The organism is Virgisporangium aliadipatigenens, from assembly GCF_016863615.1.
GTDB lineage: Bacteria > Actinomycetota > Actinomycetes > Mycobacteriales > Micromonosporaceae > Virgisporangium > Virgisporangium aliadipatigenens.
The window spans coordinates 56059-112045 of the sequence record NZ_BOPF01000004.1 but is presented as its reverse complement, the minus strand read 5'-3'; the positions used below and the strand labels follow the sequence as shown (position 1 = coordinate 112045).

Here is a 55987-nt window from a genome sequence, read left to right as displayed (position 1 = left end):
CGGCCGGCAGCGATCACTATCAGCCCGTCACGTGGACCGACGCGTACGGCGTCGTCGCGGAGGCGCTGCGGGGCCTGGGTTCCCCGGACGAGGCGGCGTTCTACACGTCGGGGCGGGCGTCCAACGAGGCGGCGTTCGCCTACCAGCTCTTCGTGCGGGCGTTCGGGACCAACAACCTGCCCGACTGCTCGAACATGTGCCACGAGTCCTCCGGCAGCGCGCTGTCGCAGACCATCGGCGTCGGCAAGGGGAGCGTCTCGCTCGACGACCTCAACAAGGCCGACCTGATCCTGGTCGTCGGCCAGAACCCGGGCACCAACCACCCACGCATGCTCTCCGCGCTCGAAGAGGCGAAGGCCGCCGGCGCGTCGATCGTGGCCGTGAACCCGCTGCCGGAGGCCGGCCTGATCCGGTTCAAGAACCCGCAGAAGCCCCGGGGTGTGGTCGGCCGCGGCACCAAGCTCGCCGACGACTTCCTGCAGATCCGCGTCAACGGCGATCTCGCGCTTTTCCAGGCGATCAACCGGATGCTGCTCGACGCCGACGCGATCGACCGGGCGTTCATCGACGAGCACAGCAGCGGCTTCGAGGAGTACGCGGCCCACCTGCGCAAACTCGACTGGGACGACGTGCTCGCGGCCACCGGCCTCACCCGCGCCGACATCGAACGCCTCTACGCCCGCGTGGTCCGGTCCGAGCGGATCATCGTCTGCTGGGCGATGGGCCTCACGCAGCACAGGAACTCCGTGCCGACCATCCGCGAGGTCGTCAACTTCCTCATGCTGCGCGGCAACCTGGGCCGCCCCGGCGCCGGCGTCTGCCCGGTGCGCGGGCACAGCAACGTCCAGGGCGACCGGACGATGGGCATCTGGGAGAAGCCGCCCGCGCACTTCCTGGAGGCGCTGGAGAAGGAGTTCGGTTTCCGGCCGCCGCAGCACCACGGGTACGACACGGTCGAGACCATCCGCGCCATGCGCGACGGCACGGTGAAGGTGTTCTTCGCGCTCGGCGGCAACTTCGTGGCGGCCACCCCGGACACCGACGCGACGATGGCGGCCGTCCGGCGCACCGCGCTGACCGTGCAGGTCTCCACCAAGCTGAACCGTTCGCACGCGGTCACCGGCGAGGCCGCGCTGATCCTGCCGACGCTCGGGCGCACCGAGGTCGACGTGCAGCCGTCCGGGGCGCAGTTCGTGACCGTCGAGGACTCGATGAGCGCGGTGCACGCCTCCTCCGGCACCCTCGAACCGGCGTCGGAGCACCTGCGCAGCGAGGTCCGCATCGTGTGCGAACTCGCGCAGGCCACGCTGGGCGACCGGACCACGATCCCGTGGGCCGCGTTCGCCGACGACTACGGCCTCATCCGGGAACGCATCGAGCGCGTGGTGCCCGGCTGCGACAACTACCGGGAGAAGGTGGCCCGGCCGGGCGGCTTCGTGCTGCCGCACGCCGTGCGGGACCGGCGCAAGTTCAACACCGCCACCGGCAAGGCGAACTTCACCGTGAACGACCTCGTGGTGCTGCGGGTGCCGGAAGGGCATCTTCTGCTGCAGACCCTCCGTTCCCACGATCAGTACAACACCACGATCTACGGCCTGGAGGACCGCTACCGGGGCGTGCACGGCGGGCGCCGGGTGGTCTTCGTCAACCCGGACGACCTGACCGAGCTGGGGATCGCCGACGGGCAGTACGTGGATCTCGTCGGCGTGTGGCGGGACGGCGTGACGCGGCGGGCCGCACACTTCCGGGTCGTCTCCTACCCCACCGCGCGCGGCTGCGCGGCCGCCTACTACCCGGAGACGAACGTGCTGGTGCCGCTGGACAGCACCGCCGAGGTCAGCAACACGCCGACCTCCAAGTCCGTGATCATTCGATTGGAAAACGCCTCATGAGCGGACGCTTGCGGGAGCGAATCATGGGGCACTGTGCGCTCGCGTCTCATGGCGCCGGTGAGCGAAGCGAGGCGGCGTCATGAGCGAGTGGACGTTGCGGGTGTACCGGGACGGCGAGCCGGAGCAGGAGACGTTCGCGAGCGAGGACGAGGCGCGGGCGGCGGCGCGCCGGATGGAGCACCAGGGCTGGACCGAGGGAATCCCGGACACGATCTACTCCCCCGGCGGCGAGGTGGTCTGGCACCGCCCGCACGACGCGGCAGGTTGATCGAACTCGGGTGATCCACCGGCGACGGTAGGCGAGCAACGTTCACCATGAAGACGGCCGAATAGTCACATTAAGGACGTCGTTGTGAACCGCGAAGCCTCGAAACCGAAGTGGGCCATACCGCCCGTGCTCGGTGGCACCATCGCCGCACTCATCCTCGCCGCCGTGGTCGCCGTCGTCGTGCGCCCGCCGGCGGGCGCCAGCCCGATCGAAGAAGCCTGCTTCTGGCCTTCGGCGTCCCCCAGCGCCTCGGCGGGTGCGACCCCGACCGCCACGGCGAGCGCCGCCCCGACTCCCACGGCGACCACCGCCCCGACGGCCACCCCGGTGGTGCCGACGCCGACCGGTGTCGCGCCGACCGGTGTGGTGCCCACGGGCGTCGCGCCCACCGGCGTGGAGCCGACCGGCGTCGTGCCCACCGGCGTCGCGCCGACCGGCGTGGAACCGACCGGCACGATGCCAACCGGTGCCCCGATCGTGCCGCCCGCGCCTCCCGTGCCGCCGGTTCCGCCGATCCCGGCGCGCCTCCAGAAGGCCGACCCGTCGGCCTCCGTCTCGGTATCGGTCGACCCGTCGGCGGCCCCGTCGGCGTCCGCTTCCGTCGACCCGTCGGCCGTCCCCTCGGTGGCCCCGTCGGCATCGCCGTCGGCATCGCCGTCGGCATCGGCCTCGCCGACGCCGTGCACCTGGCCGTCGGCCAGCGCCTCCGCGGGCGAGGTCTACGCCTACGAACTCGCCGGCGACGGACCCGTCTCCATCACCTACATCGACATGTACTCCGAAGAGGTCAGCGTGGTTAACGTCGCGCTGCCCTGGCGGATGGGCTTCCCGACCGAGGGCACGGTCAAGAGGTTCTACGCCAAGCGCCTCGAACCGTCCGAGGGCTCGCTCACCTGCCGGATCATCCAGAACGGCGTCGTGACCCGGGTCGAGCACGCCGAGGGGCCGAACACGCTGATCACCTGCTACATCTGACCGCTCGCGCGCCGGGGGTGTGCCGCTGCGGCGCACCCCCGGCGTGTTCGAAGTTGTCGTTCTTGGGGAAGTACACCCCCATGAGGGGGTCATCACTGCTCCTGGTCGTTCTTCTGCTGCTGACGGCCTGCGCGCCGACGCCCACGGATCATGCCGCGGCCGACACGGCGAGCCGCCTCTCGAACGCCGTTCGGGACGGGGACGGCGCAGCCGCCTGCGCGGCGCTCGCACCCGACACCCGCGAGTCGGTCGAACGTTCCGCCGGCGAGCCCTGTGCCGCAGCCGTCACCGACGCCGGTCTCCCACCGCCCGCACCCGTGCGCGAGGTGCGCGTCCACGGCCAGTGGGCCCAGGTGGTGACCGGCAACGACACCGTCTTCCTGGGCGCGTTCGGGTCCGGGTGGCGGGTCGTCGCCGCGGGCTGCCGTTCCCGGGGCGAACGCCCCTACGACTGCGTCGTCGCGGGGGACTGAGCGATGCGCCGCGGACTCGTTCGCGAACACTCGCTCGGGCCGGTGTTCGTCGCCCTGTTCCTGATCTGCCTCGTGGGGCAGGCGATCGCCGGACACGCCGACTACAACTCCGAACAGGTCACCGACGGGCTGCCTCCGGTGTCGCTCGGCACCTATCTGATGTCCGCGTCGTTCGCGGTCGACGTCGCCGAGAACTGGCAGTCGGAGTACCTGCAGTTCTTCCTGTTCATCGTCCTGACGGTGTGGCTGCTGCAGAAGGGTTCCCCGGAGTCCAAACCACTGGACCGCCCGGGGCGGGAGAGCGACGCCGAACAGCACGTCGGCGCCCACGCCCGGCAGGACTCCCCGGCCTGGGCCAAGCGCTACGGCTGGCGGCAGGCCGTCTACTCGAACTCGCTCGGCATCACGATGGGCACGATCTTCCTGCTCTCCTGGCTGGCGCAGTCGGTGGCCGGCACGGCGGCGTTCAACGAACAGCAACTGCGCCAACGGCAGGATCCGGTCACCTGGTCGCAGTACCTGACCGAGCCCGACTTCTGGAACCGCACGCTGCAGAACTGGCAGTCCGAGATGCTGGCCGTCGCGTCGATGGTGCTGCTCTCGATCTTCCTGCGCCAGCGCGGCTCCCCCGAGTCCAAGCCGGTCGGCACCCCGCACCAGACAACGGGCGTGGAAGGCTAAGCGCTTCCCCGGTACCGCCGATGCGGTGAGGGATGAGCACGCCGCCCGCCGCGATCGATGCCGGGAGCGCCGACCCGACCCGCCCGACGGTGCCCGGCCTGGAACTGCTGGGTGAACTCGGCCGGGGCGCCCGCACGGTCGTGTACCGGGCCCGCTACCGCGACGGCGTGTACGCGGTCAAGTTCCTCGCCCGGGTCGGCGACGAGGCGGACGCGGTGGCGTTCCGGCGCGAGGCGGCGCTGCTGGCCTGCCTGGATCACCCCGGGGTGGCCCGGGTGCACGAGGTCGGTACCTCCTCGGGACGGCCGTACCTGGTGATGGACCTGGTCGAGGGGACGCCGCTGACGGCGGTGCTGGCCGCCGGCCCCACGACGGTCGAGAACGTCCTGCGCCTCGGCATCGAACTCGCCGACGCCCTGGCGGCGGCGCACCGGCGGGAGCTGGTGCACCGGGACGTCAAACCGGACAACATCATGATCACGCCGGACGGGGCGAGCCGCCTCCTCGACTTCGGCCTGGCCGCCCGCGCCGAGGGCAGCGGCGCGCCGGCGAACGAGACGGACGTCGCCGTGGGCACGTTCACGTACAGCGCGCCGGAGCAGACCGGCATGCGGGGCCGTCGCGTCGACGGGCGCGCCGACCTGTACGCCCTCGGCGTCGTGCTGTTCGAGTGCCTGACCGGCGAGCCGCCGTTCCGCTGCGAAGACGTGGGCGAACTGATCCGCATGCACCTCTCCGCACCGGTGCCCGACGTGCGCGCACTGCGCCCGGACACCCCCGAGGCGCTCGCCGACATCGTGGCCCGGCTGCTCGCCAAGGACCCCGACGACCGCTACCGCGGCGCGGCCGGGCTCGCCGCCGACCTGCGTCGGGTGGCGGACGGGGCGCTGGAGACGTTCCCCCTGGACAGAACCGGTGCGAACACCGCGGGGGACCTCGTCGGCCGGGACCGCGACGTGGACCGGATCGTGACCCGATGGCACCGCGCGGCCGGCGGCAACGGCGGGGCGGTCCTGGTCCGGGGCGCGGCCGGCGCGGGGACGACCAGCGTGGTGCGCGCGGCCGCCGACGCGGTCCGGGCCGCCGGCGGGATCACCCTGCGCGGTTCCTGCCCGGCCGAGACCGGGGTGCTGTTCGCGCCGCTGCGCGCGGCCGTCGACACCCATCTCGCCGATGTCGAACGGCTTCCCGACGACGCCCGCGCCGCCGCGACCGCGCACCTGCGCGACCTGGTGCTGGCCACCGGGGGGATGGCCGCCGCGGTCTCCCCCGCACTGGCCGCGATCACCGAGGCGGGTCCCCTCGCGGCCGGTGCGCAGCAGGGCCAGGTCGCCGAGGCCGTCGCCGAACTCTTCGTCGGCCTCGCCCAGAACACCGACGGCGCGCTGCTGCACATCGACGGCGCACACCGGATGGACGAGGCGACCCGCGCCGTGCTGCGCCACCTCGGGCCGCTGCTGCCCGACTCGTCGCTGCTGGTGGCGCTGTCGACGCGCGACGCCGACGCGGACGAACGCCCGTTCACCGTGGAACTCGGTGCCGCCGTCGACCTCGACATCGTGCTGCACCCGCTCGACACCGACGCGGTGGCGGCGATGATCCGCGAACGGCTCGGTGCGGCCACCGTTCCGGACCGGCTGGTGGAGAAGCTGGCGGCGCGCAGCGGCGGCAATCCGATGGCCGTCGCCGAGTACCTGCGGGCGGTCGTGGACGGCGGGCTGCTGCGCCCCTCGTGGGGCCGCTGGCTGCTGGACGACGCGGGCATGGACTCGCTGGCGCTGCCCGGCGACGTGCTCGACCTGCTGCTGCACCGGGTGCGCCACCTCGACGCCGACGAGCGCCGGCTGTTGCGCGTCGCCGCGGTCGTCGGGGCGCGGTTCTCCGTGGCGGAGCTGGCCGCCGTCGCCGGGGTCGCTCCGGCCGAGGTCCACGCGGTGCTCACCACCCTGGCCGGCAGCGTCGTCGAGCACGCCGGTGACGGGTACGCGTTCCTGCACGACGACCTGCGCGGTCCCCTGCTGGCGGAGCTGCCCGAAGCCGAGCTGCGGGCGCTGCACCAGGCGCTCGCCGAGTACATCGAGGGGACCGGCTCGGGCGATCCGCGGGACCGGTTCCGGCTCGCCCGGCACTTTCTCGCCGGGCTTCCCGACCGGGATCCGGATCGGACGTTCGCGGCGGTCGCGGCCGCGGGTTCCCTCGCCCTCGCGCACCAGGCTCCCGAGCAGGCGGTCGAACTCCTGGAAGCGGCGCTCGCCGTCGCCGAGCGGACCGGCCGCCAGCCCGGCCCGGCGGTGCTCACCGATCTCGGTGTGGCGGCGCTGCGCTCCGGAAGCCTCGAGCCGGCGGACGCCTACCTGAGCCGCGCCCTGGACAGCGAACGGGACCCGGTGCGCCGGGCCGCCCTGTACGCCCGCAAGGCGGAGGTGTGCTTCGGCCGGTACGACGGCGACGCCGGCATCGAACGGGTCTTCCTCGGCTTCCACGAACTGGGTGCGCCGATCCCGCGCGGCGCCTTCCGCATGGTCGCCTCGACGGTGCTGCGCTTCGTGGCCGGCGTGCTGGTCGGCCTGCTCCCGGTCCGGCTGCGCGCCGCCACCGGCCCGCGCCGCGAGCGGTACCGCGTCATGTGCGAACTGTTGCGGATCGGCGTCGGCTGCGGGGCGGCCACGCTTCGGGTGTCGCTGGTGCTCGCCTTCGAACTGCGCGCCTACCTGCCGGCGGCGCGCCTCGGCCCCGGGCCGGACTGGGCGCTCGTGCGTGCGGACGTGGCGTTCATCCAGGCGATGGTGGGAATGCGGCGGCACGCGAGGCGGATCATGCGCGGCTCGATGAACCTCGCCCTCGGGATCGGCGATCCGGCCCTCGCCGCCAAGCTGCACTTCATCAACGGCATGATGCGCTCGCTGATGCCGAATCCCGGCGGCGGCGAGGATGCCTGGCTGGCGCACGCCGTCGACGCGCACGGCCGCTGGATGGACCCCACCGATCGCACGAACGCCTACACCGTCCTGGCGCACCTTGCGCTCGTGCGCGGCGACACGTCCCGCATGGCCGAGTGGCTGCGCCGCGGCAACGGACCCTCCACCGGCCAGCAGGGCGACGAGGAACCGCTGCCCGGCAGCCCGCTGCGCACGATGGAGACGCAGTATGCCGCGATCACCGGCCAGGCGGCGGCCGCCGCCGAGGGGCTGGCCCGGGTGCGCGAACACGCCCTCGCCCACCCGGCCAACCGCGTCGCCCGGATCAGCCTCGCCCTCGCCGAGGTGCAGGCCGTCGTCGAGGCGGGTGAACTGGACCGGCTCGACGACGTGGCGGACGAGTCGCTGCGGGTGTTCCGCAGGATGAAGCAGACTCCCCGAACGGCCCTGCCCTACCTGCGCGTCTTCTGGGTGCACCTGGCGTTCGGCCGGCTCGCGCAGGCGGTCCAGGCGACCGGCCCGGAACGCGAGACGCGGCTGGCGGATGCCGCCCGCGCCGTCAAGGAACTGGGACACGCCGCCGACACGCCGACCCTGCGCGCCTACCACACCGTCTGCCGGGCGGCCCTGCTCCAGCTGCGCGGCGAACATCGGCGGGCGCTGGCGACCGTCTCCGCGCTGCGCGACGAGACCGCCGAGCTGGACCTGTCCCTGGTGTCGTTCGAGGGGTGCGTGGTGCGCGCCCGCGCCTGGCGCGAACTGAACAGTCCGGGGCCGGCCCAGCGGGAGGCCGTTGCGGCGGCCACCATCGCGGCGGCGAACGGCTGGCTGCCCCGGCTGCGGCGGATGCGCACGGAGTTCGGCGTCGACCTCGCCAAGTCGGGCACCACCGGGGCCGGGCACACCAGCATCGGCGGGAACGGCGTGCACCAGCGGCGGCTGGAGGCTCTGCACCAGTTCGGGCTGGCGGCGGCGACCGTGCTGGAGCCGCGGGAGTTGGCGGGCATCGCGCTCGCCGAGATGGTGCGCATCTTCGCGGCGCAGCGGGCGTTCCTCTTCCTGGTGGAACCGGAGACGGATCGGCTGGCGCCGTACCTGGGTCGCGACGCCGACGGCTCCGAACTGGTCGAGCTGTCCGGCTACGGTTCGACGCTGGTGGACCGGGTGCGCGAGACCGGCGAGACGCTCGTGGTGACCGGCTCGGACGAGGGTGAGGCGCTGGGCTCGCAGAGCGCCGTGGTGCACGGCCTGCGCAGCATCATGGTGGCGCCGCTGCAGAGCCAGGGGCGCATCCAGGGCGTGGTGTACCTGGACAGCCGTGCCGCGCAGGGCATCTTCACCACCGACGACGTGGACATCCTGGCGGCGATCACCCATCAGGTGGCGCTGTCGCTGGAGACCGCCCGGGCGGCGCAGTTGGAGGTGATGGTGCGCACCGCGCAACGCGAACGGGACCTCGCCGAGACGCTGCGGCGCTCGTTCGCGGCGCTGAGCCGCAGCCTCGAACCGGCGGAGGTGACCCGCCAGCTCACCGGCACGCTGTGCGAGGTGCTCCGGCTGGACCGGGCGGTGTTCCTGGAGGAGGCCGCCGTGCGGATCCCCGACGGGCAGCCGCCGCCGGAACTGGGGCCGAGCACCCGTTCGTGGTTGTCGCTCGCCGTCGAGGTGCGCGGCCAGTCCCGCGGAACGGTTCTGGCCGGCTGCGACGCTACGCGCACGTTCACCGACGCGGAGCTGGACATCGCGGCCGCGGTCGTCGACCAGGGCGCGGTGGCCCTGGAGAACGCCCTGCTCTTCCGCCAGGTGGCGGACCTCGCCGTGCGGGACACGCTGACCGGGCTGCCCAACCGCCGGCACTTCTTCGAACTGGCGGGCCAGCAGGTGTCGGCGGCCCAGCGGTACGACCGCCCGGCCTCGGCCGTGATGATCGACATCGACCACTTCAAGTCGATCAACGACACGCACGGGCACGCCGTCGGCGACGAGGTGATCCGCGAGGTGGCGCACCGGCTGGCGGGTGCGCTCCGGGCGAGCGACCTCATCTGCCGGTACGGCGGCGAGGAGTTCGCCGTCCTGCTGCCGGAGACGGCCGGCGACGCGGCCCTCGCCTCGGCGCACCGGCTGCACGGTGCCGTCACGGCGACGCCGGTGCTGACGGCGGTCGGGCCGCTGCCGGTCACGGTGTCGGTCGGCCTCGCCGGTCCGGAACGCCCGTTCGGCGGGCTGGCGGTGCTGTTGAAGCTCGCCGACGAGGCCCTGTACGACGCGAAGCGGGCCGGTCGCAACCGCGTCCGCATGACGGCTTAGTCCTCGCCGAGGTGCACGCGTTCGCCGTCGTGATCGAGGATCGTCATCACCTCCGCCGGCCCGTCCTTGGCCCCGAACGCGTGCGGCACCATCGTCGAGAACGCGGCCGCCTGCCCCGTCTCCACCAGGATGTAGCGCTCCCCCAGGCGCAGCTCGACGGCGCCGGACAGCACGGTGAACCAGTCCCAGCCCGGGTGCACCTTGAGCGCGTCGGCCCGCCGCGAGACCGGTCGGGTAAGGCGCACCCGCGCCACCGTGAAGCCCTGCGGCCCCGGCAGGTGGCTGAACAGCCACGTCGTGCGGCCGCGCGCCGGGTCGTGGTGCGGCTTGATCACCACGTCGCCGTCGGTGTCGGCGGGCTCGACGAGCTGGTCGAGGCTGCTGCCCAACGCGTGGGCGATCGCGGTCAGCTGGTCGAGGCCGATCCGGCGGTGCCCGGTCTCGATGCGGCTCAGCGTGGAGGGGCTCATGTAGCAGCGCTCGGCCAGCTCGTCCAGGGACCAGCCCTTGGCCGCCCGCAGCCCCCGGATGCGCGCCCGCACCAGCGCGTCCAGGTCGGACCTCTCCGCCTCTTGCTTCATACGCAAGATGCTATGCGCGTGGGGCAAAGCGCGTCTACGTTCGTCGTATGACTCACGATCACCTGTCGGAGCTGCTGGATCTCGACGCCGAGGTGCTGCACGCGCACATCACCGAGCTGACCGGCTGGATCCGTTCCCGCGCGGGCACCGTCGAGGACGTGCTGGACCTCGGCGCCGGGACGGGGACGGGGACGTTCGCGCTGCTCAGGGAGTTCCCCCGCAGCAAGGTCACCGCCGTGGACGCCGATCCCGAGATGCTGGAACGACTGGCGGCGAAGGCCCGGAGCCTCGATCTTGCCGAACGGGTCCGCACTGTCCCCGCGGACCTGGACACCGGCTGGCCCGACCTCTCCCCGGTCGACGTGGCCTGGGCGTCGGCCTCGATGCACCACATGGCCGACCCGGACGCCACCCTCGCCCGGGTCCACGCGACGCTGCGCCCCGGCGGCATCTTCGCGGTCGTGGAGCTGAACTCGTTCCCGCGCTTCCTGCCGACGAGCGTCGGCGACGGCCTCGAGGATCGGGTCAACGCCGTCGTCGACGCCGAACGCGCCCGCCGCCACGTGCACATCGACACGGACTGGCCGGCGCACTTCGTGAAGGCGGGCTTCGCGGTCGAGGAAGAGCGAACGTTCGCTCTGTCGATCGAGCCGCCGGTGCCGGCGGTGGCGCGCCGGTACGCGGAGGTCACGCTGCAGCGCATCCGGCACGGGATCGGCGAACTGCTCGACCCGCGGGACGCGGCGGCGCTGGACGCACTTCTCGATCCCGGGCGGCCGGAGAGCGTGCAGCGCCGGGACGACCTGTCGGTCCGCACCACCCGCCACGCCTGGCTCCTGCGCCGCGCTTAGCAGGTGGAGATCTCCTCGGTGGTCGTGGACTGCTCCGCCTGCGTCATCCGGGTCAGCCAGGCCGCGACGACGGCGATCTCCTCGGCGCTGAAGCCTTCGGAGAGCTTCGCCTCCACCGCGCGCACGGTCGGCAGCGCCTCGTCGAGCCGCACCCGCCCGGCGTCGGTCAGGTAGATCCGCTGCGAACGCCGATCGTTGGGGTTGGGCCGCCGCTCCACCAGCCCGGCCCGCTCCAACCCGGCGAGCATCTCGTTGGCGGACTGCCGCGCCGTGGACACCTTGCGCGCGACGTCGGCCACGGACATGCCGGGCGTGTCGTTCAACATCAACAGCGACGCGAACTGCGCCACGGACAGCTCGTGCGCCACCAGCGCCTCCGCGACGACGCCGCGCAGGGACAGCCACGCATGCCGCACCAGGAACGTCGAGCACCCGTCGGGACTGTTCATCACACCATTGTGCGTGAAAGGCGATTGACAGGGACCTGTCAATTCTGCCAACCTGCTTCCATGACCGACAGGGACCTGTCAATCAGCCTACCGCAGCAGCGCCGCGTGCTGTCCGTTCTCGTCTTCGCCGCCATCCTCATCTGGATCGACACCACCATCCTCGGCATCGCCCTGGAACGCCTCGCCGACCCGCGCACCGGCCTCGGCGCCACCCCCGGCGAACTCCAGTGGGCCGTCGGCTCCTACGCGCTGCTCTTCGCCACGGCGCTCTTCGCCGCCGGCGCACTCGGCGACCGGTACGGCCACCGCACGATCCTCGTGCTCGGCCTGCTCCTGTTCGGCGCCGCCTCCGTCTGGGCCGCCTGGGCCGGCGACGCGACCGCGCTCATCCTCGCCCGCGGGCTCATGGGCCTCGGCGGCGCGATGATGATGCCGACCTCGATGGCGATCATCGGCGCCACGTTCCCCCCGGAACGCCGCAACGGCGCGATCGCCGCCTGGTCCGCCTCCAGCGGCGTCGGCGTCGCCCTCGGCCCCCTCCTCGGCGGCGTCCTCGTCGACCACTTCTGGTGGGGCTCGGTCTTCCTGGTCAACCTGCCCGTCGTCGCCCTGGCCCTGATCGGCATCGCGTGGACCGTCCCCAACCCGCGCCTCGCCTCCCGCCGCCGCGCCGACCCGATCGGACTCGCCCTCTCCACCACCGGCCTGGCCCTGCTCGCCTACGGCCTCATCGAGGCCGGCCAGGACACCGCGGCCTGGGACCGCCCACAGGTCTGGGCCACAGTCCTCGGCGGCCTCGCGCTCCTCGCGCTGTTCGTCGTGGTCGAATGGCGCTCGGACGCGCCGTCCTTCGACCCCAGGCTCTTCCGCAACAAGCGTTTCAGCGCCGGCAACTTCGCCCTTGCCGCACTCTTCTTCGGCATCACCGGTCAGATGTTCTTCGGGAACTTCTACCTGCAGGGCGCCCGCGACATGAGCGCGCTCGCCACCGGCCTGACGTTCCTGCCCGGCGCCCTCGGCGTCGCCGTCGGCTCACCCCTCGGCGCCCGCCTCGCGGCCCGCTACGGCGTGGGCCCCGTCAGCGGCACCGGCATGCTGATCGTCGCCGCCTCCTTCGCGCTGAACCTGACGTTCGACGTCGACACGTCGCTCTTCTACTTCTGCGCCATCGGCCTCGTGAGCGGAACCGCCATGGGCGTGGCGATCGCGCCCACCATCGCCGCGATCATCGCCGTCCTGCCGCTCGACCGGATGGGCGCCGGCTCGGCCGTCAACAACACCGTTCGGCAGGTCGGCAGCGTGCTCGGCATCGCCGTCCTCGGAACGGTGCTCGCCGGCACCTACCGCGACCGCATCGCACCGGCACTGGCCGCACTGCCCACCGCCGCGCGGGACGCCGCCGCGCCTTCTGCCGAGCACACGCGCGCCGTGGCCGCCGCCGCCTCGCGGCCCGACCTCGCCTCCGCTGCCGATGACGCGTTCATCGCGGCAATGCATGTGACGGCGGTTTCGGCGGCTGTCGTGATGTTCGTGGGGGCGGTCGTTTTGATCGTGGCGTTCCGGGGGCGGGGAGCGGCGGGGGTTGATCGGGTGGAGTCAGCAGAAAGGGTGGCTGCCGCGCGGGTTTGAGTCGGGGGTCGAGGGCCGGCCGGGTGGGGACTTCGTCGCCTACCGGCCGGCGTCAAACTTCGGAGATCGCCGCGATTCACGGGTCATCGGCGGCATCGGCGATCGCGTACGCGGTACCGATGACGATGCCGTCGAGGAAGCGGACCAGGTCGTCCAGCGGCCGTCCCTGGGCAATACCGGTAGCGGCAGGTCACCCGCAGCCAGGTAACCTAGTGCCTCGCGCCCTCGTAGCTCAGGGGATAGAGCAACGGTTTCCTAAGGCGGTAAGCCCGGTCCGGGCACTCGCCCATCTCGATACGGTCGATCAGCCAAAACGTCAAGGACCTGGACTTTTGACCTGCCATGCCGTTGCAGTCAAAGTCCAGTTGTTCATGGTCAACAAGAGTGGTCGATGGGCATCCACGGGACAACTGCGGGACAACTTGCCACCGGCCTCCTCGTGGGTCAGCGATCTTGCGACCATCGCTCAATCTCGCCGGGACTCAATGTCGATCTTCACGTAGTGTTCCCCGTGTAGGCTCTAGAGGCGGGTGTTCGGCGAACACTCTCAAGCCCTGGTCAACACGGGAACGGCAATGAGGAACAGGATTGTTAGCGCCAGAGTCGCAGTGGCAACAGCCACGAGCAGAGGCTCAGCCCATTCGCGACGCTTCTTGACCAGCACAAGGACTGCGACAAAAGCGATGACCAGTGCAAGCCAACGGATGTCGACCAACATCATATTGGGACCCTCATCTCGGGAGGCCGGGTTGACCGGAGGGGGCGGGCGCGGCCTCAAGCGGCCGTTCACCGTGTTCGGAGAACAGACCGTACATGACCGAACGCAAGGTCACAATCACTCTGGGGGTGCTGGCCAGTGAGCGACGTTCCGGCATCCGCACTGCGAGCCCGCCGGGCGCTAGCAGAAAAAATCAGAGATCTTAGCATTCAAAAGGGGCTTTCGCTTCGAGCTTTATCAAAGCGTGCCAATATAAGCGTTTCTCATCTAAGCAATATCGTAAGCGCAAAAACTATGCCTAGCGAGCAAGTTCTCGTAGCTATCGTTACGGCACTAGGGGCGGATTATAAAGAATTCCAGGGGCTTCATATAGCCGCCATGGATCAGATGAATAGCGCGATCGAGTCCAGGAAAATGACCGAAGTTGTTGCCCACAATCCTGGCTTGGCAAGGAAAGCACTAGTTGCCGATGCGTTTGAAAGTTTGCTGTCAACTGCACCGCAGGGCGCGGTACAACGTTATTTTGAATCCCATATAGCCCTACAGATTGGGGCCTACACCGCATGCCTCGCGCTAGTGCGATGGATAATCGAGGCGGTATGCCTCGATCAGGGTTTGAAAATTGACCCCCTCCGCAACGCGATTAGGGAGCTATCGCGCAAAGGAATCGCTAACGAACGACTGGCAAATTGGATAGCCAAGGTCGTAGAGGTTGCGAACGAATCTGCACACTCTGGCGAAGTCCTTCGCGAAGACGCCGAGGATGCACTATCTGCTGTTGGGGCTATTCTAATCGAGGTTTATGTTGCAAAACCTCGAAGTGAGGCATTTTCGAAACGCCGACGGGGTTAACGCCCTTTGTTCCGTGTAACCGTCGTTGCCCGTCTGGAGAGACTGCCCACGCAACTCCTCCGTCAAGGCTGCCTTGACGCCGAATTGGCGAATGAGTCGGTGGTGGGGTGGTGGCGTGCGCTCGTTGCGAGGCAGGCCCTTGGGCCTGACCGGTGCTTCCTGCCCGAGAGGGCCGCAGAGGCTCCAAAGCTCAAGGGCTGGCCGCTTGCGGCCGGTCGCGTGCGACGCGAAGCGCCCTTGACGTTGGAGGGGCGGCCCGGACACACTGCGCGCGACGCCACCCCACCGCCGACGGCCGTAACGCGCGTGACGGCCCGGCGCGAGCGACGCACGCCGCGCCGGCGCCCCGGCCGGCCGCCGGCTACTCGAACGGAACATCAGCCCGACGCTGTCGATCCATTGGCGGCCCGGGGCTTCCGCGTTTCCGCGCCAGCCGGCGGGCTCGGTAGAAGCGCCGCCGCCGAGCGGCCAAGCGAGGTGGCGGCGTGTGCCCGGCCGGCGGCGCGTGCGGCCCGCTTGTCGGGCCGCCTTGAAGACGTACAGAAAGTTCTCACAGATCTTGATGCTGGCGGCTGGCCGGCACGGTTGAGATCTGGGTTGATCAGCGCAGATGCGCGCTCTCGATGGGGATAGCCGAATCCCACTCCTCGGCTAGTACGGAGTAGAGCAGCGAATCTCGCCATGAGCCGTTGGTGAACACGTGGTGCCGGATGCGTCCTTCGTACTGCATCCCGAGCTGGCGAACGACTGCGATGGATGCCTCGTTCTCTGGCCCGATAGCGGCAGAGATCCGATGCAGGTTCAACTGCCGGAATCCGAACTCCGTTATGGTTCGGGCGGCATCCGTGGCGTAGCCATGGCCCCACTTGTCTGCCCGGATGGCGTAGCCCAGCTTCGCTGCTTGGACACCGTCTAGGCCTAGCCTGACGAATCCGATCAGCCTGTCGTCCGGGAGCGTTACCGCCATGTAGTACTCGGTACGGGGATCGAGCTGCGCCCGGTGAATCGCGCCTTCGATGAGACTCTGCGCCTCGGCCGGACTTCGACTGTCGAACGACAACCAACGGGTCACTTCGTCGTCACCGAGGACCGACAACGAATCGGCCGCGTCGCCTGCCCGGAACTCCCGGAGCCTAACGACGCGGCCGCTCATGGTGATCGGGTACATGCCCCGATTTTGTCCTACCGAGGCAGGGCTCTCAGCGGAGTGTGCGTGAAGTCTTCGATCTGTTCAACAAGATCGTTCGCGGCTCCTGCAAGTCCTGAGCGTACGACCGTCTGGTGAACGCGCTGCACGGAGTGCACAACGCCGCTGATTCGCTGCTGTGGAACCAGATCCAGGACTGGAGCAACTGCAACCTCGGCGCCGTCCAGATCTCCCCCGCTTATCCGGGCGATCGCCAGGTTGGTGTGCGAACCTGCCTGGTCCCCGAATGCCCACGCCGGATCGCTCCGGTCGGCATAGGCCTCGACCGCCTGGGCTGAATATTGCTCGGCACGCCGTGCCTCACCGGGAAGCCACGCTAGAGCATCGGCGGCGTAGTACAGAGTCCTGGGCTTGTTGAAGGTGCAGATCCCTCCAAGTTCGTCCATCTCGTCTGGCTCAAGGTGCTCCCAGGCATCTTCTGCGGCTCGGATGGCAGCTAGGCTCTTGTCCCGATTGCCGAGCGCTGCATATGCCCTTGCTGCGCTGACTGGGAGCCAGACCGAGGTACCGCCGGTCGTTGCGAAGGCAGTGCCCATCTCCGCGTATCGAACCGCTTCGGCATAGCGGCCAGCCCAGTAGGCAACGAGGGACTGCAGACCACGCAGCCATGCGCGAAGTCCGGGGTGATCGGCCTGGTCGGCGCAGAGCACGGCTGTCCGCGCTTGAAGCATTGCGGAGTGGGGGTCGCCCATGTCCTGTGACGCCTTGGCGAGCAGGCCGCTCGTAACGCTCGCAAGAAAGACAAGCTGTCGGCCCTGTTGGGGCGTCTGGCGACGTTCCAGCAACGTAAACAGGGTGTCCTGTGTCTCGGACAAGTCTCCGAGCAGATCTGGTAGTGGCTGCTGCGGATACGCGAGCGCCAGCCGCTGGACCTCATCGCGAAGGTGCTCAACGGCTTCGGGGGTTGTGCTCTCAGCAGACAAGAGGGCGAATCTTCGTGCTCGTTCTGCGGCCATGCTGATGATGCTCCTTCCGTTGTCGAACGACGGCATCTGTAGGGGGCCGTCGTTGCTGGCTGGTAGAGCCAGCGCAAGATCAGGAGCCCATGTACGGAGAAGGTCCTCCGGTGACATACCGAACATGGCGTGCAATGCACGCCTCGTTGCCGGGGTCATGCCAGCGGCGTCACGTTCGCCGCGAGCGAGTCTGCCCAGATGGCGTGCACTGATGGTGGCCCGTTCGTCTAGCCGCGAGAACTCCGCAGCCAGCTCGTCATAGGTGCGATCTCGTTGTTGGATCAAGTGTTCCAACACAGTTCGAGGATCTTGACGGGGTCTTGCCACCTTGGGTGCCTCCTGCCCTTCGGGCTCCTACCTCGACAGTCGCCTACGTGTCCTCTGTCCTCAACGGATGTCCGCGAGAGGTCCGTCGATGTCCTCCAGAGGTCCTCCACTGGGCCTCGTTTGGTCCTCGGGTCTTCCCGCACGATTCAGCGTAACAAGCCGCGAGCAATTGGTGACTCGCAATGGCTCGGGAATTGGCTGAATTGGCTATCCCGAAGACAGGAGGACACGTCGTGAAGCTGTACATCGACACGAGCGGCAAGCAGGTTCAGGTGTCGCGGGACCCTGAGGAGAAGAAGGATCAGAACGGCAACCAGCGCAACGAGAAGAACACCGGCCGGCTGATGTGGTCGACCCAGGTCTTCGTGTTGGACGAGACGGGTGGCGAGGTCATCGCCATCACCACGGCGGGTGAGAAGCCGTCGGTGAAGGTGGGGCAGCTCGTCACCGTTCAGCAGTTGGAGGCAATTCCGTGGGCGACCAATGGGCGTAACGGTGTGGCGTTCCGCGCGATCGAGCTGAAGCCGGCGGGTCCGGCCTCCTCGAAGTAAGTTCCGTCGTACGCCTGCTGCAACGCCGGTTCAGTGTCCACGGCTGGCAGCTCCAGCGGATTGTTCGTCCGCATCTGAAACACCTGACGAGTCCAGAACTAGGGCAACCGATGTTTCTGGCGGTGACCACACAAGTGGTGGTCGCACCTGAATGTGGCGCAGGGCCGGTTCCGTTCTCACACAGCCGGCCTTGCCGCCCAATCTATTTGTTCTCCGATTTGGAGGAAACCCGTCGTGACCATCTCCGTCGACGTCGGCATCAACGCCGAATACCGATTCAACGTCCCCGATGATCTCTGCGATGTCGCACCCTTGGCGAGTCTGGACGCCAATCTCCACCTGCGGGCGGAGCACCCGATCACCCTGCGCGTCCATGGCGACGACAACCGCGTGGTGCTGAAGTTCGGAACCCCGTCCGGATCGGGCCTGTGCCTGTTCCTGCCTGCCGATCAGGTAGATCGACTCGGTCAGATCCTCGCCATCGCGTCGCAGGATCTGGCGGCCAGTACGGCCTTCACGGCCGACGTCTAGGCCTTCAACGAGCGAAGGGTCGGCAAACGGCTGCAAACCTGTCCGACCCCGCGCCCCGAAATCCCTACCCATTTCTGGGAGGACTTGTGCTGTCCAACTCTACCCGCAAACGCCTGTTCGGGCGAAAGAGCGGCACGGTGACGCTCATCGAGACCAAGGTCCACCGGTCGTCTACCCGGAACGCCAAGGCGGCGTTCGTCCTGACCGCGCTCATCGTCGGTCTACTCACCGCGGTCATCGCCGCTGACCGTGTGCACCCCATCGTGGCGCTGTTCCTCGGCGCCGCCGCCGGCTTTGCCGCCGGTGTGGTCGTGGGCCTTCCGGTCCTGGTGTGGCCATGGCTGCGCATCGTCTGGTGGTGGCTTCCAGAGATCACCGGATCCTCCGCTCTGATCTACGGCTGGATGCAACTGGTGTGGGCCACCACGTGGCCTGTCCGGCTTGTTGTGGTCGCCGTCCTCGTCGGCGTTCCCGCCGCTTTTGCCCCCGTGCGACGCTTCGTGGTCGCGTGGGCGTGGTGCCTGATCGTGCGGCACCGGCTGCGGACCTGCTTCGCCAGGTTCATCAAGGCCGATCAGTCCGGCACCCTGCCGCTGATCCTGCTGGCCCGACCGACCCCGGTCGGTGAACGGGTCTGGATCTACCTGCGCCCCGGTCTGGCGCTCAAGGACATCACTAACCGGCTCGACAAACTCGAAGTCGCCTGCCACGCGAAGAACGTCACGGCCATCCACGCGTCGGATACCACGGCTGCGCTGGTGCGCATCGACATCAAACGCCGCCGGGTCCTGACCGCGAACGTCGGCAACCCGCTCGTCGACCTGGTCGACCCGAACACCCCGACGCTCGACACGACGCCCGGCGACCTGCCGACCGCGCTCGACCTTCCCGACGTCGCCACCACGGTCCCGGCCACTTCTGCCCCGCGCGAGGGCAACGGCCGCAAACCCGCCGTCAACGCGGCAAAGCCGGCCACCGGCAACGCCACAGCGGACGCCGACGACATCAACGACTGGATCTGATCCGAAAGGACGGATGACATGTACCGCTACTACGTTTCTTTCAACTACCGGACCGCCAGCGGTCTCGGGCTTTCCGCAGCCGACGTCACCGTTCCGACGCGAATCACGACGGCGAAGGACGTCGAGCGTATCCGTGACTACTTCGCCGCGAAGACTGGCTACCAGAACCTGATGGTGCTGGCTTTCTCGGAGTACGGGTCATGAGCCGCCGGCTGCCGACCCGCGAGCCGGCCACCCGCATCCTCTACTACCCCGAGCCGCAGAGGCAGGCACCGATGGTGCCCTACACGCCGGAGCAGCTCGCCGAGCAGCGGCAGGAACGGGCTCTGGCATACGCCCAGTGGCTCACCCGCTTCGAGGCATCGCAGGAACGCGAACGCCGTACCCGACGGCTGCTGATCCGGGCCGCGCTCGTGGTCCTGGCCGTGCTGCTGATCGCGGTCGCGCTGCTGGTCTGGTTCGTCTACCAGGCGATCACTGGTATGTCCCTGGAACCGCTCGCCGACGTCGGCGGGTTCCTTCTCGGGCTGCTGGTCCTGCTGCTTGTCATCGGTGGCGGCTGCGGCTGCATCACCATCGTCCAGCACTACCACTGACCAGGAAGGGCAGTGCCATGAGAACGGACGAACTGCTGTTCGCGCTGCTGCTGGTCGAATTGACCGACGCGGTCCGGGACCGGGACGGCGACCGCGTCGTCCACGTCCTTCGCCGGCTCTATGACCTCAACCCGGTCTGGACGGACTTCCTCGTCCACCGACTCATCACCGAGGCACGTCGGCGACCGACCGCTAACTGACCCATCTACCGCGTGGGGGCGCCGGGCTCATGTCCGCACCTGGGGCACCCGGCGCCGCCCCGTTCACTGTCAAGGAGACGTTGACATGAATTCCCGTGTCGCGGCTCCTGGAGCCGCAACCACACCACAGCCGAATCTGGCTTACACATGTGCGAACAAACTGGTTCCGTCTGATCGGCTTCCGCTGTCGATGTTCGACCGGAACCTTCTTGGTATCAACGAGTTCGGCGAGACGGTCTACTGCGACGTCATCTATCGCAACCTTCTCGTCGCTGGCGAACCTGGCGGCGGCAAGTCCGGACTCTTGAACAACATCGCCGCGCATGCAGCCCTTTCCCACAACACCCGGCTCGTCCTGTTCGATGCCAAGCTCGTCGAACTCGGCCCGTGGCGCCACTGCGCTGACGAATTCGTCGGCTTCGACGTCCGCAACGGGACGTTCGACATCGAGCACGGCCTGGACGTCCTGCGCCGGCTGCTCATCGTGGCGAAGAACCGCTACACCTGGCTGCTCCATCACCGTGGCCGCAAGATCGCGCGCGAAGACGCACTGTCGATCATCGTCATCATCATCGACGAGCTGGCCATGTTCACCACCGTGTTCGGCACCAAGGCCCAACGTGAAGAGTTCGCCGAGCTCCTGCGTGGCCTCGTCGCTCTCGGCCGGGCCTGCGGAATGCCGGTCATCGCCGCTACGCAGCGGCCGTCGTGGGACATCATCCCCGCATCGTTGCGGGACCTGTTCGGGTTTCGGGCCGCGTTCCGCTGCACGACGTTGAACTCTTCGGACATCATCCTCGGCCAGGGCTGGGCGCAGCAGGGTTTCAACGCCAACGACATCCGCCCCACCAACCAGGGCGAGGCGTTCCTCATCGCCGAAGGCGGCATCCCGCAACGGATCAAAGCCGCCTACCTGTCCGACAGCGAGATCTATCGCATCGCGGACTACGCCACCTGGACCCGCCGCCACATCGCCGCGACCTCCGTCGCGCACGCGGCCTGAGTCCACACAGGACACCCGCAGCAAGAAACCGGGGCCGGCACTCGCTTGCCGGCTGAAGCCGACCCCGGACCAATCCAGCAACCCCGCGAAGGGACGTGGACCTGATGCACCCTACCCAAAAACCGGCCTCCACCGCTGTGGAGGAGACGTTCAACCCGGCTCAAGCGCTGCGTGGCGCCGCCCTCTACCTGGAGCGTCACGGCTGGATCCCCAGCGACGCCTACGCCTGGACGGCTACACCGCCGGCCTTCCCGGCCGCGACTGCCCGCGACGCGATCGCCTACGCCGTACTCGGCGCGCCCATCGACACGACGGATGACTACCTCGATCGCGAGGCCCACGGCGATTTCGAGTACGCCCTCGGCGTCTTCGCCGACTTCCTCTACTGGACCGGCAACGCCGTCGACCACCTGGACGTCGACATCGCCGACCTCGACATCTATGACGTCGCCACCCGCTGGAACGACGCCCCGGACCGCACGGCCGAGCAGGTCATCACCGCGCTTCGGGACGCCGCCGACGACTTCGACAGCGCCATGGCCAAGGTCATCCCCACTCCTGCGGGCCAGTGGCGTCTGGTGTGGGTTGCGGACGGTGTGGCATGAGCGGCAACTCGGGCCGCCGGCCCCGTCGTCGGAACGTCGTCGAGAACGACGAATACGCCGCGTTCGCCCGCCGCATCATGCGCGCCTACGGCAAGCGCGTCGCCGCTGGTGACATCGAAGCACTCCGTGACCTGATCGCTCTCGGTCAGGACATCGAGAAGGCCACCGACGAAGCCGTCATCGGCCTTCGCAGGTTCGGCTACTCCTGGGCCGAGATTGGCTCACGACTGGGCATCACCCGCCAAGCCGCCCACCAACGGTGGGGAGACCAGACATGACCGGCTTGCGTGTTCCGTATCTGGAATCCCTCGTGGCGCAGGGATTCTTCCTGGAGTTCTACGACCCGACCGGCAGCCGCTACGGCCTGCCGACCTACCCCTACCGCAACGCCCCCGCCGGCCTGGCCACCATGCGCCAGCTCCGCGCCGCGAACCTGCGTCCCGGCGGTCAGCACGTGTGCGCCCAAATCCTGTGGTGGCACAAGGGAAAGCACCGCGTTGCTTACCTCTACGACCAGACGGTCGCGGCACCGAAACGCACCGCTACAGCGGCCCAACGGGTCGCGATCGGCAAAGCCCTCCAGGCGCGTCGCACCTGCGGCACCTGCCGGCAGGTGAAGGGCTACTACATCCCGCGCCGCTACGGCGAATGCCTCGACTGCGCGGGGGTCTGACCATGCCTACCCGCGCCGCCAATCAGGCCGGCCCGTCGCGGGCCGATGCCGAGCTGCACCAACGCATCTGCAACCAACCCACCGGCGGACTGTCGTGGTCCGACCGTTGCACCTGTGGCCACCTGCGCGGTCGGCACGACGCCGCCCGCCACGCACCCATCACCACCGGCAACGCCGTCTGCACCGGCCGCAATCTCGCCGGTGCCTGCCTCTGGCCCGACTGCACCTGCCGCACCTTCATCGACACCACCAAGGGAGCCCGGTCATGAACCCCGAACCCTTTGACGACAGCGACTCCACCAATAACTACTGCGATAGCGGCAACACCCCTGCATCCGACGCACCTGTCGATGACGACACCGCCAACTGGGGTTGTGACCTTTGCCTTGGCGGTTTCGTACCTGCCGGCACCCATCCGATCCTTGGGCTCGTCTACGAGGCCTGCCCGCACTGCAACGAGCGGTGCCGGTGCTGCGACGGAAACGGCCTGTTCCCGGCCGACACCACGTGCCCGCACTGCCTGTCTGACGCTCTCGACTCCGTCGGCTACGTCGCCGTGTTCTGCCACACCTGCGCCGGAGTCATCGCCGTCTACCCGAAAGAGGTGACCACATGAGCACCCCGAAACCGGCCGACGGCGAACGCTTCGAAGGCGTCGTCCAGGTCCTCATCATGCTCGCAATCGGCGGCATGGCCGGTGCTGCTTCGTTCACCCACGTTCACGATGTCGCTGTCGCGCACGGACAGCCGAACTGGATCGGCTGGGCCGATGCCGTCGTCGTGGAACTGATGTCCATCGCCCTCGGCCTGGAACTACGCCGCCGGGCACGGACCAACCGACCGACCGGGTTCGTCATCTCGGCGCTGGTCTTCTTCGTCCTCGTCTCCCTCGCCGCGCAGGTCGTCGAAGCAGAACCCTCGGTCATCGGCTGGCTCGCCGCGGCACTACCCGCGATCGGTTTCGTCGTCCTGGCAAAAGTGGTGCTGTCGCGCACCGCGGCTATCTCCCACACCATCGCTGAACTGGCACCGACCACACCGCCGGCTCCTACGCCGGTCACGGCCACCCCGGGCGACGTCTCGGGGCAGTTCGCCGACGCGGCACCGCCCGCACCAGCTGAGCCGCCGGCTTCTGTGCCCACGAACCCGGCAGGGCTCAACACCGTGCCGGTGCACATGCTGGCCCCGGCCCGGTTCGCGGCCGTCAACCATCAGCAATCCACTGGACGCCCTATCACCACCGATGAACTCGCCGCGCGGCTGTCCATCCCGCCGGCTATCGCCGGGCAGCTCCTCACCGCTATTACCGACGACGGACCGGCCACCCAGCCGGAACCGGTACGGGTCAACGGAACACCGGTCCTGGGCGGTGTCGCATGACGACCTTCATCGTCGACGAGCACCACGTCTTCCACTCGTGCCCGGCCAACCTGACCCCGCACGTCATCACCATCCACCGGCGCATCGTCGACACCGTCCACACCGGACGATGCCTCGCGCCGTTCAGCATCGAACAAGCAGACCGCATCGTCACGGCAGACTGCCGGCGCTACGCCCCGTTCGATGACCAGTGCCGCAACTGCCGGCACGTCATCAACGTCCGCACCGTCACCAGCGAGTTCCGAGGTTGGGAAGGCCCCGAGAACACGCGACCGGACAACATCCCGGCGGACAACACCCCGACTCAGTGCCCCGCTTCGAGGGACGCTGAGTGACCTACTCGACGCTGGATCCCGTGCCCCACACCACCATCCCGGTGTGGGGCACGGGCTCGAACGCCGAGCAGCACCGGCACGCCCCCGCGTCCTCCGCCATCGGAACGGCCCTTACCCGGGCCGGTACCGCCGGCTATTTCGACTGGCTCCACCACGTCCAAGCCGCCGCCGGCTGCACCCGCCCGATCCGCCTCGTCGGCACGCTGGAAACCACACACCCGAGGACCGGCCAACGTTTGATCCTGCGCGACACGTTGGGCATGCCGGATGCGGCCATCTACAAGGCCTGCGGCAACCGCCGCGCACGGGTCTGCCCGTCGTGTGCGCGCACCTACCAGCGCGACGCCTACCAACTGCTGCGCGCCGGCCTCGTCGGTGGGAAGGGCGTCTCCGACACGGTCTCGCAGCATCCGGCTGTGTTTGCCACCTTCACCGCACCCTCGTTCGGCCCGGTCCATGCCCGCGTCGTCTCGAAGCACACCTGCGCCGACCGACGACGCTGCGACTGCCGCGCCGAGCCCTGCCGCGCCCGCCGCAACCCCACCGGCCTTTGTGCCCACGGACGGCCTGCCGTGTGCTGGGTCCGCCACGAAGCCGGCGACACCGCCATCGGACGGCCGCTGTGCCTCGACTGCTATGACTACGACCACCACGCCGTCTGGAACCACCACGCCGGCGAACTATGGCGCTGCACCAAACAAACCGCCGACCGGCACCTTGCCCGGCTCGCCGCACAACGCGGCATCCCCCGTGTCATCGTCGGCTACGACACCAAAGGCCGGCCACGCACCAAACCGGCGGTGCAGCTGCGGCACGGCAAAGTCGCCGAGTTTCAGACCCGCGGCGCGGTTCACTTCCACGTCCTCCTACGCCTCGACGGCCGCGACGGCTCCGACCCCGACGCGGTCGTTCCCCCGCCGGCCGGCTTCACTACGGATGACATCGAAGCGGCGATCCGCCATGCCGTCGCGCACGAACGCTTCGACACCCCGCCACACTTGGACCGGCTGACCGGCTGGCCGATCGCGTGGGGCGACCCCGACAAGGGACTCGACATCCGCCATATCGCCCTGTCCGGGCACCGCACCGTCACCGATTCCATGGTCGCCGGCTACCTTGCCAAATACGCCACCAAAAGCACCGAGGTCACCGGGCACACACCCACCCGCATCACCACCGACAACGTCGACGAACACGCCGACCCCGACGGGGACCACACCGCTCGCCTCATCCACGCCTGCTGGCGACTCGGCCGACCCTTCGCCCACAAAGCCGCCCTACTCCACAGCCGGGCCGCCCGCGCACCGGAACCTGGCGAACGTCGACAGCCCTTCGACACGCCCTGGAACTGCCCCGACTGCGGCACCCGAACCCGATACACCGCCTGCCCGTCCTGCGTCGCCGAACGTCAAGCCAACCTTGACACCCAACCGGCCAACAACCGTCAACCCGGGCCATATGAAGGGCTGCGCCGCTGGGCACACATGCTCGGCTTCGGCGGCCACTTCCTCACCAAAGCCCGCCGCTACTCCGTCACCTTCGGCCTCCTCCGCGACACCCGCATCGCATACCGACGCGAACACGACCACCAGGCCGACACCAACCCCGGCACCGTCCGGGCCGCCGAGCACACGACCGAGGAAACCACCCTCGTCGTCGGCGTCTTCACCTTCGCTGGCGCCGGCTGGCGCACCACCGGCGACGCCCTCCTCGCCAACACCGCCGCCGACCTCGCCCGCTCACGGCGGGCCGCCGGACGCGAGGAACTCGCCCATGAAGCTGGGGCGGAAATGGTGGAACGAATGGCGGCGTAGGTGGTGTGCGATGAACGGACTGGCTGATGCAGGGTGACGATGAGCTGTTGACGATTGATGACGCGATCGCGATTCTTCGGGTTCCGCGATCGACGTTCTATTACTGGCGGCAGAAGCGTTGCGGACCCCGGTCTATCAAGCTTCCCAACGGGGATGTGCGTATTCGCCGTCGGGATCTTTTGGCCTGGCTGGAGAGTCACGAGGAGGCGGCATGAGTAGCTACGACATCCAATTCTGGTCGATTCGAAAGAAGGCAAGAAGACGTCGCCCTTACGAGGTTCGCTGGGTGGTGAACGGTCGCGAATGCTCGCGCTCCTTCATCACAAAGCCGCTGGCCGAGAGTTTCCGATCAGAGCTGATGAAAGCGGCGCGCGACGGCGAGCCGTTCGACGAAACGTCTGGGCTTCCGGTACGAAAGGCCAACGATGCCCGTTGGCTGGAACACGCCTGCTCATATGTCGACATGAAGTGGCCGAAGGCTGCCGCCAAGAGCCGGATTTCAATGGCTGAAGCGCTGACGACCGCCACCATGGCCCTGTTCGAACCGCGACGCGGTCGTCCTGATGACGAGGTACTACGGCGTGCACTCTATGGGTGGGCGTTCAACAGTGGTCGGCGGGGTACCGCCATGCCGGCCGAGGTCCGTGAGGCGCTGGTGTGGGCCAACGCCGCATCGATGCGACTGTCGGCACTGCGTAGCACCGCGACGGTACGGCGCCTGCTCGACGCCCTGGCCGTGAAGCTCGACGGCAAGCCGGCCGCCGCAACGACGACCTACCGCAAACGGGCGGTGGTCTACAACGCACTCGGATATGCCGTCGAGCTGGAGATCCTGCCGGCCAACCCGATCGACCGGGTGCAGTGGAAGGCACCCGAGGTCGCCTCAACGGTGGACCGGCGGGTGGTCGCCAATCCCGAACAGGTGCGCCGGCTCCTGGCGGCAGTACGACAGCATGCGCGCACCGGTCGACGCCTCGTCGCCTTCTTCGCCTGCATGTACTTCGCTGGGCTGCGCCCCTCCGAGGCACTCGACCTGCGCCGCGACAACTGCTACCTGCCGAAGCGGGGGTGGGGACGCATCGACCTCACCACCACCGACCCGTCTGCCGGCACTGCGTGGACCGATGACGGACGCGCCCGGGAACGCCGAGGACTCAAACGTCGAGGGCGCAACGAGGTACGACCGGTGCCGATCCCACCGGAACTGGTCCGTCATCTCCGGCATCACATCGAGTGGTACGGCACGGCAAGCGACGGCCGACTGTTCCGCACCTCGACCGGCGGCACTGTGCCGAACAGCCACTACAGCAAGCTGTGGCAGCACGCCCGCGCCGCCGCGCTCACCCCGACCGAAACGGCGTCCCCTCTCGCCGGACGTCCGTACGACCTGCGGCACGCCGCTGCCTCCTTGTGGCTCAATGCTGGCGTCGTCACCACTGAGGTTGCCCGCCGGCTCGGCCACAGTGTGGCGGTGCTGTTGCAGGTCTACGCCAACTGCATCGATGGCCAGGGTGAGGCGGCGAACAAAAGGATTGAGGCGGCGCTCAGTGATCAGGGATGATCTGGCAGACTTGTCGCGTGTGTCGGACAGTCTGTGCCGTGCACGGGACATGTGCGGGACGGCTAGCCATCCTCACCGCACCGCCCGACCTGTTTGCGCAGGTCAAGCCCTCGTAGCTCAGGGGATAGAGCAACGGTTTCCTAAACCGTGTGTCGCAGGTTCGAATCCTGCCGGGGGCACCACACGACCCACTCACGTCGGCGGCGGCCGCGTCTCGTCCGAGACCTTCACGACCTCCAACCGATGACACCCCATCGGCAGATCACCCGAGATCCGTGGCGGATCGGTCCGGCTCACGCCCAGGGAAAGCCCCAGCATCATGTAGCCGGCGGGCTGATGAATCCAGTAGTCCGGCTCCAGCGAAATGCCGGTGGAGAAGTACGTCCCCTTGAGCGCGAACGATCCCCGCGGAACCGAAGGATTGCTGGGCAACGGATAGAACTCGAATGTTGCGCGTGCATTTTTCCGGTCGACCACGAAGATTATCAGGGTCAGGCCGGTCAGCCCCTGCGCGCAGCGGTACTCGCCTTTCCAGGTCCCCGCGATATCCGCACCGGAACTTTCGGTGATACCGGAGGATACCGCGTCGTTCTGCGACTCCGATCGGTCGCGGACGAACACTCCGGACGTGGTCTCCTGGTCCGCCGTTCCGAGGACGATGGCTACGGAGATCAGGAGGCCGAGAAGGCTGACGACTCCCCCGACGACGGTCCACACCCGCACCGCGCCATCGCCGAAGAGCGTGGCGGACACCCTGCGGGGCTCTCCGGGATGCTGCACCAGTGTTCCTCTCGGTAATCCGCGCGGCACGACGAATGGGCGTCGCATCAGGGACTTTTACCCGCGAATTGTCGATCGGGAAGTGCGCGTCGGAGAGTGCCACCGTTCGTGTGCAGTTTCACCCTCCGGAATTCGGCCATTCGTCCAGCGCGGACAGGCCCGTCGGTGGCTGTGCGACGCCCCGCCAAATTTTCCGCGTATCGGTGGCCGCGATCGCATCGAGCGCCCCTTCAGTTCGGCCGGAGAAGTGTCTCGTACTGATCCTTCCGGCACGCGAGCGCCGCTTCCCGCATCGCACCCACCCGCGCCGCCTGGTCGGCGGCCGGCAGCGCCCGCAGGGCGTTCAGGGCGTCGGCCACCAGGGGATCCGCGCTGGTGCCGCCGCGCAGCCACAGCGCCGCCGCCTCGCGGGCAGCCAGGATCCGGTCCCAGGTGGCGAGGTCGTCGTCGGGCGCCCCGCACGCCCAGGTGCCGGCGCCGTCGAGGACGGCGTTCGTCAGGTCCAGGGTGGAACCGTCGCCGTACACGGTCAGTAGCAGGTGAACGGTGTCCCGCCGCTGCGCCACGAATGACGCGTAGGGCGCGGTTTCCTGCACCACCGAGGTCGGCGGGTCGGGCAGCTTGGCCAGCAGGGCAAGCGCCTCGCGGGCCGGTCCGACGAGCGCCGGCAGGATCGGCTCGTACAGCCGGGTGACGCAGACGCGTGGCGTTCCGTCGGCACAGACCAGTTCGACCGCGTGAACGTCACGGGGGGCGGCCCGGTCGGCGGCAGGCAGGACGAGCACGGCGGCGGCCAGCCCGATGACGGCCGGAACGGCCGACCAGTACCGCGCCCCGGCGTAGAGCGCCCATCCGGCGGCGGCCAGCCCGGCGAACCACAGCGCCTGCCCCACGTCGGCCCGCGTCGCCACGGTGGCCCACTCGTCGGTGGATTCCCCGAGGTTGCCCGGCACCAGCAGTAACGCCGGAGCATCCGAACCGCGCCAGATGACGAGCGGCACGACGGACAGGACGACGCCGGCGACGCCGAGCAGCGGGGCGGTGAGCCGCGACGGCAGGAGCCGGCCGAGTCCGAGTCCCAGCAGTCCCGCGGCGCCCATGGCGAGCCCGCCGACGAGCAGCGGCCAGTACCAGCCGGGCGGCCGGTACGAGGCGGCCAGCACGGCGCGGCCGATGCCCGGGGCGGATGCGGCGATCCACCCGCCGCCGAGCGCACCGGCGAGCACGAACGCCAACGGCGCCACCCGGCTCGCCCCTGGCCGCGGCGCGGCGCGGACCAGGTCGCCGACCCGGGCGGCATGGTCGCGCCGCCCCTGCCACGCCCCCGCCGCGACCGCGAACGGCCACAGCAGCGCCAGGTTCGCCTGGTGCACGAGGACGGTCTGCATCCAGAGCCCGTCCCAGCGCTCGGGGTCGCCGAGCATGGCGGCGGCGACGGCCGCGCCGAGCGCGCCGAGCCAGAGGGCGGCGGACCGGCGCGCCTCGATCCAGGTGATCCGTAACGCGTTCACATCCGGCAAGACGCGGAAACCAGGCCCGCGGTTCTTGTCAGACGAAAGGCTATTGGGACATCACTCACATGCCGCCGAAACTGGCCGATAAGACAGCCGGACAAGAGGATGGGTGGCAGGAGCGACGAATGGCGCGGTGGCGGAACATGGGTGTGCTCACCAAGCTCCTGCTTGTCGTCTCCATCGCCGGCCTCGCCATGATCGCCATCGGCGCGGTGGGCGTGATCCAGCTGCGCTCGGTCGCCGACGCGTCGGACGACATCGCCACCAACCGCGTGCGCCAGGCCCTGAACGTGCACGCCGCCCGCGCCGCCCTGCTCCAGGAGGACTCGGCGGTGCTCGGCTACGCCGACCTGCAGGACGACGTGTCGAAGCGGCAGGCGGAGGAGGACATCAAGGAGTCCGACACCGCGTTCGACGAGTTCTGGAACGACTACAAGAAGCAGAGCCGGGGCCGCGTCGGCACGCACCAACTGATCGACTCGGCGGTGGCGTTCTACCGGGACTCCCGCGACACCAAGATCCTGCCGGCGGCGAAGGCCGCGGACCGGGCGAAGCTGCAGGAGGCCCGGGTCCAGCAGGCGCAGGCGCTGCTCATGGCGACGGAGAACCTGGACCGCATCGCGAGCCTGGAGAACGAGGGCGTCGTCGCCGGCAGCCGGGACATCCGCACCGCCGAGCAGAACTCCACGACGATCCTGCTCGCCGTGCTGATCGGCGGCCTCATCGCGGCGAGCGCGATCGCGCTGCTGATCGCCCGCGCCATCGTGAAGCCGGTGCTGAAGGTCAAGGCCGCGCTCGACGCGATGGCCGGCGGCGACCTGACCGCCACGGTCGAGGTGCACGGCACGGACGAGATCGGCCGGATGGCCGCCGGCTACGAGAAGGCGCGGGACGCCATGCGCGACACGGTGGTCGCCATCCGGATGGCCGCCGACGACGTGAGCGTCGCCTCCGACCAGGTGCTGCGCTCGGAGTCGCGGATCGGCGAGTCGACGGCCGCCGCCGCGGAACAGGTCAACCACGTGGTCTCCGGAGCGAACCTGGTCTCCAACCGCGTGCAGACGCTCGCGGCCGGCGCCGAGGAGACCAGCGCGGCGATGCACTCGATCTCCGACGCCGCGCACCGGGCGGCGCAGGTCGCCACCGAGGCCGTGACCGTCGTGGAGAACACCACGGAGACGGTCACCGAACTCGGCGACTCGTCGGCGCAGATCGGCGAGGTCGTCAAGGTCATCACGGCGATCGCGGCGCAGACCAACCTGCTGGCGCTCAACGCCACCATCGAGGCGGCCCGCGCCGGCGAACTGGGCCGCGGCTTCGCCGTCGTGGCCGGTGAGGTGAAGGACCTGGCCAGCGAGACGGCGGCCGCCACCGAGGACATCGCCAAGCGGGTCGCGGCGATCCAGACCAGCAGCGTCGGCGCGGTCCGGGCGATCAGCGACATCAGCCGCATCATCGACGAGATCAACAGTCAGCAGGTCACGATCGCGACCGCCGTCGAGGAGCAGTCGGCGACCACGAACGAGATGAGCCGCAACGTCGTCGAGGCGGCCACCGGCACCTCGGAGATCACCGACGCGATCGGGCACCTGGCGTCCTCTGTGCACGCCGCGGACAGCGACGGGCAGGCCGCCCGCGCCACGGCGAACGACCTGATGGTGACCGCCCAGGTGCTCCGCGACGCCGTTCAGCGCTTCAAGGCATAAGGAGATGGCCGTGCGGAAGAAGATCGCCGCGGTGTTCGCCACGGTGGCGTTGGTCACCGCGGGCTGCGGTGCGGACAGCGGCACGGTGAACGTGTCGAGCGGCTCCGACGTCGACTGCGGCGCGTTCGAGGCGTACCTGGGTCACGAGGGCACCACGGTCACGCTGATGCGCACCGTCAACAACCTCGACGTCGTCAACCTGTCGGCCGCGCTGCGCGACTTCTCCGACTGCACGTCGATCAAGGTGCAGACGGTGCCCTCCAAGGATGTCGAGGGAACGGTCACCAAGACCGCCGGTACCAAGGAGGCTCCCGACCTGGCCGTCATCTCGCAGCCCGGTCTGATCAAGGACCTCGCGTCGGCGGGCAAGATGACGCCGCCGTCGAAGGAGTTCACGGACAACGCGCCGCAGAACTATGCGAAGGACATGCTCTCCTACGCGACCGTCAACGGAACGCTGTTCGCGGTGCCGTTCGCCAGTTCGGTGAAGTCGCTGGTGTGGTACTCGCCGAGTGCGTTCGCGCGGGCCGGCTACACCGTTCCGCAGACGTGGGCGGACTTCTACGTGCTCGCCGACCGGATCAGGGCCGCCGGCGTGAACCCGTGGTGCGACGGCTGGGAGTCCGGCGGCGCCACCGGTTGGCCGGGCACGGACTGGGTCGAGGAGGCGATGCTGCGCCTGCACGGGCCGGAGGTGTACGACCAGTGGATCGCACACCAGCTCCCGTTCAACGACCCGAAGGTGGCGGCGGCGTTCGACTGGGTGGGGCGAGTGCTGAAGACGCCCGGATACGTGCTGAACGGCACGCCGAGCATCGCGCCGACCGGGTTCGGCGTCGCCGGCCTGCCGGTGCTGTCCGGGAAGTGCTACTTCTACCGGATGGCCGCGTTCTACAGCAGCTTCTTCCCGCGCGGCACGAAGATCGGGCCGGACGGCGACATCTTCGTCTTCTACAACCCGCCGGTCGACGCGGGTCGGGGCAAGCCGGTCGAGATCTCCGGCGACTATCTCGCGGCGTTCGCCGACCGGCCGGAGGTGGCGGCGGTGCAGACGTTCATGGCGTCGGCGGACTTCGGCTCGAAGTTCCTGAAGTCGGGGCTGGGCATCCCGTCGAACAACAAGATTCCGCTGGAGGAGTTCACGAACCCGGTGGAGAAGCTGTCGGTGCAGCTGCTGCGCGACCAGAACTCGGTGCTTCGCTTCGACGCCTCGGACCTGATGCCGGGCGCTGTGGGCGCGGGCACGTTCTGGAGCGAGATCACCAAGTGGATCAACGGCCAGCCGACGGCGACCACGGTCGCCAACGTCGAGGCGTCCTGGCCGAAGTAGCGGCCTACGGCTTGCGCGCGACCGCGCCGTACACCGACACCTCGCCCGGCGCGGGGCGCGGCGCGGGCTCCTCCTCGCCCCGCCACTCGGGCACGGCCACGATGCCCGGCTCGACGATCTCCAGCCCGTCGAGGAAGCGCGCCACCTCGTCCCGGGTCCGGCCGTACATGTCCGAACGCATCCCGGAGGCAGCCGCGGCGGCCTTCACCTCCGGCGGGATGAAGTCCAGGGTGCCGTGGCTGAGCGCCAGGTGACTGCCGGGCGGGAGCGCGTCGAGGAGCCGGCGCACGATCGCGTACGGCTCCTCCTCATCCGTCACGAAGTGCAGCACGGCGATGAGCATCAACCCGACCGGTCTAGTCAGGTCGAGCGTGTCGCGCAGGTCGGCGTCGGCGAGGATCCGGTCGGGGTCGCGCAGGTCGGCGTCGAGGTAGGCGGTGCGCCCCTCCTTGGAGCTGCGCAGCAGCGCCCGCGCGTGGGCCAGGACGATCGGGTCGTTGTCCACGTACACGATCCGCGCGTCGGGAGCGATCCGCTGCGCGACCTCGTGGGTGTTGTCGGCCGTGGGGATGCCGGTGCCGATGTCGAGGAACTGCCGGATCCCGGCCTCGCGCGTCAGGTACGTCACGGCGCGGCGCAGGAACCGCCTGTTCTCCACGGCGGCGGTGCGGATGCCGGGGTAGAGCTTGGCGATCTGGTCGCCGGAATCGCGGTCGGCCTGGAAGTTGTCCTTGCCGCCCAGCCAGTAGTCGTACCTCCGGGCGGGGTGCGCCACAGACGTGTCGATCCGGTCCGTCACCGCAACTCCCTCGCCCATCGGTGTGAAACACACTTTAGTTGCATGCGCAGTAAAGTCACCCTGTGGACAGCCTCCTGTTGCCGGGGCACGACGTTCCCCTCGGGCGCTACACCACGGTGCGGCGACTGTTGCCGCAGCGCACCCGTCGCACCGTCGGGGCCTGGTGTTTCGTAGATCACTTCGGTCCGGACGACGTCGCCGGGCGGCCGGGCATGCGGATCGGCCCGCATCCGCACACCGGCCTGCAGACCGTCACGTGGCTCGTCGAGGGCGAAATATTGCACCGGGACAGCACGGGCAGCCGGCAGGTGATCGTTCCGGGGCAACTCAACGTGATGACCTCCGGGCGGGGCATCTCGCACTCGGAGGAGTCGCCGGCCGATCATCCGCCGCTGCTGCACGGCCTCCAGCTGTGGGTGGCGCTGCCGGAGTCGGCCCGGCACCGCGAGCCCGGGTTCGCGCACCACGCGACGCTGCCGGTGGTCGAGGTGGGCGACGCGCGGGTCACGGTGCTCGCGGGCGCTTTCGCCGGCGCCGTCTCCCCCGCGGTCGTGTACAGCCCGCTGATGGGCGCCGAGGTGATTCTCGCCGGCTCCGCCGATTTTCCGGTCGAACGGGGATTCGAGTACGCGGCCGTCGTCATGACCGGCGCCGCGCGGGTGGAGGGTGTTGACCTGAAGCCCGGCGACCTGCTCTACCTGGGCACGGGGCTCTCCACCGTGCGGGTGGACGGCGACGCGCGGCTGTTCCTCTTCGGCGGCGAGCCCTTCGACGAGCCCCTCGTCATGTGGTGGAACTTCGTCGGCCGCAGCCACGAGGAGATCGCCGAGGCGCGCGCGGACTGGGCGGCCGGCCGCAGGTTCGGCACGGTCTCGGCGGAGCCGCCCCTGGAGGCCCCGGCGATGCCAACGGTCCGCCTGAAGGCCCGCACCAGGGACGGCAACACCCGTTAGGCGGGTTTGCGGGCGGTCCAGCGTTCGAAGACGACGCTGGTGAACGGGGGGATCGCCGCCGCGGCGCCCACCACCGTGCGCCACAGGCCCCAGCGGTGCGACACCGCGACCCAGACCAGCGCACCCAGGTACGCCATGAACAGCGCACCGTGCACCCGGCCGAAGATCTGCACGCCGATCGGGTTCTGGATCACGACGTACTTGAAGAACATGCCGACCAGCAGGCCGGCCCAGGAGAACGCCTCCGCGACGGCGGTCCAGCGGAAGACGCGGGCGGAATCACGCAACACCCGCGCAGCCTACGGATCACCCGCCCGATAGCGGACAGCCCCCTTACCGGCATGTGACGTGACCAGCACACTGACCCCATGAAAATGCTCCGAAATGTCGGAATGATTCTCGCGTTGAGCGCCGTCGTTCTGAGTCCCGCGCCGGCGTCGGCCTTCGTGTCCGGCGGGCCCGATCTCAGCTACCACGGCGAGCTGACCGATCCGGCGACGGTCACCGACAGCAGCGGCAACGGCCTGCACGGCAGCATCCTCACCGGCGGCGGCGGAACGGTCACCTCGGTCCGCGAGCGCGGCGACCGGTTCCTGCGCTTCCCCGGTGGTTCGTGCACGACGGCGGTCACGCAGCCGCCCAGCGACCTGCACTGTCCACAGGGGATCGTGCAGGTGCCGCCGTCGGAGCGGTTCACACCGGGCGACGCGCTCTTCTCGTTCGGCGCCGAGGTGCGGCTCACCCAGCCGCCGTCGCCGGACGCCGGCCAGAACGTCTTCCAGTACGGCGCGGCCGGTGCGGGCCTGAGCCAGTGGAAGCTGCAGGTCGACTACGGCCGGCCCTCGTGCCGCTGGTCCGACGGCACCACCACGGTCCTGCTCTCCGCCGGCGCGAACGACTACAAGCTCAAGCCGGACACCTGGTACCGGGTGTTGTGCACACGGGTCTCCGCCACGCTCTTCCAGACGCTTGTCGTCGACGTGCGCACCGGCCGGCCGGCGCTGACCGCCGCGCACGCCACGGCGCAACTCGGCCCGATCGCGCCGACCGGCACCGTCGTCATCGGCGGCAAACGCGTGCGCGACACACAGTCCGATGTGGACACCGACCAGTTCCACGGCGATCTCGACGACGTCTTCTACTGGCGCAAGTAGGCGTCGTTTAGCCGAACGCACGCGATGGGTATGAATGGCCGCGCCAGCCCCCCGGCCGGCCCAGGAATCCCCCGAGGAGTTGTCGTGCGTTACGGATCGATTGGTGGAGTGATCGTACTTTTGTGGCTGGTCATCGGCGTCATCGCGGCTGCCCAGCGGGGATACTTCGACGGTTCCGAGAGCAACTGCGCCAAGGCCGGCACCACGGCAATCACGGTCGTCGCCGGGCCGCTCAATTACGTCGGCGCCAATCCGAAGATCGACTGCGACCTGCCCGAGCCGTCGCAGTAGACGAAAGCCATTGCGCTACACGCCCGGTCACGAACAAGCGTGGCCGGGTGTGTCGCCGTTCGACCGAGCTCTGTGTCAACAGCGGTCAGACGGCCCGGAGGTGGCGGGGGGCCTGGCCCAGGGCGGACATCAGATCGTCGCGGGCCCGGGCGACGCGCGAACGGATCGTGCCCACGGGGCAGTCGCAGACGGCCGCCGCCTCGGCGTAGCTCAGCCCGGCGATCTGCGTGGCGACGAACGCCTCCCGCCGGTCGGCCGGCAGGTCCTGGAGCAGGCGGCGCAGCACCACCACCTCGTCCACCCGCGAACCCTCCCGGCCCAGCGCCGCCTCGGCGGCCGACTGCCAGTCCTCGTGGGCCGAGACGCGCGGCCGCCGCACGACGGTGCGCACGTGGTCGGCGGCGACCCGCCGGGCGATCGACAGCAGCCAGGTGCGCGCCGACGCCCGCGCCTCGAACTGCGGCAGCGCCTTCATCGCCCGCAGCCAGGTCTCCTGCGCGAGGTCCTCGGCCTCCCGGGCGTCGACCAGGTGCGTGAGGAAACGCAGCAGGTCACGCTGGGTGTGCTCGATCAGCCGGGCCGCGGCCGCCCGGTCCCCGCGCCGGGCCTCGAGGGCCCAACGGGTGAGGTCGGCGTCGTCCACTCCGCTCTCGCGCATGACCGAGAGGCTAACCCGAACGTCCGACAAAACGAGGTACCGGCCCCTCTGGAACTTCCGGCCCCTTCGGCGCGACTATTCAACGCATGGGGTGTGAGCGCTACCGGGAGGCCCTGTCGGCCCGCCTCGACGGCGAGCCGGACGGGGTCGAGGACGTCGACGCGCACCTGGCCGGGTGCGCGGGGTGCACTGAATGGTTCACGCGGGCCGGTGCGCTCGCGGGCCTCACCGCGCGGGCCGCCGAGCCCGGACCCGCGCCGTCGGTCGACCTGGACGCGATCCTCGACGCCGTACCCCCTAGGCGTTTGCCCATACTCGGGAACGTCCTACGCGTGGCCCTGGGCCTGTTGGGCACCGCTCAGGTCTTCCTCGGCATGCTGCAGATCGCCAACGGCGGCACGATCGACCCGCAGGTGACCGGTGAGCACGGCGCGACACCGGGCCACCTGTGGCACGAGTCCGCGGCGTGGAACGTGGCGCTCGGCGCCGGGTTCGTGTTCGTGGCGGTGCGCCGCACCCGGCCGACCGGGCTCGTGCCCACGCTCACCGCGTTCGTCGGCGTGCTGGCTCTGCTCTCGGCGAACGACCTGCTGCTCGGCCGGGTCGACGTCGAACGGCTGGTCACGCACGGCTCGATCCTCGCCGGGTACCTCATCGTGGTGGCGCTGACCCGTCCGGTCTTCAACCAGGGCGACCCGCCGTCCGGCCGGGGCACCGATCGCACGCGCCTGCGGGCGATCCTCGACGGGGCCGAGCCGGTGCTGCCCGCGCCGCGGCCGCGCCTGCGGGTCGTTCCGCCGCAGGCCTCGGCACGATCCGACTACCGCGAGGCGGCATAGCTTCGCGCATGTAGCCTCCGGCTTATGGTCATGCTGCCGGCGGGCGTCGAGGTGTACACCCTCGGCGGTGCCGCTGCGCCGCTGGTGGCCCGGGGTGACGAGAGTGGCCCGCTGGACGGGTTCGACGACTTCATCGACGACGGACAGCTGGCCCGCTACTTCGTCGGCGACCGCGCCACCTCCCCCGAACGCCCCAGCAACGCCACGTACAAGCTGGGCGTGGTGCGCCCGCACAGCGCGTTCACGCCGCACGCGCACGGGGGCGAACACTTCGTGCTGAGCCTCGGCTACGCCTCCTGCGGGGTGTACGACGCCGCCCGCGAACGCCCGGTCCGGGTGCCGCTCACGCCCGGCACGATGATCCGCATCCCGGCGCTGCTGCCGCACTCGTTCGGCAACCGGGACGGCCGGCCGCTGCTGATCCTCGCGGCCAACACGGGCTACGGAATCGACCACGCCGACTACGCGATCACGGCCGAGGAGGCCGAACGCCGGGCTCTGGCGGTGCAGGATTCCGCTGTGGACTACGTGATGCTCGCCAAGGCGTTGCACACGCTCGACGGGGGACCGGGGCGCACCTCCCTGCGGGAGCGCCTCGCCCGGGTGCTGCGCGACGCGGCCCACCGGCTGGAACGCCGATGAGGTGCCCGCACTGCTCCCGAGACGTGAAGCGCCGCCAGCGCACCGGGCGGCGGTGCGGGCTCTGCCGGCGCTCGTTCGTCCTCGACCCGCGGGACAATCCGCTGCGGCTGCACGACGTCCGGGTCCAACGCCTCGCGGCGCGGCTGTCCGGCAACGGGCGGTACTGGTTCAGCGTCGAGCAGCTGTACTACGCGGCCGCGCGGCGCTACCTCGGCACCGACGCCCGCCCGGAACGCCGCTGGACGGCGCCCATCCCGGTGGCCACGATCAGCGTCGCGCTGTTCGTCGCCGCCGCCGCGGTGCCGCTGCCCGGGCTGTACCTGCCGGCGACGCTGTTCGGCGGGATCGCCGGGTTCGGCGCGCTGCTGCTGGCGGTGGCGTCGCGGGTGATCCGTCCGGTGCGGCCGCGGATGTCGCTGCGCGAGTTCCACGCGACGGTGGCGAACGCCTGGGCTCCGGCGCACGGCGCCCCGCTGCCCGGCCTCGCCCCGGAGGCGCCGTACCAGCCGCTGCCCGAGCCGGCGTTGGCGGTGCTCACGCCCGACCGGGGCACGTTCGTCTGCCTCCAGGCCAACCGCGTGCCCGAACGGCTCCGCGTGGCGCTGGCCGGCGAGCCGGGTCAGGTGCCCGCGGGTGTGCCGGTGGTGCTGCTGCACGACGTGAGCGTTCAGGGATACGCGTGGGCGGAGTGGGCCCGCGCCGCGCTGCCGGGCCGGGCGGTCACCGACCTGACGCCGGCACCGTCGGTCGTGCGCGACGCGGCCGCGGCCGTGCGCCTGCGGGACACCCCGCCGAAGGCCGCCACGCTGGCGACGGTGGCCGCCGCGGGACGGCTCCGGCCGGCCGACCTCGACTGGCTGCGGCAGGGCTGGTGGAGCCCGATCGCCGCGCTGCGCCCCGAGCCGCTGATCAAGAAGGTGGAGGCGGCCGCCGGACGGCGCACCGATCCGGACCGCCGGGCCGCCCGCGCGGTCGGCTACCTGACCTGGCCCGGCGGTACCGGTGCGAAGGAGCAGGCCGCATGATCTGCCCGCACTGCCACAAGGACGTCAAGGCCAAGGAGCGGACCGGGCACCGCTGCTCGAAGTGCCGGCGGGAGTTCGCGCTCGATCCGAAGGAGAACGACCTCAAGCTGCACGACCTGCGGCTGCACCGGCTGACCACGCAGCTCAGCGACAGCGGCCGCTACGCGTACACCTCGCAGCAGCTGTACTGGGCGGCGGCGGGCAAGCACCTGAAGTCGGCCGCCACCGGTTCGGCCATGCTCGGCGGCAGCTTCGTCGCTCTGTTCACCGGCACCGTGTTCCTGTTCGTGGCGATCGGCACGGAGTCGTTCGTGGCGTTCCTGCCGGCCTTGCTCCTGTACGGCGGCGTGATCCTGGCCGTCACGCTGCGGCTCACCGGGGTGTGGCACAAGAAGGTCCGGATCTCCACGACGCCGCAGGCGTTCGCGGCCAACCTCAACTCGTGGCACCGCGTGTACGGCGGCTACCCGCCGGGCCTCGTGCGGCAGCTTCCCTCGGTGGCCCCGCCCGCCCGGCCGGTGCTGGCGGTGCTCAGCCCCGACTCCTCCGTGCTCACCTGCCTGGCCGCCAACGGCGTTCCGCAGCGCCTGAACGTGCACCTCGCCGACCGGCCCGCGCACGTCCCGCAGGGGGTGCCGGTGCTGCTGCTGCACGACGCGAGCGTGGCCGGATACGCGTTCGCGGCGAAGATGCGGGCGATGTGGCCCGGCCGCCGGGTGATGGACGCGTCGCCGCGCCCCGCCGCGGTGAAGGCGGCCAAGGGTGCGGCGAAGCTGCGTGACGTGCCGCCGCCGCAGGAACACCTGGCGGCGCTGCGCGGTCAGCTCTCCGACGCCGACCTCGACTGGCTCGCCAAGGGCTGGTGGAGCCCGGTCGCGGCGATCAAGCCGGCGTCGCTCCTGCAGCGCGTGCAGACCGCGGTCGACCGGCTCGGCGCGGCCGACCCCGACACCCGTCGCGCCGCGTCGGTGGGTTTCCTCACCTGGCCGGCGGCGTAGATGATCAGTCAGCGGGCCTGGCGGAACGCCGCCACGCGGGCGGGTGCGCCCGGCGGCCTCCGGTTCACCGCCCGGCAGCTGTACTACGAACTCAACCGGAGCCGCCAGCCGCTGTACCGGATCGGCCGGCGGCCCCGGTTCACGCTGCCGCCGGCGGTGTCGGAGAACGCCTTCGCGGCGGCGCTGGCCCGCTTCGGCCCGCCGCCCGGCGTGGTCTCCCCCGCGCCCGCCCGGTCGAGCACGGCGCCGGAGCCGGTCGACCTGTACGACTACGGCCTGCCCCGCCTGCTGGTCTGCCAGGACGCGGAGATCGCCGCGATGCTGCGCGCCAACGAGCTGCACATGGAGTCCGCCTGCCCGGTGTACGCCCTCGACGACCTGCCGCTCGACCCGCGCCTCGGCACCGCCCTCGAACGCGGCGACGGCACGGTGTTCGTCCTGCACGACGCGAGCCTCGCGGGGCTGGCCGCGGTGGCCGCCGCGCGGGAGGCGTTCCCGGAGGCGACGCCGGTGGAGCCGCTCGGGCTGCGCCCGGCACACGCCGCCGCGCTGCACCTGACGCGCCGCCGCGGCGAGGGAGGCATCCCCGGCGCGCAGGCCCGGCTGTGGGCGCCGTGGGAGCGGGACTGGCTCGCGCGCGGGAACACCGCCGAGGTCGCGGCCGTTCCGCCGGCCCGGCTGCTGCGCACGGTGCACCGGCTCGTCCGCGGGTTCCGCAAGGTCCGCACCGTTCCCCGCCTCCGCCAGCTCTCGGCGGTCGGCTACCTGACCTGGCCCGAGGGGTGAAGGGACGATGTCCCAGTATCGCGAGATCAACTACACGGACGAACTGCTCGCCGACGGCAGCGTGCACCGGCGCTTCTCCGACGGCCGCGAGGAGTGGCGCCGGCGCGGCCCGGACCGCCTCGTGCACTGGCGCGACAACCAGGGCCAGCAGGGCACCGACGAACTGCTGGGCAACCGCATCGTCAAGCGGTTCTACGCGGGCGGGCAGGCCGTCTACGGGCGCGACATCGGCTACGGGCGCACCGTGTGGGGCAACGGCACGCTGACCCGCAACCGCACCACGTTCGGCGGGCGGATGGGGGCCATCCTCGCGGCCGTCGGCGCCGGCGCGGTGCTCGGGGCGATCGTGGCGCCGCCGATGTTCATGTCGCCGGAGGAGGAAGAGGACCTGCGCGAGCAGGCCCGCCAGCAGGTGCAGCAGCAGGCCCAGTCGGGCGGCGACTCCGACAGCGACTGGGACTTCGACGGCGACGACTCCGGCGACAGCGACGACTTCGGCTGATGGCGCGCTTCCTGGTCACCCCCGCCTCGATCGGACTGCTGCCGGCCGAGCCGGGACACGCCACCGGGCCGGTGGAGGTGGACGGCCTGCGGGCCGTGGGCGAGGTGACGCTGCACAACCGCGCGTCGCTGCCCGGCGGCGCCGACGACTGCTCCGACCTCGAACTCCTGGTCCGGCTGTACCGCCGCGCGGGAGCCGCCGGGCTGCGGGACGTGGAGGGCATGTTCGTCGTGGCGGCCCGCGACGGTGCCGATCTCGTCCTGATCCGTGATCACGTGGGGGCGCGGACGGCGTTCTACGCGCACGGGGTGGGCGGGTGGACGGCGGGCACGTCGCTGCGGGCACTCCGGGAGGGGCGCGGGCTCAACCTGGCGGCCGTGCGCTCGTTCCTGACGTTCGCCTACCTGCCGGGCGAGGAGACGCTGATCGAGGGGGTGCGGGAGCTGCTGCCCGGCCGCTGCCTGCGTCTTTCTCCCGACGGCGGCACCCGCGAGGAGGTGTTCTGGGAACCGGTCGAGGGCACTCCCGCCGACGGGGATCCCGTGCAGGTGCTGCGCACGCTGCTGGAGAAGGCCACCGTGCGGCGGCTGCCGGCGGGCGGGCCGGTGGCCGTTCTGCTCTCGGGCGGGATCGACAGCAGCCTCGTCACGGCGCTCGCCGCGAAGCTGCACGACCATCCGGTGCACACGTACTCGATCAGCTTCGGCACCGACCTGCCGAACGAACTGGCGTACTCCGGCCTGGTGGCGACGCACTGCCACACGCGGCACCGGGTGCTGAACGTCTCCGGCACCGCCGTCGCCTCCCGGCTCGCCGAGACGGTGGCCCTGCTCGACTCGCCGGTCGGCGATCCGCTCACCGTTCCCAATCTGATGCTCGCCGAGGCGGTGGCGGCCGACGGCCACGACATGCTCCTGAACGGCGAGGGCGGCGACCCGGTCTTCGGCGGCCCGAAGAACCTGCCGATGCTCATCTTCGAGCTGCACCGCGAGGATCCCGACCCGGGCGCGCGGGCCGCCGCGTACCTGCGTTCGTACCGCAAGTGCCTCGCCGACCTGCCGGTGCTGCTGACCCCGGAGGTGCGGCACGCCCTGCGCGACGCCCCGCCGCTCGAACGCTTCGTCGCCCCGTACCTCAACGTCGGCATGGAGTCCCTGCTCAACCGCCTGCTGCACGTCAACCTGCGGACCAAGGGCGCGCACCACATCCTCACCAAGGTCGAACGCCTCACCGCCGCCCGGGGCCTGCAGGGCCGCTCGCCGCTGTTCGACCGCGCGGTGATCGATCACGCGTTCGCGGTGCCGCCGACGCTCAAGCTCGCCGGCACCGTGGAGAAGTGGATCCTCAAGGAGGCCGTGCGGGACCTGCTGCCGCACACGATCGTCGACCGGCCCAAGAGCGGCATGCGGGTGCCGGTGCAGCAGTGGCTCGACGGGCCGCTGCGCGACCTGACCCACGAGGTGCTGCTCGGTCGCGGCGGCAGCGGGCTGTTCCGCCCGGAGACCATCCGCGCCTGGGTGCGCCGCGAGGGCACGCTGCTGCCCCGCCAGGGCGGCAAGCTGTGGCTGGTCCTGACCCTGGAGCTGTGGCTGCGTTCCTACGGGTTGAGTCTTTAATAGGTGGATGCTGACCGACCCGCGCACCGGTGACCGGCGCGAGCTGACCGCCGACCCGCTCTCCGTCGATGACGCCGTCGCCGCGGCCCGGGCGGCCTTCCCGGTGTGGTCGGGGCTCACCCCGCGTTACCGGTCGCGCCGCCTTCTCGCGCTCGCCGAGGCCATCGAGTCGAACGGCGACGCGTTCGTGGCCGCCGAACGGGCCGGCACGGGCAAGCCGCTCGCGGACGCCGTCAGCGAGGTGGAGACCGCCGCCGACGTGCTGCGCTTCTACGCCGGCGCGCTGCGGGCCGAACTGACGCCGGCGAGCGGGCACCGCCTGCCCGGGCACGAGTCGTGGGTGCGCTGGGAGCCGCTGGGGGTGGTGGCGGCGATCGTTCCGTGGAACTACCCGCTGTTGATGGCGATGTGGCGGATCGGGCCCGCGCTCGCGGCCGGCAACACGGTCGTGCTGAAGCCCGCCGAGACGACGCCCGACAGTGCGCTGCTGCTGGCGCGGTTCGCCCGGGAGATCCTGGGGGCGGATGTCCTCGTCGCGCTGCCCGGCGACCGGGAGACGGGGCGACGCCTGGTGGAGTCCGCGGTCGACATGGTCGCGTTCACCGGAAGCCAACGCGGCGGCCTGGACGTGTCGGCGCGGGCCGGCCTGCGGCGGGTCAGCCTGGAACTCGGCGGCAACTGCGCCGCGATCGTCCTGCCGGACGCGCCCGCGGGCACCTACGACGCGATCGTCGCGGCCTGTACCTACAACGCCGGCCAGAGTTGCGCGGCCCCGGCCCGGGTGCTCGCCCTGCGGGAGAACTACGACGAGGTGGTGCAGGGGCTCGCCGACGCGATGGCGGCGCGCCACGCGGGGCCGGACTTCGGCCCGTTGAACAACCCGGACCAGGCGGCCCGGCTGGACGACATCCTGTCCCGGACGGCGGCCGGCGTGCAGCGCGTGGGCGGCCTGCGCCTGGCGGAGGGCGAGGCCGGCGGCTACTGGCGGGCCGGGCGGATCCTGGCCGACCTGCCGGCGGACGACCCGGCGGTGGTGGAGGAGGTCTTCGGGCCGGTCCTGACGGTGCAGGCCGCCTCCGGCCCCGGTGAGCTGATCCACCTGGCGAACGGCGTACCGCAGGCGCTCGCCGCCTCGGTGTGGGGCACCAACATGGGTCCCGCGATGACGCTGGCGGCCGCGCTGGACTGCGGCGAGGTCTGGCTGAACTGCCACCTGGAACAGACGGCCGAGCTCCCGCACGGCGGCCGGCGCGCCTCGGGTCAGGGAACGGACCTGAGCGTGCTCGCGCTCGCCGAGTACCAGCGCCCCAAGACAATCACGGCGCGCCTCACTTTGTAGTCGTTTAGCCGGATCCTGCCAATTATCTGAACATTTCTCCTATGTTCCCCGTATGGCGCACCAGGCACGTGCTGCGCCTGAAATCGGGGGATGTGAGTTCATGATCAGGACAGTGTTGCCGGGCTCAAGGCGGGCCCGGCGCCGCTCAGCGCTGCTGGGTGCCGTCATGGTGACCGCCCTCCTCACCGTCGTAGGGGTCGGCACCACCCCGGCGATCGCCGAGGACAGCGCGAAGCCCGCCGGCAGCTCCGCGGCGGACGAGAAGGCAGCGGAGAAGAAGGCGGAGAAGGCCAAGAAGGCGGCGGAGAAGGCCAAGGAGAAGAAGGCCAAGGAGTCGAGCGCGTCGGCCGAACCGTCGTCGCCGCCCACCAAGAAGCTCCTGCGCACGCTGCCCAAGCAGGCCGTGAAGAAGGGCAAGGCCGGCGCCCGGGCCGAGGCCACCGCCTCCCCGGAACCCAGCGACTCGGTCAGCCCGAGCGCGTCCGCGAGCCCCTCGCCCAGCGCCTCGGCGAGCCCGAGCATGTCGGTCAGCCCGTCGCCGAGCGTCACCATCGACCCGGCCGAGTACCCCGGCCTGTCGGCGAGCATCGACTCCACGTCGGTGGAGGACCACCAGACGGTGCTCCTGACGTTGATGCTCGAACGCAGCTCCATGGGCCACACCGTCAGCGGCCTCGGCTACACGTTCACGCTCCCCACCGACCTGGTGGTGGCCGGCGAGGCCGACTCCACCTGCGGCGGCACGCACACGGCCGTCGAGGGCGAACAGACCGTCTCGCTCGCCGACGGTGAGATCATGGCCGACACCGGCGCCTGCACCATCGACGTGCGGATCTGGTCGGCCAAGTCCGGCGTCTACACGTGGGACGACTCGGCCGTCTCCGGCATCACCGGCGGCATCACCAACAGCGTCCCGTCGACGACACTGACCGTGACGGCCGCGGCCCCGACCCTGGGCGCCCGGTTCGACCCGAACCCGATCACGTACCAGGACGCGGAGTCGACGCTCACCTTCGACATGGTCTGGACGGACGAGAACCCGGACACCTCCGCCAGCGGCCTGGACGTCACGGCGACCCTGCCGACCGGCGTCACGGTCGCCACGACCCCGTCGAGCGCGAACAGCTGCGGCGGCACGCTCTCGGCCCCCTCCGGCGGGCAGACGATCACCTACACCGGCGGAACGGTCGACGCCGCCACGGCGCAGTGCGAGTTCAACGTGCAGGTCACCTCGACCACGCCGGGCACCTACAGCCTCGGCTCGGGTGAGGTGACGTTCGTCGGGTTCGCCGAGTACCTGGGCGAACGCTGCGGTGCCGCGCAGCCGGGGGGCAGCCCCTCCAGCGAGGTGTGCTACCCGGCGCTGGAGGTCACCAAGCTGCTTCAGGAGATCTCGCTGGAACAGGGCGACGTCAACCTGGTCGACGCCACGTCGGTCGACGTGACGCCGACCTCGGACTCCGGCCTGCTGGTGGACCTGGCCAGCACCACGCTCGACGTCTGCGAGGTGCAGCTGCAGGCGAGCAACGGCGTCAACACGTTCACGGTGTCGCTGCTCAAGCCGGGCGAGTGCACGCTGCAGGCGACGCAGGCCGGCGACTCGACCTACGAGCCGGCCGAGAAGACCGTGTCGTTCATGGTGCACGGCACCGCGCAGACGATCACGTTCGGCGCGCTGGCGGACAAGCCGTTCTCCGACGGTTCGGTGACGGTGGACGCCACGTCGGACTCCCAGCTGATGGTGACGTTCAGCAGCGCCACGCCGGACGTCTGCGAACTGGCGGACCCGACCCTGGAGACGACCGGTGCGACGTTCACCTTCCTGAAGGTGGGCACCTGCACGATCGACGCCGACCAGGCGGGCGACAACACGTACGACCCGGCCGACACCGTGTCGCAGTCGTTCGAGATCACCCCGGCGCCGCAGACGATCACGTTCGACAAGCCGGCGGACGTGGCGATCACGGCCGGCCCGGTGGCGATCTCGGCGACGGTGGACTCCGGCATGGCCGTGACCTTCACCGTCACCACGCCGACCGTGTGCGAACTCGAGCCGGTGGCCGACGGCGGCGGGCCGACCGAGCGCACGGTCGCCCTGCTGGCGGCCGGCACGTGCACGATCGAGGCGACCCAGCCGGGTGACGATGACTACGCGGCCGCGCCGAAGGTGACGCAGTCGTTCGTGATCTCGCTGGCGGCCCAGACGATCACGTTCGACGCGCCGGCGGACACCAAGGTCGACGAGGGCCCGGTGACCGTGTCGGCGACGGCGGGCAGCGGGCTGCCGGTGACGTTCAGCAGCAGCACCACGGCCGTCTGCGAACTGCAGCCGAGCATGGCCGCGCCGGCCAGCCCGAGCACCGGCACGGTGATCCTGAAGAAGCTGGGCACCTGCACCATCTCCGCCGACCAGGCGGGGAACGGCACGTACGCGGCCGCGCCGAAGGTGACGCAGTCGTTCCAGGTGACGGCGGGTGCACTGCCGGACCCGGTGAGCAACGTCATCGCCACCGCGACGGAGACCAAGATCACGATCACCTGGACCGCGCCGACCGACACGGCCGGCGTCACGGGCTACATCGCCACGGCGAACCCGGGCCCCGCGTCGTGCACCACCGACAGCGCCGCCACGACGACGTGCTTCGTGGGTGGCGAGGCCGGCAAGACGTACACCGTGTCGGTGGTGGCGATCAACGTCAGCGGCAGTTCGACGGCGGTGGAGTCCAACGAGGTCCTGGCGCTCGCACCGGAGCCGTCGGAGACCGTTCCGCCGAACAGCATCTACGAACTGACCACGACGGACGGCAACATCACCACGGCCGCTCCGGGGCAGGACGTCACGTTCTACGGCTTCGGCTTCGAGCCGTACTCGACGGTGACGATCTCGATCCACTCCGCCCCGCGGGTGCTCGGAACGGCGATCGTGACGGCGGACGGCGACTTCCTCAAGCCGGTGACGATCCCGCCGGACCTCGCGACGGGTGCGCACACCGCGGTCGCGGAGGGCATCGACGAGAACGGCGCCGCCCGGTCGATGGCGCTGGCGATCACGGTGCAGGCGTCGAGCACGGGCACCACGTCGACGTCGGCGCTGGCGGTGACCGGCCCCGGCGTGCTCATGATGATTCTCGTCGGGGCGGGCCTGACGGCCGCCGGCGCGACGCTGGTGGCGGGTAGCCGCCGCCGCCGGAGCATCTTCGGCTGATCGATCCGAGGTACGGAAAGCGCCGGTCGGGCTCCCCGACCGGCGCTTTCCCGTGGGATCAGACGAATTCGGACAGCTCCCGGAGGATGGCGCTCTTCGGCCGGGCGCCGATCAGCGACCGGACCACCTCGCCGTCCTGGAACACCAGGAGCGTCGGCATCGACATGACCTGGTACTTGAGCGTGGTCTTCGGGTTCTCGTCGGCGTTGAGCTTGACGACCTTGAGCGTGTCGGGGTGCTCCGCGGCGAGGGCGGCGAGCACCGGCGAGATCTTCAGGCACGGCTGGCACCACTCGGCCCAGAAGTCCACGACCACCGGCACCTTGGCGGTCAACACCACGTCATCGAACGTATCGTCGGTGACCTTCTCGACGGCACCGGCAGCGGTTTCCTGCGACATGGCTCCAAAGCTAGCCCTAGTGGAAGCCGCAGCCACCGGCAGGACCGGAAGTGACGCTCGCCACATTTCGACGTTCATCACTACGTAGTCCACATCATGGGACAGCCGTCCGCGGGGGCGCCGGATCGGCCCGCACCGACCGACCCTTTTTCCCACCGGAGTAGTAGACAATGCGTGGACCTGCGTCTTCTTCTCGTCATCGAAAGATAATTTTTGGCCGCATGGACTGTCAGACCCAATGGGTACGGTCGAAAAAGCTCTCGACGGAAGGTGGCGAGACGTGACAAACCAGCACCAACGGGAAGGTGACGAGGTCCTTCGAAGCCCCGCTGACGCGGCCGGATACATCGCGAAGGTGTGCTTCAAGACAGGCCCCCCGGTACACACGGGAGTGGAGCTCGAATGGACCCTGCACCACACCGACGACCCGACCCGACCGATCAGCGCCGAGCACCTGCGCACCGCGCTCGGCCCCTACGCACCACCCACGCTCGCGCCTGACGGCGGCCGGCGGCTCCCCGCCGGAGGCACCGTCACCGTCGAGCCCGGCGGTCAGGTGGAGATCTCCACCCCGCCGTTCCGTTCCCTCGCGGTCCTGCACCGCGACACCGGCGCCGACGTCGCGGCACTGACCAGCCGCCTGGCCGATCACGGTCTCACGCTCGGCACGACCGGCATCGACCCGCACCGCACCGCGACCCGGGTGCTGGAAACCCCCCGCTACGCGGCGATGGAGCGCGCCTACGACCGGCGCGGCCCGCACGGCCGGCAGAAGATGTGCAGCACCGCCGGCCTCCAGGTGTGCGTCGACGCCGGCGAGGTCGCCGACGTGCACTCCCGGTGGCGGCTGCTGCACGCGGCCGGCCCGCCGTTGCTCGCGGCGTTCGCCAACGCCCGCCGGCACGCCGGACGGGACACCGGCCACGCGTCGGCCCGGATGGCGACCTGGTGGGAGATCGACCCGAGCCGCACCGCGCCCGTCTGGACACCCGAACGCGACGGCAACGACCCGACCGACGACTGGATCGCCTACGCGCTCGACGCCGAGGTGATGTGCGTGCGCAGGTCCGACGGCTGTTGGGACGCCCCCGCCGGGGTCACCTTCGCCGGTTGGATCGACGGCGCGCTGCCCGACCCACCCACGGTCGGCGACCTGGAGTACCACCTCAGCACGCTGTTCCCGCCGGTCCGCCCGCGCGGCTACCTGGAGGTGCGCTACCTCGACGCGCAGCCCGGCGACGAGTGGATCGCCCCGGCCGCCGTGCTCGCGGCGCTGCTCGCCGACCCCGACACGGTGGACGAAGCCACCGACATCTGTGCCCCGACCGCCGACCGGTGGGCCGCGGCGACCCGCTGCGGGCTGCGCGACCCGGCCGTCGCCCGCACCGCCCGGCGCCTGCTCGACCTGGCCTGCGCCCGGCTGCCCACCACCGACCTGCCGGCCGAGACCCGGTCCCAGGTCACCGACATCGTCCACCGCCGCCTGGCCACCGCCGAAGGAGCCGCACGATGAGCCCTGACCTTCGTTCCCGCGTGGCGGCCGAGCTGGAGCGCACCCGCGCCCGCACGGCCCTGCTCACCGAATCCGTCGACGAGGGCGACCTGATCCGCCAGCACTCCCCGCTCATGTCGCCGCTCGTGTGGGACCTCGCGCACGTCGGCAACCAGGAGGAGCTGTGGCTCGTGCGCGACGTCGGCGGCCGCGAGGCCGTGCGCAGCGACATCGACGAGCTGTACGACGCGTTCAAGCACGCGCGCAGTGACCGGCCCGGGCTGCCGCTGCTCAACCCCGCCGAGGCGCGGCAGTACGTGTCGACCGTGCGCGACAAGGTGCTCGACCTGCTCGACTCCGTCCCGTTGGAGGGGCGGCGGCTGGTCGCCGACGGCTTCGCGTTCGGGATGATCGTGCAGCACGAGCAGCAGCACGACGAGACGATGCTCGCCACGCACCAGCTGCGCACGGGCAACCCGGTGCTGACCGCGCCCGCGCCGCCCCCGTCGATCGTGCCGGGCCTGGTCGGGCGCGAGGTGCGCGTGCCGGGCGGGCCGTTCACGATGGGCACCGACACCGACCCGTGGGCGCTGGACAACGAACGGCCGTCCCACCAGGTCCACGTGCCGGCGTTCGCCATCGACGCGGCCCCCGTCACCAACGGGCAGTACCTGGAGTTCATCGCGCACGGCGGCTACGAGGCCCCGCAGTGGTGGAGCGACGAGGGCTGGGCGCACCGGCTCGAGGCCGGCCTGGAGGCGCCGATGCACTGGCGGCGCGACGGCGACGGCTGGGCGTACACGCGGTTCGGGCGCACCACGCCGATCGTCGCCGACGAGCCCGTGGTGCACGTGTGCTTCCACGAGGCGCAGGCGTACGCCCGCTGGGCCGGCAAGCGGCTGCCGACCGAGGCCGAGTGGGAGAAGGCGGCCCGGTTCGACCCGCGCAGCGGCCGCAGCCTGCGCTACCCGTGGGGCGACGACGAGTGGACGCCGGAACGGGCCAACCTCGGCCAGCGGCACCTCGCCCCGGCACCGGTGGGCGCCTACCCGCGGGGCATCTCGCCGCTCGGCGTCCACCAGCTCATCGGTGACGTGTGGGAGTGGGTCGACACCGACTTCCACGGCTATCCGGGCTTCGCGGCGTTCCCGTACCGCGAGTACTCCGAGGTGTTCTTCGGACCGAAGTTCAAGATGCTGCGCGGCGGGTCGTTCGGGACGGACGCGGCGGCGTGCCGCAGCACGTTCCGCAACTGGGACTACCCGATCCGCCGGCAGATCTTCAGCGGCTTCCGGTGCGCCCGCGACCTGACCCCGGACGAGACCGGCTGAGCGGGGTGTGCCGACATCTGGCCTACCTGGGACCGCCCCGGCCGTTGGCCGCGCTGATCGTCGACGCGCCGCACGGCCTGCTCCGGCAGAGCTACGCGCCGCGGGACATGCGCGGCGGCGGATCCGTCAACGCCGACGGGTTCGGGCTGGGGTGGTACCAGCCGGGCGTCGACGCGCCGTTGCGCTACCGGCGCGACTGTCCTATTTGGACGGATGCGGCGTTGCCGGCGCTCGCCGCGGCGACCGTGAGCGGGGCGGCGTTGTGCGCCGTGCGCAACGCCACCACCGGCATGCCGACGATGGAGACCGCGGCCGCCCCGTTCACCGAGGGGCGCTTCCTGTTCAGCCACAACGGAAGGATCACCGGCTGGCCGGACAGCGTCGCCGGCCTCGCCGGCACTTTGCCGACGCGGGACCTGCTGACGCTCGACGCGCCGACCGACGCGGCGCTGCTGTGGGCGTTGGTGCGGCACCGCTTGCGCACCGGTGCGTCCACAGTGGACGCCGTCGCGGAGACGGTGTTCGCGGTCGAGGCCGCGGCGCCCGGTTCGCGGCTCAACGTGCTGCTCACCGACGGGACCGCCGTGGTCGCCACCGCGTGGACGCACAGCCTCTCCTACCTCCGCCGGGACGGCGCGGTGCTCCTCGCCTCCGAGCCGCTCGACGACGACCCGGGTTGGCGCCCGGTACCCGACCGGCACCTCGTGGCCGCCACCACGGGCGCTGTCGACCTGACCGACCTATCCGGAAGGACCATCACCGCATGACCGCCGAAGCGCTGGAGTACCTGATCGACGACGCCGACATCGCGCGGCAGCTGCGCGCCGACGTGCGTGCCGGACTGACCGCGTCGCCGAAGTGGCTGCCGCCGAAGTGGTTCTACGACGCGCGGGGCAGTGACCTCTTCGAGGAGATCACCCGCCTGCCGGAGTACTACCCGACGCGCGCGGAGCGCGAGATCCTCGCGGACCGCGCGGCCGAGATCGCCGCCCTGACGAGAGTAAAGACGTTGGTGGAACTGGGTTCCGGCGCATCGGAGAAGACCCGCCTGCTCCTGGACGCGCTGAGCGCGACCGGCGAGTTGGGGGCGTTCGTGCCGCTGGACGTGTCGGCCAGCGCGCTGGAGCAGTCCACGGCGGCGATCGACGCCGCGTACCCGGGTCTGCACGTGCGCGGCATCGTCGGCGACTTCACCCGCCACCTCGGTGCGCTCCCGGCGGGCGGACGGCGGCTGGTGGTGTTCCTCGGCGGCACGATCGGCAACCTGATCCCCGAGGAGCGCAAGGACTTCCTGGGGGCGCTGCGCTCCGCGGTCGACTCCGGCGAGTGGCTGCTGCTCGGCACCGACCTCGTCAAGTCGCCCACGGTGCTGGTGCCGGCCTACGACGACGCCGCCGGTGTGACGGCCGACTTCAACCGCAACGTGCTGCGCGTCGTCAACCGCGAACTGGACGCCGACTTCGACCCGGACCGGTTCGCGCACGTCGCCCTCTGGAACGCCGAGCGCGAGTGGATCGAGATGCGGCTGCGCGCCACCGCCGACATGCGGGTGCACATCCGCGACCTGGGGCTGCACGTCGACTTCGCCGCCGGCGAGGAACTGCGCACCGAGGTGTCGGCGAAGTTCCGGCCGGAGGGCATCCGGGCCGAACTGGACGCCGCCGGCTTCACGACGGTGCAGGGCTGGACGGATCGCGCGGGCCGCTTCCAGCTCACGCTCGCCCAGGCCGCCTGACGGACCGGCGTCACGAGGGGTGGGTCGCGGCCCACTCCTCGTGCTGCGCCCGCACCTTGCGCCACAGTTCGGCCCGCTCGGCGATGTCCAAATAGGACAGTGTGAGCCCGAACCGCTCGCGCAGGAACGCGAACCACTCCCCCGACCCGTGCAGGGTGTGCGAGCGGCGCCCCTCCCCGTCGATGCGCGTGTACACGCAGCCGCGCAGCACGTCGACCCCGCCCGCGTCGCGCCGCTGCACGGTCAGCTGCCGGCGGAACGGCGACTCCGCCGAGTACGTCAGGAACCGGCTCGTCTCCTCGAACTCCTCCGGCGCGGCCGGCCCGTCCCGGAAGTCGAACCCCCGGAACGACCCGTACTCGGCGTCGTGCGTGAAGTGCCACCCGCCCGGGATGACGCGTGAGGGCCCCAGCCCGTACGTGAACGGCCCCTGCCGGTAGACGCCCTCCCGCAACGGCAGCGGCTCGTGCGGTCCGTCGCCGAGGCCGGCGTCGACCAGCCACACGCCGTCGGGACACTGCGGCGCCGGCAGTCCCGAGACGGTCAGCGCGAGATGGTTGCCGCTGGCGCCGACCGGCTCCTCGTCGCGGCCGTACACGCCGCCGATGTGCCGGACGACGGTGTAGCCCAGCGCGTCCAGCAGCCCGCCCAGCGTGGCGTTGACGTGGTAGCAGAACCCGCCCCGCCCGGACGCGATCCGCGCGGCCGACGCGTCGACGTCCAGCGGCGGCTCGGGACGCCCGCGATAGATGTCGATGTTCTCGTAGGCGACCCGTTCGACCATGGCGCGGTGCACGGTGCGCAGCGCCGCCACGGACGGGGGACCGGGGTGCGACAGGCCCAGCCGGCGTAGACAGGCGTCGAGATCCACGCCAGAAACGTACCGCCGCCGTCGATGGGGTTTTCGCTACGCGGCCACCACGCGCGAGGCCATTCCGCCGCCCTGCAGCGGCTGCACCGGTGCCGCCTGCCGCTGGCGGGGCACACCCACCGGCGCGGCCGCGTCGATCGACCGTTCGACAAAAATGGCGTACCAGAGGCAGAAGCTCAGCACGGTCCACACCTTGCGCGAGTAGTCGGCGACGCCGGCCCGGTGGTCGGCGAGCAGCTTCTGCGCGTAGCCGAGGTCGAGCAGCTCACTCGCGGAGGACCGGAACATCACCTCGGCGGCCCACTCCCCGACGACGCCCTTGAGCCACACCCGCGTCGGCGTCGGGAACCCCAGCTTCGGCCGGTCCACCACGGAGTCCGGCACGATGCCGCGCATCGCCTCGCGCAGCGCCACCTTCGTGGTGCGGTGGGCGCGCGGCACCTTGAGTTCGGCCGGGATGCGGGCCGCGACGTCGAAGACGCGCTTGTCCAGGAACGGCACCCGCAGCTCCAGCGAGTGCGCCATCGACATGCGGTCGGCCTTGGTGAGGATGTCGCCGGGCAGCCAGGTGCGCAGGTCCACGTACTGCATCGTGGCGACGTCGTCCAGCGCCGCCGCCTCCGCGTAGGCCGCCTCGGTCACCTGCGTGTACGGCGTCATCCCGGCCCGCAGCAGCTGCCCCTTGGAACGGTCGTCGAACATCCGCGCGTTGCCGTAGTACCGCTCCTCGATGGGGGTGGTGGCCCGGTCGAGGAAGCTGTGCCCCTTGACGCCTTCGGGGATGAGCCGGCCGAGCGCGCGCAGTCCGAGGCGCGCGGCGCGCGGCAGCTTCTGCACCGGTGCGACCGACGCCGGTTCGCGGTAGATGGCGTAGCCGCCGAACAGCTCGTCGGCGCCCTCGCCGGAGAGCACCACCGTCACGTCCTGGGCGGCGGCCTTCGCGACGAAGTACAGCGGGATCAGCGCCGGGTCGGCCAGCGGGTCGTCGAGGTGCCAGATGATGCGCGGCAGCGTGGCGATGACGTCCTCGGGCCGCACGACCGCGGCGGTGTGGCGCAGGCCGAGCTGCTGTGCGGTGTCGGCCGCGATGCCCAGTTCGGAGTAGCCGGCGGTCTCGGTCTCCTCGAAGCCGGCCGTGTAGACCCGCAGGTCGGGCTTGACCTCGCGGGCGAGCGCCACGATGGCCGTCGAGTCGATCCCGCTCGACAGGAACGCCCCGACCGGCACGTCGGCGACCATGTGCGCGCGCACGCTCTCGCGCAGCGTCTCGCGGATGTCGGAGACGAGCGTCTGGTGCAGCGCCGTGCCGGCGGTGACCGGCTGCGGGCGGAAGATGGGCCGCGACCACGACTCGATCTTCACGTCGCCGCCGGGGCGGTACTCGAGGCGTTCGCCGGCGGCGAGGCGGGCGACGTCGCGGTGCAGGCTGTGCGGCTCCGGAACGTACTGCAGCGTCAGGTAATGCGACAGCGCGGTGCTGTCGACCGCATACCTGTCCACAATGGACATCAGCGTCTTCTTCTCGCTGGCGAGCCAGAGCCGGTCCTCGAGCGCCGCCACGTACAGCGGCTTGATGCCGAACGGGTCGCGCCCCGCGTGCAGCACACCCTCGACGTCGTCCCACGCCGCGAAGGCGAACATGCCGCGCAGCCGGCGCAGCGCGTCGATGCCCCACACGTGCAGCGCCGCCGCGAGCACCTCGATGTCGCCCTCGGTGGCGAACTCGCAACCGTAGTCCTCGATCAATTCGGCGCGCAGCCCGCGGTAGTTGTAGATCTCGCCGTTGCACACGACCGTCCAGCGGCCCGCCTGGGGCCCCGACACCGGGTAACGCAGGGGCTGGCGGCTGCCGTCGGTGTCGATGATCGCGAGGCGCTGGAAGCCGAAGGTGCACGGGCCGGCGTGTGCCTCTGAGCAGTCGTCCGGTCCGCGGTGGTGGATCGCGTCGAGAGCGGACGAGAGGCCGATCGGCGACCCCTCAGGCATCACGGCCTTGTCGACACACACCACGAAACCGCACATGCGCTACTCCATCGTTCGGCGGCAATCCCGGGCGGGCTGCCGTCGCCCCTGAAGACGGAGGCTGGGCTCAATCGCGTTGCATTTTCCTTTGAAAAACCTGTCAACCACGCCGGAACCGGCTAGGAGGACAGCGCCGCCAGCAGGCGTTCGACGTCGTCGGCGGTGTTGTAGTGGTAGAGGCTCGCCCGTACCGCGGGGCCACCCGTGCGCCGGAAGTACTCGTACGCGTAGTAGTCACCGGCGAACACACAGATGTCCCGGTCGCCCAGGCGCGTGGCGGTGCGCTCCGCCGCCTCGCCCGCGACCCGGAAGGACACCGTCGGGCAGCCGCCCTTCGGCGCGGGCAGGAGCGTGACGCCGTCGATCGCGCGCAGCCCGTCGGTCAACCGGGCGAACAGGTCACCGGTGTAGGCGTGCGCCGCGGACATCGACGCGAGCACGCGTTCGCGCCGGGTGCCCGCGGCGGTCGCGTCGAGGCCGGCGAGGTGGTCGACGGCGGCCGTCACGCCGGCCAGCAGTTCGAAGCTGAGCGTCCCGAACTCGAAGCGTTCCGGCACCGCGTCCGGCGACGGCACGAGTTTGTCGGGGCGCAACGAGTCCCAGGTGGACGGTGCCGCGACGCACGCCGCGAGGTGCGGGCCGGA

General features: G+C 70.4%; 58 protein-coding genes and 1 tRNA gene (2 of these 59 running past the window's edge). 45 read left to right on the top strand and 14 right to left on the bottom strand.

The features are described from left to right. The 6 genes from Val02_RS07095 to Val02_RS07070 all read left to right on the top strand — a co-directional run. Positions 1 to 1892: the 3' portion of an FdhF/YdeP family oxidoreductase gene (locus Val02_RS07095; RefSeq protein ID WP_203898110.1), read on the top strand. The gene continues 382 nt to the left of window position 1, outside the view; 1892 of the gene's 2274 nt are visible here — the last part of the coding sequence; the start codon falls outside the window, past its left edge; it ends in the stop codon at positions 1890 to 1892. A gap of 79 nt (positions 1893 to 1971) precedes the next feature. Further along, positions 1972 to 2160 (top strand): hypothetical protein, encoded by a 189-nt coding sequence (locus Val02_RS07090; protein WP_203898109.1) that lies wholly within the window; start codon positions 1972 to 1974, stop codon positions 2158 to 2160. Positions 2161 to 2244: 84 nt separating this feature from the next. Next, positions 2245 to 3135 carry an MmpS family transport accessory protein gene (locus Val02_RS07085; RefSeq protein ID WP_203898108.1) on the top strand — a complete coding sequence of 297 codons (891 nt, stop codon included), beginning with the start codon at positions 2245 to 2247 and terminating at the stop codon, positions 3133 to 3135. An 80-nt stretch (positions 3136 to 3215) separates the two neighbouring features. Next, a complete protein-coding gene (locus tag Val02_RS07080; RefSeq protein ID WP_203898107.1) occupies positions 3216 to 3608 on the top strand; it encodes a hypothetical protein in 393 nt (130 codons plus the stop codon). A gap of 3 nt (positions 3609 to 3611) precedes the next feature. Then, positions 3612 to 4289, top strand: a complete 678-nt coding sequence (locus Val02_RS07075; protein ID WP_203898106.1) for a DUF6766 family protein — start codon at positions 3612 to 3614, stop codon at positions 4287 to 4289. Positions 4290 to 4321: 32 nt separating this feature from the next. After that, positions 4322 to 9514: a diguanylate cyclase gene (locus tag Val02_RS07070; protein WP_203898105.1), complete on the top strand. Its 5193-nt coding sequence runs from the start codon at positions 4322 to 4324 to the stop codon at positions 9512 to 9514. On the opposite strand, the gene Val02_RS07065 is transcribed toward Val02_RS07070, so the two are convergent. Next, positions 9511 to 10095 (bottom strand): helix-turn-helix transcriptional regulator, encoded by a 585-nt coding sequence (locus Val02_RS07065; RefSeq protein ID WP_203898104.1) that lies wholly within the window; start codon positions 10093 to 10095, stop codon positions 9511 to 9513. The genes Val02_RS07070 and Val02_RS07065 overlap by 4 nt on opposite strands. A 47-nt stretch (positions 10096 to 10142) precedes the next feature. Here Val02_RS07065 and Val02_RS07060 point away from each other — a divergent pair, with 47 nt between their 5' ends. Continuing rightward, the gene (locus Val02_RS07060) at positions 10143 to 10946 is read left to right on the top strand and encodes a class I SAM-dependent methyltransferase (protein WP_203898103.1); all 804 of its coding nucleotides are present in this window, start codon (positions 10143 to 10145) and stop codon (positions 10944 to 10946) included. Here Val02_RS07060 and Val02_RS07055 read toward each other — a convergent pair. Next, positions 10943 to 11395, bottom strand: a complete 453-nt coding sequence (locus tag Val02_RS07055) for a MarR family winged helix-turn-helix transcriptional regulator (protein ID WP_203898102.1) — start codon at positions 11393 to 11395, stop codon at positions 10943 to 10945. The genes Val02_RS07060 and Val02_RS07055 overlap by 4 nt on opposite strands. A 60-nt stretch (positions 11396 to 11455) precedes the next feature. On the opposite strand from Val02_RS07055, the gene Val02_RS07050 reads away from it, so the two are divergent. After that, positions 11456 to 13024 carry an MFS transporter gene (locus tag Val02_RS07050; RefSeq protein ID WP_239152502.1) on the top strand — a complete coding sequence of 523 codons (1569 nt, stop codon included), beginning with the start codon at positions 11456 to 11458 and terminating at the stop codon, positions 13022 to 13024. 547 nt (positions 13025 to 13571) lie between these two features. Here the strand turns inward: Val02_RS07050 and Val02_RS07045 are convergent. Further along, positions 13572 to 13745 carry a hypothetical protein gene (locus Val02_RS07045; protein ID WP_203898101.1) on the bottom strand — a complete coding sequence of 58 codons (174 nt, stop codon included), beginning with the start codon at positions 13743 to 13745 and terminating at the stop codon, positions 13572 to 13574. A 135-nt stretch (positions 13746 to 13880) separates the two neighbouring features. Between Val02_RS07045 and Val02_RS07040 the strand changes: the two genes are divergently transcribed. Beyond that, on the top strand, positions 13881 to 14594 hold the full coding sequence (locus tag Val02_RS07040) for a helix-turn-helix domain-containing protein (protein ID WP_203898100.1): 714 nt from the start codon (positions 13881 to 13883) through the stop codon (positions 14592 to 14594). 601 nt (positions 14595 to 15195) lie between these two features. On the opposite strand, the gene Val02_RS07035 is transcribed toward Val02_RS07040, so the two are convergent. After that, entirely contained in the window at positions 15196 to 15762 is a 567-nt protein-coding gene (locus Val02_RS07035; protein WP_203898099.1) for a GNAT family N-acetyltransferase, read from the bottom strand. 14 nt (positions 15763 to 15776) lie between these two features. Then, positions 15777 to 17054 carry an NsdA family TPR-like regulatory protein gene (locus Val02_RS07030; protein ID WP_239152500.1) on the bottom strand — a complete coding sequence of 426 codons (1278 nt, stop codon included), beginning with the start codon at positions 17052 to 17054 and terminating at the stop codon, positions 15777 to 15779. A gap of 263 nt (positions 17055 to 17317) precedes the next feature. Between Val02_RS07030 and Val02_RS07025 the strand changes: the two genes are divergently transcribed. From Val02_RS07025 to Val02_RS06940, 18 genes are all read left to right on the top strand, one after another. Then, entirely contained in the window at positions 17318 to 17635 is a 318-nt protein-coding gene (locus Val02_RS07025; RefSeq protein ID WP_203898098.1) for a hypothetical protein, read from the top strand. A gap of 234 nt (positions 17636 to 17869) precedes the next feature. Continuing rightward, entirely contained in the window at positions 17870 to 18166 is a 297-nt protein-coding gene (locus Val02_RS07020; protein ID WP_203898097.1) for a hypothetical protein, read from the top strand. Positions 18167 to 18303: 137 nt separating this feature from the next. After that, the gene (locus Val02_RS07015; RefSeq protein WP_203898400.1) at positions 18304 to 19188 is read left to right on the top strand and encodes a hypothetical protein; all 885 of its coding nucleotides are present in this window, start codon (positions 18304 to 18306) and stop codon (positions 19186 to 19188) included. An 18-nt stretch (positions 19189 to 19206) separates the two neighbouring features. Beyond that, positions 19207 to 19392 (top strand): hypothetical protein, encoded by a 186-nt coding sequence (locus Val02_RS07010; protein WP_203898096.1) that lies wholly within the window; start codon positions 19207 to 19209, stop codon positions 19390 to 19392. Then, positions 19389 to 19784, top strand: a complete 396-nt coding sequence (locus tag Val02_RS07005) for a hypothetical protein (RefSeq protein WP_203898095.1) — start codon at positions 19389 to 19391, stop codon at positions 19782 to 19784. Before Val02_RS07010 ends, Val02_RS07005 begins: the two co-directional genes overlap by 4 nt. 17 nt (positions 19785 to 19801) lie before the next feature. After that, complete coding sequence (locus Val02_RS07000) at positions 19802 to 19984, top strand: hypothetical protein (protein WP_203898094.1); 183 nt, start codon at positions 19802 to 19804, stop codon at positions 19982 to 19984. A 190-nt stretch (positions 19985 to 20174) separates the two neighbouring features. Beyond that, positions 20175 to 20987, top strand: a complete 813-nt coding sequence (locus Val02_RS06995; protein ID WP_239152575.1) for an FtsK/SpoIIIE domain-containing protein — start codon at positions 20175 to 20177, stop codon at positions 20985 to 20987. Positions 20988 to 21091: 104 nt separating this feature from the next. Next, entirely contained in the window at positions 21092 to 21592 is a 501-nt protein-coding gene (locus Val02_RS06990; protein WP_444545993.1) for a DUF6197 family protein, read from the top strand. Continuing rightward, a complete protein-coding gene (locus Val02_RS06985; RefSeq protein ID WP_203898091.1) occupies positions 21589 to 21870 on the top strand; it encodes a hypothetical protein in 282 nt (93 codons plus the stop codon). The genes Val02_RS06990 and Val02_RS06985 overlap by 4 nt, the downstream gene beginning before the upstream one ends. Further along, a complete protein-coding gene (locus Val02_RS06980; protein WP_203898090.1) occupies positions 21867 to 22265 on the top strand; it encodes an RRQRL motif-containing zinc-binding protein in 399 nt (132 codons plus the stop codon). Before Val02_RS06985 ends, Val02_RS06980 begins: the two co-directional genes overlap by 4 nt. A 2-nt stretch (positions 22266 to 22267) precedes the next feature. After that, positions 22268 to 22534, top strand: a complete 267-nt coding sequence (locus tag Val02_RS06975; protein WP_203898089.1) for a hypothetical protein — start codon at positions 22268 to 22270, stop codon at positions 22532 to 22534. Next, on the top strand, positions 22531 to 22881 hold the full coding sequence (locus tag Val02_RS06970) for a hypothetical protein (protein ID WP_203898088.1): 351 nt from the start codon (positions 22531 to 22533) through the stop codon (positions 22879 to 22881). Before Val02_RS06975 ends, Val02_RS06970 begins: the two co-directional genes overlap by 4 nt. After that, positions 22878 to 23645, top strand: a complete 768-nt coding sequence (locus Val02_RS06965; RefSeq protein WP_203898087.1) for a DUF2637 domain-containing protein — start codon at positions 22878 to 22880, stop codon at positions 23643 to 23645. The genes Val02_RS06970 and Val02_RS06965 overlap by 4 nt, the downstream gene beginning before the upstream one ends. Beyond that, complete coding sequence (locus Val02_RS06960) at positions 23642 to 23980, top strand: hypothetical protein (RefSeq protein ID WP_203898086.1); 339 nt, start codon at positions 23642 to 23644, stop codon at positions 23978 to 23980. The genes Val02_RS06965 and Val02_RS06960 overlap by 4 nt, the downstream gene beginning before the upstream one ends. Next, the gene (locus Val02_RS06955) at positions 23977 to 25794 is read left to right on the top strand and encodes a replication initiator (RefSeq protein ID WP_373317864.1); all 1818 of its coding nucleotides are present in this window, start codon (positions 23977 to 23979) and stop codon (positions 25792 to 25794) included. The genes Val02_RS06960 and Val02_RS06955 overlap by 4 nt, the downstream gene beginning before the upstream one ends. A 26-nt stretch (positions 25795 to 25820) precedes the next feature. Further along, positions 25821 to 26009, top strand: a complete 189-nt coding sequence (locus tag Val02_RS06950; RefSeq protein WP_203898085.1) for a helix-turn-helix transcriptional regulator — start codon at positions 25821 to 25823, stop codon at positions 26007 to 26009. Continuing rightward, a complete protein-coding gene (locus tag Val02_RS06945; protein WP_203898084.1) occupies positions 26006 to 27355 on the top strand; it encodes a tyrosine-type recombinase/integrase in 1350 nt (449 codons plus the stop codon). The genes Val02_RS06950 and Val02_RS06945 overlap by 4 nt, the downstream gene beginning before the upstream one ends. Before the next feature lie 106 nt (positions 27356 to 27461). Further along, a tRNA-Arg gene (locus Val02_RS06940) sits at positions 27462 to 27537 on the top strand. A 10-nt stretch (positions 27538 to 27547) separates the two neighbouring features. Here the strand turns inward: Val02_RS06940 and Val02_RS06935 are convergent. Continuing rightward, positions 27548 to 28108 (bottom strand): hypothetical protein, encoded by a 561-nt coding sequence (locus Val02_RS06935; RefSeq protein ID WP_203898083.1) that lies wholly within the window; start codon positions 28106 to 28108, stop codon positions 27548 to 27550. 257 nt (positions 28109 to 28365) lie between these two features. Beyond that, the gene (locus Val02_RS06930; protein ID WP_203898082.1) at positions 28366 to 29646 is read right to left on the bottom strand and encodes a hypothetical protein; all 1281 of its coding nucleotides are present in this window, start codon (positions 29644 to 29646) and stop codon (positions 28366 to 28368) included. Positions 29647 to 29774: 128 nt separating this feature from the next. On the opposite strand from Val02_RS06930, the gene Val02_RS06925 reads away from it, so the two are divergent. Both Val02_RS06925 and Val02_RS06920 read left to right on the top strand, forming a co-directional pair. Further along, positions 29775 to 31355 carry a methyl-accepting chemotaxis protein gene (locus Val02_RS06925; protein ID WP_203898081.1) on the top strand — a complete coding sequence of 527 codons (1581 nt, stop codon included), beginning with the start codon at positions 29775 to 29777 and terminating at the stop codon, positions 31353 to 31355. 10 nt (positions 31356 to 31365) lie between these two features. Further along, positions 31366 to 32685, top strand: coding sequence for an ABC transporter substrate-binding protein (locus Val02_RS06920; protein ID WP_203898080.1), 1320 nt, complete (start codon positions 31366 to 31368; stop codon positions 32683 to 32685). Positions 32686 to 32689: 4 nt separating this feature from the next. Here Val02_RS06920 and Val02_RS06915 read toward each other — a convergent pair whose 3' ends face one another. Further along, positions 32690 to 33502 (bottom strand): SAM-dependent methyltransferase, encoded by an 813-nt coding sequence (locus Val02_RS06915; protein ID WP_203898079.1) that lies wholly within the window; start codon positions 33500 to 33502, stop codon positions 32690 to 32692. Positions 33503 to 33546: 44 nt separating this feature from the next. On the opposite strand from Val02_RS06915, the gene Val02_RS06910 reads away from it, so the two are divergent. Further along, positions 33547 to 34437 (top strand): pirin family protein, encoded by an 891-nt coding sequence (locus Val02_RS06910; protein ID WP_203898078.1) that lies wholly within the window; start codon positions 33547 to 33549, stop codon positions 34435 to 34437. On the opposite strand, the gene Val02_RS06905 is transcribed toward Val02_RS06910, so the two are convergent. Beyond that, a complete protein-coding gene (locus Val02_RS06905; RefSeq protein WP_203898077.1) occupies positions 34434 to 34727 on the bottom strand; it encodes a DUF3817 domain-containing protein in 294 nt (97 codons plus the stop codon). The two genes, Val02_RS06910 and Val02_RS06905, sit on opposite strands and share 4 nt — an antisense overlap. A 114-nt stretch (positions 34728 to 34841) precedes the next feature. Between Val02_RS06905 and Val02_RS06900 the strand changes: the two genes are divergently transcribed. Both Val02_RS06900 and Val02_RS06895 read left to right on the top strand, forming a co-directional pair. Then, positions 34842 to 35591, top strand: a complete 750-nt coding sequence (locus Val02_RS06900; RefSeq protein ID WP_203898076.1) for a hypothetical protein — start codon at positions 34842 to 34844, stop codon at positions 35589 to 35591. An 84-nt stretch (positions 35592 to 35675) separates the two neighbouring features. After that, a complete protein-coding gene (locus Val02_RS06895) occupies positions 35676 to 35882 on the top strand; it encodes a hypothetical protein (RefSeq protein WP_203898075.1) in 207 nt (68 codons plus the stop codon). A gap of 85 nt (positions 35883 to 35967) precedes the next feature. Here Val02_RS06895 and Val02_RS06890 read toward each other — a convergent pair whose 3' ends face one another. Further along, complete coding sequence (locus tag Val02_RS06890) at positions 35968 to 36540, bottom strand: sigma-70 family RNA polymerase sigma factor (protein ID WP_203898074.1); 573 nt, start codon at positions 36538 to 36540, stop codon at positions 35968 to 35970. Positions 36541 to 36626: 86 nt separating this feature from the next. Here Val02_RS06890 and Val02_RS06885 point away from each other — a divergent pair, with 86 nt between their 5' ends. The 9 genes from Val02_RS06885 to Val02_RS06845 all read left to right on the top strand — a co-directional run bounded on the left by Val02_RS06885 (position 36627) and on the right by Val02_RS06845 (position 47492). Next, positions 36627 to 37379, top strand: a complete 753-nt coding sequence (locus tag Val02_RS06885; RefSeq protein ID WP_203898073.1) for a zf-HC2 domain-containing protein — start codon at positions 36627 to 36629, stop codon at positions 37377 to 37379. Positions 37380 to 37403: 24 nt separating this feature from the next. Continuing rightward, complete coding sequence (locus Val02_RS06880) at positions 37404 to 38021, top strand: cupin domain-containing protein (protein WP_203898072.1); 618 nt, start codon at positions 37404 to 37406, stop codon at positions 38019 to 38021. A 23-nt stretch (positions 38022 to 38044) separates the two neighbouring features. Continuing rightward, on the top strand, positions 38045 to 39046 hold the full coding sequence (locus tag Val02_RS06875; RefSeq protein ID WP_203898071.1) for a hypothetical protein: 1002 nt from the start codon (positions 38045 to 38047) through the stop codon (positions 39044 to 39046). After that, a complete protein-coding gene (locus Val02_RS06870) occupies positions 39043 to 40044 on the top strand; it encodes a hypothetical protein (protein WP_203898070.1) in 1002 nt (333 codons plus the stop codon). Before Val02_RS06875 ends, Val02_RS06870 begins: the two co-directional genes overlap by 4 nt. Beyond that, the gene (locus Val02_RS06865; RefSeq protein ID WP_203898069.1) at positions 40045 to 40830 is read left to right on the top strand and encodes a hypothetical protein; all 786 of its coding nucleotides are present in this window, start codon (positions 40045 to 40047) and stop codon (positions 40828 to 40830) included. It begins immediately after the preceding gene. Between the two features lie 7 nt (positions 40831 to 40837). Next, positions 40838 to 41332, top strand: coding sequence for a hypothetical protein (locus tag Val02_RS06860; RefSeq protein WP_203898068.1), 495 nt, complete (start codon positions 40838 to 40840; stop codon positions 41330 to 41332). Beyond that, complete coding sequence (locus tag Val02_RS06855; protein ID WP_203898067.1) at positions 41332 to 42948, top strand: asparagine synthetase B family protein; 1617 nt, start codon at positions 41332 to 41334, stop codon at positions 42946 to 42948. Before Val02_RS06860 ends, Val02_RS06855 begins: the two co-directional genes overlap by 1 nt. 7 nt (positions 42949 to 42955) lie before the next feature. Beyond that, complete coding sequence (locus Val02_RS06850; protein ID WP_203898066.1) at positions 42956 to 44287, top strand: aldehyde dehydrogenase family protein; 1332 nt, start codon at positions 42956 to 42958, stop codon at positions 44285 to 44287. 166 nt (positions 44288 to 44453) lie between these two features. Further along, entirely contained in the window at positions 44454 to 47492 is a 3039-nt protein-coding gene (locus tag Val02_RS06845) for a fibronectin type III domain-containing protein (RefSeq protein WP_203898065.1), read from the top strand. 58 nt (positions 47493 to 47550) lie between these two features. On the opposite strand, the gene trxA is transcribed toward Val02_RS06845, so the two are convergent. Beyond that, positions 47551 to 47892 (bottom strand): thioredoxin, encoded by a 342-nt coding sequence (gene trxA / locus Val02_RS06840; protein ID WP_203898064.1) that lies wholly within the window; start codon positions 47890 to 47892, stop codon positions 47551 to 47553. 280 nt (positions 47893 to 48172) lie between these two features. Here trxA and egtA point away from each other — a divergent pair, with 280 nt between their 5' ends. Genes egtA through egtD form a run of 4 tightly spaced genes read left to right on the top strand, consistent with a single transcriptional unit; the run spans position 48173 to position 52450 of the window. Beyond that, positions 48173 to 49405, top strand: a complete 1233-nt coding sequence (gene egtA / locus Val02_RS06835; protein WP_275415555.1) for an ergothioneine biosynthesis glutamate--cysteine ligase EgtA — start codon at positions 48173 to 48175, stop codon at positions 49403 to 49405. Further along, a complete protein-coding gene (egtB, locus tag Val02_RS06830; RefSeq protein ID WP_203898062.1) occupies positions 49402 to 50715 on the top strand; it encodes an ergothioneine biosynthesis protein EgtB in 1314 nt (437 codons plus the stop codon). Before egtA ends, egtB begins: the two co-directional genes overlap by 4 nt. 5 nt (positions 50716 to 50720) lie before the next feature. After that, entirely contained in the window at positions 50721 to 51482 is a 762-nt protein-coding gene (gene egtC / locus Val02_RS06825) for an ergothioneine biosynthesis protein EgtC (protein ID WP_203898061.1), read from the top strand. Continuing rightward, on the top strand, positions 51479 to 52450 hold the full coding sequence (egtD, locus tag Val02_RS06820) for an L-histidine N(alpha)-methyltransferase (RefSeq protein WP_203898060.1): 972 nt from the start codon (positions 51479 to 51481) through the stop codon (positions 52448 to 52450). The genes egtC and egtD overlap by 4 nt, the downstream gene beginning before the upstream one ends. A 10-nt stretch (positions 52451 to 52460) precedes the next feature. Here egtD and Val02_RS06815 read toward each other — a convergent pair whose 3' ends face one another. The 3 genes from Val02_RS06815 to Val02_RS06805 all read right to left on the bottom strand — a co-directional run. Continuing rightward, entirely contained in the window at positions 52461 to 53321 is an 861-nt protein-coding gene (locus Val02_RS06815) for an arylamine N-acetyltransferase family protein (RefSeq protein ID WP_203898059.1), read from the bottom strand. A gap of 36 nt (positions 53322 to 53357) precedes the next feature. Next, complete coding sequence (asnB, locus tag Val02_RS06810) at positions 53358 to 55343, bottom strand: asparagine synthase (glutamine-hydrolyzing) (RefSeq protein ID WP_203898058.1); 1986 nt, start codon at positions 55341 to 55343, stop codon at positions 53358 to 53360. 119 nt (positions 55344 to 55462) lie between these two features. Further along, positions 55463 to 55987, bottom strand: the 3' end of a protein-coding gene (locus tag Val02_RS06805) for a cysteine desulfurase-like protein (RefSeq protein WP_203898057.1). Its footprint extends 660 nt past the window's final position; 525 of the gene's 1185 nt are visible here — the last part of the coding sequence; its start codon lies beyond the right edge, outside the window — the gene reads right to left on this strand; it ends in the stop codon at positions 55463 to 55465.

Excerpts from the sequence above, each read along its gene's own strand:
- Val02_RS06990 (WP_444545993.1), top strand. The coding sequence starts at position 21,092 with ATGCACCCTACCCAAAAACCGGCCTCCACCGCTGTGGAGGAGACGTTC.
- Val02_RS06975 (WP_203898089.1), top strand. The coding sequence starts at position 22,268 with ATGCCTACCCGCGCCGCCAATCAGGCCGGCCCGTCGCGGGCCGATGCC.
- Val02_RS06925 (WP_203898081.1), top strand. The coding sequence starts at position 29,775 with ATGGCGCGGTGGCGGAACATGGGTGTGCTCACCAAGCTCCTGCTTGTC.
- Val02_RS07000 (WP_203898094.1), top strand. The coding sequence starts at position 19,802 with ATGAGAACGGACGAACTGCTGTTCGCGCTGCTGCTGGTCGAATTGACC.
- Val02_RS06970 (WP_203898088.1), top strand. The coding sequence starts at position 22,531 with ATGAACCCCGAACCCTTTGACGACAGCGACTCCACCAATAACTACTGC.
- Val02_RS06945 (WP_203898084.1), top strand. The coding sequence starts at position 26,006 with ATGAGTAGCTACGACATCCAATTCTGGTCGATTCGAAAGAAGGCAAGA.
- Val02_RS06890 (WP_203898074.1), bottom strand. The coding sequence starts at position 36,540 with ATGCGCGAGAGCGGAGTGGACGACGCCGACCTCACCCGTTGGGCCCTC.
- Val02_RS07090 (WP_203898109.1), top strand. The coding sequence starts at position 1,972 with ATGAGCGAGTGGACGTTGCGGGTGTACCGGGACGGCGAGCCGGAGCAG.
- Val02_RS06980 (WP_203898090.1), top strand. The coding sequence starts at position 21,867 with ATGACCGGCTTGCGTGTTCCGTATCTGGAATCCCTCGTGGCGCAGGGA.
- Val02_RS07005 (WP_203898095.1), top strand. The coding sequence starts at position 19,389 with ATGAGCCGCCGGCTGCCGACCCGCGAGCCGGCCACCCGCATCCTCTAC.
- Val02_RS07035 (WP_203898099.1), bottom strand. The coding sequence starts at position 15,762 with ATGTACCCGATCACCATGAGCGGCCGCGTCGTTAGGCTCCGGGAGTTC.
- Val02_RS06915 (WP_203898079.1), bottom strand. The coding sequence starts at position 33,502 with ATGGGCGAGGGAGTTGCGGTGACGGACCGGATCGACACGTCTGTGGCG.
- egtD (WP_203898060.1), top strand. The coding sequence starts at position 51,479 with ATGACCGCCGAAGCGCTGGAGTACCTGATCGACGACGCCGACATCGCG.
- Val02_RS07060 (WP_203898103.1), top strand. The coding sequence starts at position 10,143 with ATGACTCACGATCACCTGTCGGAGCTGCTGGATCTCGACGCCGAGGTG.
- Val02_RS06960 (WP_203898086.1), top strand. The coding sequence starts at position 23,642 with ATGACGACCTTCATCGTCGACGAGCACCACGTCTTCCACTCGTGCCCG.
- Val02_RS06950 (WP_203898085.1), top strand. The coding sequence starts at position 25,821 with ATGCAGGGTGACGATGAGCTGTTGACGATTGATGACGCGATCGCGATT.
- trxA (WP_203898064.1), bottom strand. The coding sequence starts at position 47,892 with ATGTCGCAGGAAACCGCTGCCGGTGCCGTCGAGAAGGTCACCGACGAT.
- Val02_RS07075 (WP_203898106.1), top strand. The coding sequence starts at position 3,612 with ATGCGCCGCGGACTCGTTCGCGAACACTCGCTCGGGCCGGTGTTCGTC.
- Val02_RS06885 (WP_203898073.1), top strand. The coding sequence starts at position 36,627 with ATGGGGTGTGAGCGCTACCGGGAGGCCCTGTCGGCCCGCCTCGACGGC.
- egtB (WP_203898062.1), top strand. The coding sequence starts at position 49,402 with ATGAGCCCTGACCTTCGTTCCCGCGTGGCGGCCGAGCTGGAGCGCACC.
- Val02_RS06870 (WP_203898070.1), top strand. The coding sequence starts at position 39,043 with ATGATCTGCCCGCACTGCCACAAGGACGTCAAGGCCAAGGAGCGGACC.
- Val02_RS07010 (WP_203898096.1), top strand. The coding sequence starts at position 19,207 with ATGTACCGCTACTACGTTTCTTTCAACTACCGGACCGCCAGCGGTCTC.
- Val02_RS06965 (WP_203898087.1), top strand. The coding sequence starts at position 22,878 with ATGAGCACCCCGAAACCGGCCGACGGCGAACGCTTCGAAGGCGTCGTC.
- Val02_RS07065 (WP_203898104.1), bottom strand. The coding sequence starts at position 10,095 with ATGAAGCAAGAGGCGGAGAGGTCCGACCTGGACGCGCTGGTGCGGGCG.
- Val02_RS07070 (WP_203898105.1), top strand. The coding sequence starts at position 4,322 with ATGAGCACGCCGCCCGCCGCGATCGATGCCGGGAGCGCCGACCCGACC.
- Val02_RS06855 (WP_203898067.1), top strand. The coding sequence starts at position 41,332 with ATGGCGCGCTTCCTGGTCACCCCCGCCTCGATCGGACTGCTGCCGGCC.
- Val02_RS06850 (WP_203898066.1), top strand. The coding sequence starts at position 42,956 with ATGCTGACCGACCCGCGCACCGGTGACCGGCGCGAGCTGACCGCCGAC.
- Val02_RS06845 (WP_203898065.1), top strand. The coding sequence starts at position 44,454 with ATGGTGACCGCCCTCCTCACCGTCGTAGGGGTCGGCACCACCCCGGCG.
- Val02_RS06865 (WP_203898069.1), top strand. The coding sequence starts at position 40,045 with ATGATCAGTCAGCGGGCCTGGCGGAACGCCGCCACGCGGGCGGGTGCG.
- asnB (WP_203898058.1), bottom strand. The coding sequence starts at position 55,343 with ATGTGCGGTTTCGTGGTGTGTGTCGACAAGGCCGTGATGCCTGAGGGG.
- Val02_RS06880 (WP_203898072.1), top strand. The coding sequence starts at position 37,404 with ATGGTCATGCTGCCGGCGGGCGTCGAGGTGTACACCCTCGGCGGTGCC.
- Val02_RS07050 (WP_239152502.1), top strand. The coding sequence starts at position 11,456 with ATGACCGACAGGGACCTGTCAATCAGCCTACCGCAGCAGCGCCGCGTG.
- Val02_RS06995 (WP_239152575.1), top strand. The coding sequence starts at position 20,175 with ATGTTCGACCGGAACCTTCTTGGTATCAACGAGTTCGGCGAGACGGTC.
- Val02_RS07080 (WP_203898107.1), top strand. The coding sequence starts at position 3,216 with ATGAGGGGGTCATCACTGCTCCTGGTCGTTCTTCTGCTGCTGACGGCC.
- Val02_RS06860 (WP_203898068.1), top strand. The coding sequence starts at position 40,838 with ATGTCCCAGTATCGCGAGATCAACTACACGGACGAACTGCTCGCCGAC.
- Val02_RS07055 (WP_203898102.1), bottom strand. The coding sequence starts at position 11,395 with ATGAACAGTCCCGACGGGTGCTCGACGTTCCTGGTGCGGCATGCGTGG.
- Val02_RS07045 (WP_203898101.1), bottom strand. The coding sequence starts at position 13,745 with ATGATGTTGGTCGACATCCGTTGGCTTGCACTGGTCATCGCTTTTGTC.
- Val02_RS06985 (WP_203898091.1), top strand. The coding sequence starts at position 21,589 with ATGAGCGGCAACTCGGGCCGCCGGCCCCGTCGTCGGAACGTCGTCGAG.